The organism is Rhizobium sp. 2YAF20 (assembly GCF_052114685.1).
GTDB lineage: Bacteria > Pseudomonadota > Alphaproteobacteria > Rhizobiales > Rhizobiaceae > Rhizobium.
In genome coordinates this window covers 399239-456492 of sequence record NZ_JBFRFF010000001.1, presented here as the reverse complement: position 1 = coordinate 456492, position 57254 = coordinate 399239, and the positions used below count along the sequence as shown (strand labels likewise).

Below are 57254 nucleotides of genomic sequence, written 5' to 3'. Positions count from 1 at the left end.
TCCCTCCTCCATCACCAGGCGTAGCGTGTTGTCGGATGGCTTGCCCTGGTACATGCCAAAGGGCCGCTCGCCGGTCAGCTCGGTGTGGAGACGGACCGCTTCGAGGATGTGCTTGCGCTCGAGATCCTCAGGAAAATCCTTGTATTCCAGCCAGCGGTAACCGTGGCTGGCGATCTCCCAGCCCGCGTCTTTCATCGCGGCGACGGCTTCGGGATTGCGGGCCATTGCCAGAGTTACGCCATAGACGGTTGCCTGAACCTGCAGTCCGGTGAACAATCGATACAGCCGCCAGAAGCCGGCGCGAGAACCGTATTCATAGATCGATTCCATGTTGAGATTGCGCTGGTTCGGCCAGGGCTGCGCTCCGACGATTTCCGACAAAAGGTTTTCCGACGCCGGGTCGCCATCGAGGATGGAGCTTTCGCCGCCTTCCTCGTAATTGACGACGAACTGCACGGCAACGCGTGCATCGCCCGGCCATTTCGGGTCGGGACTGTTGCGGCCGTAGCCGACCAGATTGCGGGGATACGTATCGGACACCATGAAACCACCTTCTCGAATACGCAGAGACGGTAAGCATCGAGGGCTCTATTGTCGAGACGGAAAGTGCGCGAAGGCTCAGGCGATCTTGCGCGCGCTGACCTTGCCCATAGGATGAAGTGAATGGACGCGGAACGGGCCGCCATTGCCCTCTTCCATCATCAACGCGATGTTTGTCACCGCCACCGGCTCGCCAAGCACGGGTCCGAAGAAATCGTGCAACACCTGCTCCATCCGCGATATGTCAGCCGTTCCGACCGGCCCGGTCAGAAGCATCTGGAAACGAAACTCGTCCATCACATGGGCGCAACCCCAGCGATGCAGATTGGTAAATTGCGGAGCGGAAAGACCGTCCGGATCGCAGCGCTCAATCTCGGCTTCCGAAAGCGGCGCGCGAAAATGATCAAACTGCTGAACCAGCGCCGCAGCCAGGTAATTCAGCGACTGTGATGGGTGCGACGGCACCAGCCCAAAGACGTTGCCAAGCCTTGCGATCTCGAGCGGCGGCAGTTCGAATGGCGTAAAGGTGCCGGAATAGCGCATCAGGTCGCGAAGCAGGGCGGGCTCCGATGTCGGATCGGCAAGCCGGAACGGTGCCTTCAACACGGCGTGGAAACCATAGCGACGCGGCAGCGCCGTATGGAAGGCGACCTCGTGGATACCAAGCCCATGGATACGCGGCGGCTCGACCATCTCGCCGGAATAGACATTCCGCCCAAGCCAGTTCGCGGCAACGAGTGTCAACGGATCGCTCGGAGTAGGCGTAAAGCAGATGGCATATCGCATGTGACCTCCTCCGTGCGCGGCGCGGGTAATCCCTTCGGGTACCGTTCGGCAAGGGGATAGGTGATTTGCGTTACAGTTTCACGAAGCCCATTGAATATGCATTATATCGAATTCAACTTTTACGTGACGCCACGCCGATGTGATTGGCCAGGGTGAAGCCCTCGGGCATTTTTGCGGCAAATCTAGAACTGCCCGAAATGCCACCGATGGCAACCTCGGCCAGCCGATGCGCGAGGCCGAAGGTGATCTTGAAGCCGCCGGTCAGGGCAATCAGCGCCGGATGGTCCGGATGGGCACCAACCATCGGATCGCGGTCGATCGCCTTTGGCCTTAGCCCCGCCCAACGTTCGATCACTTCTGCCCCCGACAGCGCGGGCACCATATTCCCAACCGCTGACAGCAAGCCGTCGAGCAGCGAGTCGGTGGAAAACGCGTCGTCGAACCGGTTCTCGCTGGTGCTGCCAACCGCGACAAATCCGCCCTCATGTGCAACGACGTAGAGCCCGTCGCGAAACAGCACCGGCAAAGCAGGATCGACATCGGCGCGCAGCAAAGCAGCCTGCCCTTTGACCGGTTGGCCGAGCGGCTTTTGCAAATCCGCCGTCAGCCCCTCCAGTAACGGAAAGCAGCGGTGACCCGCGGAAAGGATGCAGTGGCCGAAGCGAATGTCGCCTTCGTCTGCAACCGCGACGCCGCGACCGGGATCGATGCCGGTGATTTCCCGACCTTCGATGATCCGAACATGCCGTGCGCCGCAAAGGAATGTCTGCAGGACATCAACCAATCCGCGCGGCGCCACGCGTGCCGCCAGCGAATCGTGCACGAAACCGCTCTCGCCGGCCGCCGGATCGATCCAGCCGGGGCCACCGACGGGCTCGTCGACGACATTCCAATGGAAGCGACTTTGGYCATGCCGCCAGTTGTTCTCGGCGTCGCGTTGATGACCAAGGGCGATTTTGCGCAGATGCGGCTTCGGCAATGGGATAAGCCGGCCTGTGCGCCGGTAGCCGGCAGACAGGTCAGTCGCGGCTTCCAGCTCGGCAATATCCGTCTCCAGCGAAACCAGAGCCTCCAGTTGGAATTGCTTCTTGTTGTCCCAGCGATCGGGCATATAGGGCATCAGCGCGCCGAGCACGCCGCCGCTGGCACCCTGCCCCAGACGCCCGGCCTCGACCAGCAACGTGTCTATCCCTCGCCGTTCGGCGTGGACCGCTGCCCACAGTCCCATGATGCCACCGCCGACGATCAGGAGATCGGCAGACAATGGACCGGAAACTGGCGATTGACCAAAAGGCCGTGCCGGACTATCGGCTTTTCCCATGAAAGATCCAGTTCACGAAGAGCAGCACCCATCGGCGAGCCAGCCGCTCGAATGGCGCGACGGCGATATGCCTTATTCCCAGGTCTTTGGCGATCACTTTTATTGCCAGACCGATGGTCGCCTCGAATGCGGCCATGTGTTCATGGACGGCAACGGCCTGCCAGCGCGATGGCAAGGATGCGACAATTTCCTGATCGGCGAGCTCGGTTTCGGCACCGGGCTTAATTTCTGCGAGACCTGGCGGCAGTGGAAGCTCCATCGCACCGCCGGCACCAAGCTACACTTCATGTCGTTCGAACTTTACCCGATGCGCGCCACGGACATCGATCGGGCGCTGTCCCATTGGCCGGAGATCGACATCGAACGGCAGGCGCTGGTCACAAGCTGGCCGACTGAGCCCAGCGGCGCCGTCACCCTTGATCTCGACGAGCAGACACGGCTAAGCGTCCTTTGCGGCCCGGCGATCGATGGAGTTCGAAATGCCGATCCGGACTTTGATGCGTGGTATCTCGACGGCTTTGCGCCATCGCGCAACGGCGACATGTGGTCGGAAGATCTGATGCGGCTGATCCACGACAAAAGCGCGCCCGATGGCACCTTCGCCACCTACGCCGCGGCCGGCTTCGTCCGTCGCAACCTTCAGGCTGCGGGCTATGTCGTCGAGCGTCGCAAGGGCTTTGCCGGCAAGAGGGAAATGCTCTGCGGCACTAAACAATCGTCAGGAACCTGAACGCCCTGCCTCGATAGCGATATCGCCGAGCCAGCGCTCCGTCTTTGCCTGCAGAAGCTCGGGGCTGATCGGCTTCGACATGTAGTCGTCCATCCCTGACGCCAGGCACATCTCCCGGTCGCTTTCGAGCGCGTGCGCCGTGACCCCGACGATCGGCACATGTGCACCGCTGCCTTTCTCGATTTCGCGCCGGCGAATGGCCCGAGTTGCCTGGAGGCCGTTCATGACGGGCATCGAAACGTCCATCAGGATTAGCGCGGGACGCAGATTGTCCCAGGCCTCCACGGCTTCCTCGCCGTTCTTGACGACTAGAAAACGGACATCCATCGACTGCAATATCTGGGTGAAGACGATCTGGTTTACCTCATTGTCCTCGGCAACCAGGATGTCGATCGCATTCTCGTCGCCCTGCACGGCGCGCTTTGCTGCTTCGATGGTCGCCTGCACCTCCGAGCCGAGGTCGGGCGCCTGTGGCGTTACCTTAGGCGCCACCTCTGGCTCGTCTGCCGTCGAGCCTTGCGGCTGGCGCGCCGTCCGCACCACCTCGATGATCGTGCTTCGCAGCACGTTGGCGCGCGCCGGCTTCATCAAATGCGCCTGTCCGTTGAGGGCGGCGAATTCCTTCTCGTTACCGGCGACATCCATGGAAGTGAGGAAAATCAGCGGCAAATCGACAAACCGGCTGTCGCTGCGAATGAGCCGAGCAACATCGGCACCGTTCATTTCCGGCATCTGGTAGTCGAGAATGACGGCATCGACAGGCAGCTGCATTTCGAATGCGGCCTCGAGCATCGCTATACCAGTTCGGCCGTCCTCGACTGCAACGCCGTCGAAACCCCACATCGCCAGTTGCTCGGTCAGAATGCGGCGGTTGATCTCGTTGTCGTCGATGACGAGGATATGCGCGCCCTTGACGTTGACCGGAACGAACTTCGGATCGCTGCGCACTGCGGCCGGCGGCAGCGGCAGATGCACGGTAAAGGCCGACCCCTTAGCCCACTCGCTTTCAACCTCGATATAACCTCCGAAGAGATCGACCAGTCCCGTCGTGATGGCAAGGCCGAGGCCGGTGCCTTCGTGACGCCGGGTCGAAGATGCATCCGCCTGGGAAAACTTCTCGAAGATCGTGTCGACCTTTTCCTCCGGAATGCCGATGCCGGTATCCTCGACACGCACGCTGATCATCGGCTCGCCGTCATTCGTCTTATAGGCGACATCAACGAGCACGTGCCCGCGTTCGGTGAACTTGACGGCATTGCCGACAAGGTTGGTGACCACCTGCCGGAAGCGGCCGGCATCGCCCAACACCATCGGGGGAATTGCCGGCGACACCCGCACCAGAAGTTCGATATCCTTCTCTGACGCATGCGAGGACAAAAGTGTCGCCACGTCCTCGATTGCCTCGACCGGATCGAAGGCCATCTTGCGAAGGCTCATCTGGCCCGCATCGATCTTCGAGAAGTCGAGGATATCGTTGATGATCGTCAAAAGCGCATTGCCTGACTTGACGATGATGTCGATGAAGGTCTTCTGGCGCGCATCGAGCCTGGTCTTGGCGAGAAGCTCGGCCATCCCCAGCACGCCGTTCATCGGCGTGCGGATCTCGTGGCTCATATTGGCGAGGAATTCCGACTTCGCCTTGTCGGCAGCTTCGCTGCGGGCAAGCAGCCTTTGAAGTTCCGCCTCGCGTTCCTTCATTTCTGTGACGTCGGTCAGCACCACCATCCACCGGTCACCGGCGCTGATCGTTGCTTCCAGCTGTATCCAGCGCTCATTGGCGACGCGGAACACCGTCGAGATCGGCCTTCGCGACTGGATGCTCTCGCCCCAGGCCATGCGGAGCGCTTCCGGATCGTCGCCGAAATCGCCGCGAGCAGCACAGTGCTCGAAGGCCCTGGCCCAACTTTCTCCCGCTTGCAGGTAGTCGGGTGGAACGCGCAGCATGTCGGGCAGGACGTCGTTGGTCAGCATGATGATGCCGTCCGCAACAATGAGAAGGCCCTGCGACATTGCGTGCGTCGCGTCCCTCATCAGCTCCCCAAGTTGCTCCAGCGCGTTCTGCGCCGCCGTGATCTCTTTTTCCTGCCGGCGCACGGAAGATATGTCGGAATAGACAAGCAGGAGACGGTCATTGGAGATGCGGCGGGAATCGAGGATGACGACCTTGCCGTCCCCAAATTTCAGCTCAGTCTGGCTATGTGTTCCGGCGGTCGAGAAAACCTCGAGTCGCGATTGGTAGATTGCCTCGGCGTCCCTGGCGTCGTCACCGTAGGTGCCGGCCTCCTTGTGCATTGCCACCAGCTCGCGCAGCGACCTGCCTTCCAGCCGGTGCTCCCTTGGAAGGCTCCAGATATCATAGAGAGCATGGTTGCAATATTCGACATGGTAGTCTGCGTCGAGGATCATCACGCCGGTCGGCATCGACCGCAGAATGCTGTCGAGATCCTGGTGCAGCGCCTCGGCGCGGGTCTGCGCCTCCATGAGCTGGACCTGCCTCAGCTTCAGGACCGACACATCGGTCATCGAGCCGACGATATAGCGTTTGCCATCAGATGTGACGACACGATTGGAGCGGGTCATGATGGAATGAACAGCGCGCGAAGGTTCGACAACCTCGTCCTCGAATTCCAGCTGCCTGCCTTCAACCAGAACTCGTTCGTTCTCAGCATAGAAATTGTCAGCACCTACGTCGAACATTTCGTGCTCGGTCTTGCCCAGCACGTCGTCGCGCACAAGGCCGGTCATATCGGCAAATGCTTCATTCGCATAGACCAGACGATGGTGTTCGTCGCGCACGAAGGCGGCAACCGGCAGATCCTCGAGGATGGTGCGGTAAAGTCCAGTTTCATCGACATGCTTGCGCAGGAGAAGTTCCTGCTCCTTCATCTCGGTGACATCGATACGAAGGCCGACCAAAAGGCCGTTCTGCATTCGTTTGTTGATGCTGCGCAACCAGCGACCGCTGAGCAGGCGCTCGACCGAGTCCTGATGCGGCTTGCCTGATGCCTCCAGCCGCCTGGCAACCCAGGTCTCGCGATCGATCCTTGCAGCAGTGATCTGCTCGGGATAGGTCAGCTGCCAGTGATCGAACACCCTCTCGCAGATCCACCGCAGCGTGACGCCGAGCGGCACTTCGCCGAGAACCGGGCGATAGAATTCCCGCCACGGCGCATTCTGGTAAATCAGTTCGTCGCGCTCATTGTAGATGCAGACCCCGACATCCATCAGGTCGAGCGCGCTTTCGGCGAGGATGGAATGTACGGTTGCATTGTCTTCGGCAGATGCCATGGTCGAACCGGCAACAGCCGGCGCTGCCTTCTGGGCGCGATAGGCAGCGTTGGCTACAAGTGCGCGACCGTCATCGGCAAAGATGCCGACGGGGTGGGGTGCATTCTCCAGGCGCTCGCGGATTCGCGCGATATCGCCGCCGGGGTCGGCTCCCTCGTAGGATGTCCGGGCAACTGTCGCCGGGGCGTCCAGGAACATTCCGAAGACGTAGGAACGATCTTCCGAGGGCACAAAGCTTTCTATCTGCAGCCGAAACGGGCTGCCGCGATGGGCATCGAAGCAGGTGGCGATTTCCTCAGTGCCGAAGACGATTGCCCGGCGTTCCCGGTCCTCACGGTCCCGGTCGTCGGCCGGATCGAACAGATCGCCGTCGCGCTGGCCGATGAAATCGGATATCTGGTGTCCGAAGTAGCGCGCATAGGCATCGTTGACTGCGACATAGCGCAGGTCGCTGTTCTTGATGTAGGCCGGACGATCCAGCTCCGCGATCCGGCGGCAGACGATCTCCAGCAGCTCTCCTCGCGCAGTCAACAATGTCTCACTTCTCGCGAACTCGCGTTGCAACGTTACAGTGGCTTATCACAGAGAGTTTTAATAAATCATTCACCATACCCACCCCCCTTGTTTCACCGTCCCAAATTGAGCGCTATCCCAGTAGGACCGAAGGTAAGTCGCAAATAACTACGGCATTCGGAGCTAAATTCTGCGAAGAATCATCGCCAGTGAACAGGGTGGAGCAGGACCATGAACGATACGACAAAACCGGGCTTGCACGAGACTGAAGCGACCGACATTCCGGTCGAACGCCGCCGCCGAACTGGCGGACGCGGCGGGGACAGGGTCCGCAAGTCGAACGGCTCCAAGTACCTCAATCTGGTCAACAACCTGTCGCACACCCAGATCCTGTCGCCGGAAGCGCTTGACGATATTCACAACGCATCGCTGACGATCCTTGAAGAGATCGGCATGGACATTATCCTGCCTGAGGCGCGTGAGCGCATGAAAGCGGCCGGCGCGGATGTCACCCCGGGCACCGAGCGGGTCCGCTTCGACCGCGGCCTGATCATGGAGATGATCGCGTCCGCACCCTCGACCTTTACGCTCCATGCCCGAAATCCGCTTCGAAACGCTCAGATCGGCGGCAGAAACCTTGTCTTCGCCCAGGTCGCTTCCGCGCCCTTCGTTGCCGACCGCGAAGGTGGACGCCGGGCAGGCAACCAGCAGGATTTTCGCAAGTTGATCAAGCTTGCCCAGTCCTTCGATATCATTCACATGACGGGCGGCTATCCGGTCGAACCGGTGGATATCCACGCCTCAGTCCGCCACCTCGATTGCCTCTCGGATATTGTCAAGCTGACCGACAAGGCCTTCCACTGCTACTCGCTCGGCCGGGAGCGAAATCTCGACGCCATCGAGATTTCGCGTATCGGTCGCGGCATTTCTATGGAGCAGATGGAGGCCGAGCCCTCCCTTTTCACCATTATCAATTCCTCCTCGCCGCTTCGCCTCGACGGCCCGATGCTTCAAGGCATCATCGAGATGTCGTCGCGCAACCAGGTCGTCGTGGTGACGCCCTTCACGCTCGCCGGCGCCATGGCCCCGGTGACGATTGCCGGCGCGGTCGTGCAACAGAACGCCGAGGCCCTTTGCGGCATCGCCTTCACCCAGATGGTGCGCAAGGGCGCACCGGTGATGTATGGCGGCTTCACTTCCAACGTCGATATGAAGACCGGAGCACCCGCCTTCGGCACGCCCGAATACATGAAGGCAGTGATGGCAGGCGGCCAGCTCGCCCGCCGCTACGGCCTGCCCTACCGCACATCGAACACCAACGCATCGAACACGCTTGACGCGCAGGCGGCCTATGAATCGGCACTCTCTCTCTGGGGCCTGACGCAGGGCGGCGGCAACTTCGTATTGCATGCGGCGGGATGGAGCGAAGGCGGCCTGACGGCATCGTTCGAGAAATTCATCCTCGATGTCGACATGCTGCAGATGGTCGCCGAGTTCCTGACGCCGCTTGATGTCAGCGAAGATGCGCTGGCGCTGGATGCCGTGCGCGACGTCGGCCCCGGCGGTCACTATTTCGGAACGGCACACACCCTTGCCCGCTACGAGACCGCCTTCTACTCCCCGATCTTGTCCGACTGGCGCAACTACGAGACCTGGACGGAGGCCGGCCGGCCAACGACCTACGACCACGCCAACCGGGTCTTCAAGGACGTGCTGAACCGCTACGAAAAGCCGCCGCTCGATCCCGCCATAGAAGAAGAACTCGACGCCTTCGTCGCCAAGCGAAAGGCGGAAGGCGGCGTGCCGACCGATTTCTGAGCTGCCTCGAACCCGGTCTGAAAGCGGAAAGGGTTATTATTTAAGCACCGGACCGCGGGCTATGCGTATTCGGAATGTCTTTTCGCAACGCCTATTGACTTTGGGCGCGAATAAGCCCAAATGCGGCTCAGCTTTCACCTTCCCGGCCGCCGCGTGAGCGTGCCCTGCGAAAAAAAGACGACCCGCAAGAGAAGGACAAAAGCGCTCTAAATACCGATTGCCCTGATGCGGCAATCCTATGCGCTGGAAAGCTTTTTTCCAACTTACAAGTTCCCACTTCACGCGGGGTTCTTGACGCCAGAAATCGACCGGACCGCAAAACGCAGTCCGGCGCTTATGTTTTTGGCGCCTCGAAAGGCAATTGAATTGACGAATTTTAGCGATCTTGGCTTGTCCACACAGATTGTTACCACTCTTACGCAGCAGGGCTACGAGGTTCCCACTCCGATCCAGGCTGAAGCTATCCCGCTCGTTCTGAAGGGCCACGACCTTATCGGTCTGGCGCAGACCGGCACCGGCAAGACGGCAGCCTTCGGCCTGCCGATCATCGAAATGCTCATGAAGGACGGCAAGGCGCCGCAGCACCGCAGCACCCGTACCCTCATTCTTGCTCCGACCCGCGAACTGGTGAACCAGATCGCCGCGAGCCTCAAGGACTACGTCCGCAAGACATCCCTCAAGATCGGCCTCGTCGTCGGCGGCGCATCGATCAACAAGCAGCAGATGCAGCTGGAACGCGGCGTCGACATTCTCGTCGCGACGCCCGGCCGCCTTCTCGACCTGATCGCCCGTCGCGCCGTGACGCTCGGCCATGTCTCCTACCTCGTCCTCGACGAAGCTGACCAGATGCTCGACCTCGGCTTCGTGCACGACCTTCGCAAGATCTCGAAGATGGTGCCGGCAAACCGCCAGACCCTGCTGTTCTCGGCCACCATGCCGAAGGCAATCGCCGATCTCGCAGCCGACTTCCTGCGCAATCCGGTCAAGGTCGCAGTCACGCCTCCAGGCAAGGCTGCCGACAAGGTCGAACAATATGTGCACTTCGTTTCCGGCCAGAACCACAAGACCGAGATCCTGAAGGAATCGATGACCGCCAACCCGGATGGTCGCGCCATGGTCTTCCTGCGCACCAAGCACGGTGCCGAGAAGCTGATGAAGCATCTGGAACATGTCGGTTTCGCCGTTGCCTCCATCCATGGCAACAAGAGCCAGGGTCAGCGCGAGCGTGCACTGAAGTCCTTCAAGGATGGTGAAGTCCGCGTCCTCGTCGCGACTGACGTTGCTGCCCGCGGCATCGACATCCCCGGCGTTTCGCACGTCTACAACTACGACCTGCCGGAAGTTCCCGACGCATATGTCCACCGCATCGGCCGCACGGCCCGTGCCGGTCGCGACGGTATCGCGATTGCCTTCTGCGCGCCTGACGAAGCTCGCCTCCTGCGCGATATCGAACGCCTGATGGGCATCGAGATCGCGGTTGCCAGCGGCGAAGCCCCTGCTGATCGTGGTCGTCCCGCGCGTGGCGGCGGTGGAAACCGCGGTGGTGCTGGCGCCGGCAATCGTGGCGGTGGCCAGGGTCGTGGCGCAGGTCCCGGCCAGGCACGCTCCGAAGGGCGCCCGGCCCGTCGTCCGCGGCCGGAAGGCGAAGCCCGCGAATTCCGTGCCGAACGTCATGACCGTCCGATTGACCGTCAGCCGCGCGAAAACAATCGCAACGCCGACTTCCGTGGTCAGCGCACCGCTGAGCGCGCCCCTCGCCCTGAGATCGACAACGATCTGAACTCGACCTCGGATTTCCGTCCCGCCAAGCAGCCGCAGCGTCACAGCCCGGCCGGCGGTGCAGCTCACGAGGCAGGCGCTCCGCGCAACGGTCGCAACGCCCACGGTCGCCCGCCGCACAAGTCAGGTGAAAACCGCGGTGGTCGCCATGAAGCAGGTGGCAACAACGGCCAGGCCCGCAAGCCGAACAACGGCCGCCCGGGTCCGCGCCGCGAACAGGCGTAAGCCGACGCTGATTGACGATCTGGAGAGCGGCGGCAGCAATCCCGCCGCTTTCGTTTTGTCGAAAATGCGACTACCCGCAAATATTCGCCCGGAGAGAAATACCGCTTTTCCAACACAACCTTTCAGCACGAAACCAACCATTTGCCTAGGATTTGGGCACGGCCGACATTCGATTTAAATCTCTGAAATTTCTTAGCCTCGTACATTGCCCAGAAAATCAGCGTTTTCCGGCATTTTTCGCCAACCAGCAAAATTCTCTCGTCGACTGCGCATGCTTCTTGCATTGCGGTAGGCGTTGTATTCAAATGAAGAAAAATCGGGGAACTTAGCTTTGGCATTCGATGAAATGATAACGACGGGTGAAAATCCGCGCGAGCCTTATCAAAAATACGCCGACTGGTATGCCAACCAAGACAGAGCACATCTGATAGCCAAGTCCCGCGATGCGGAAAACATTTTCCGGAAAACCGGCATCACTTTCGCGGTCTATGGCCACGCGGATAGTTCCGAAAAACTCATTCCCTTCGACATCATCCCCCGCATCATCTCCGGCCGCGAATGGCGCAAGCTTGCGCAGGGCATCGAACAGCGGGTGATCGCCCTCAATGCTTTCCTCGACGACATCTATCACAAGCAAGAAATCATCCGCGCCGGCCGCGTGCCGCGCGAGTTGATCGAAAAGAACATCGCCTTCCTGCCGGAAATGATCGGCTTCAGGCCTCCCGGCGGGGTCTACACCCATATCGTCGGCACCGATATCGTCCGCACCGGCGAGGACCAGTTCTACGTGCTGGAAGACAATGCCCGCACGCCGTCCGGCGTCAGCTACATGCTCGAAAACCGCGAAACCATGATGCAGATGTTTCCCGAGCTGTTTCACCTCAACAAGGTGCAGCGCGTCGAGGACTATCCGCTTCTGCTGCGCCAAAGCCTTGCCTCGCTCGCCCCTCCCGGCTGCAAGGGCAAGCCCCGCGTCGCGGTGCTCACCCCCGGCATCTACAATTCGGCCTTCTACGAGCATTCGTTCCTCGCCGACATGATGGGTGTCGAATTGGTCGAAGGCTCCGACCTGCGCGTCATCGACGGCAAGGTGAAGATGCGCACGACCCGCGGCTATGAGGCCATCGACGTGCTCTACCGCCGCGTCGACGATGATTTCCTCGATCCGCTGACCTTCAGGGCCGACTCGGCTCTCGGTATCCCCGGCATCATGGATGTCTATCGCGCCGGCCACATCACTATTGCCAACGCACCCGGCACCGGCATTTCAGACGACAAGGCGATCTATTCCTACATGCCCGAGATCGTCGAGTTCTACACCGGCCGCAAGCCGCTGCTGGAAAACGTGCCGACCTGGCGCTGCTCGGAGGCCGACAGCCTGAAATACGTGCTCGAACATCTGGCCGAACTGGTGGTCAAGGAGGTTCACGGCTCGGGCGGCTATGGCATGCTGGTCGGGCCGACGGCCTCGAAGAAGGAGCGCGCCGACTTCGCCGAAAAGCTCAAAGCCAGGCCGAACAACTACATCGCCCAGCCGACGCTATCGCTTTCGACGGTGCCGATCCTCGTCAACAAGGGCATCGCGCCCCGCCATGTTGATCTTCGCCCCTATGTACTCGTCTCCGACAAGGTCCAGATCATTCCCGGCGGGTTGACGCGCGTCGCGCTAAAGGAGGGTTCGCTGGTCGTCAATTCCAGCCAGGGCGGCGGCACCAAAGACACTTGGGTATTGGAGGACTAACCGATGCTCGGAAGAACTGCCAACGGCCTCTACTGGATGTTTCGTTACATCGAACGCGCCGAAAATATCGCCCGCCTCGTCGATGCCGGCTTGCGCATGGCGCTGACCCGCAGCGGGGCGGTCGAGGACGACTGGGACGGCGTGCTCCAGAGCGCCGGTGTCCGCGAGGAATATGATCTGGTTCACGACAAGCTCACAGGCGCCGACGCGATCGACTATCTGATGCGCGACCGCTCCAACCCGTCGAGCGTCATGTCCTGCATCGATTTCGGCCGCAACAATGCCCGTATGGTGCGCACGGCCCTGACACGCGAGACCTGGGAAGCGACGAACGAGTGCTGGATCGAACTGAAGGCGCTGCTCGGCAAGCGACTGAAGGCGGCCGAGATGCCTGATGTTATCGACGTCATCAAGCGCCGGGCGGGCCTGATCCGCGGTGCCTTCCATGGCTCGATGCTGCGAAACGAACTCTATAATTTTGCCCGCATCGGCACCTTCATCGAGCGGGCCGACAACACGGCGCGGATCCTCGACGTCAAATATTACGTGCTGCTCCCTTCGGTCTCCGCTGTCGGCTCCTCGCTCGACAATGTGCAGTGGGAATCCATCCTGCGCTCGGTTTCTGCCCATCGCTCCTACAGCTGGGTCTACGACGCGGAATACCGGCCCAGCAACATCGCCGACTTCCTCATCCTAAACGGCCAGATGCCGCGTTCTCTAGCCTATTGCTATGAAAAGATTGTCAGCAATCTCGGCTATCTCGGCAAGGAGCATGGTGAACGCAACGCCGCGCACGACACCGCCGATGCAGTCCGTACGACGCTGCAGACGCGCGCAGTCAAGGACATCATGGATCAGGGGCTGCACGAGTTTCTGGAGGACTTCGTCTCGCGCAACAACAAACTGGGCCAGGAAATTTCCGACGGCTACCGGTTCTATCAGTAGGCGGGTTTAAGCATGAGACTGAAGATTAATCACGTCACAGAATATCGCTACGACGAACCGTCGCAATTCTCTCTACAGCGGCTGAGGCTGACGCCGCTTTCGGCTGCCGGCCAGACCGTGATCGACTGGTCGCTGAAAGTGGAAGGCGCCAAGACCGAGGTCGAATATGACGATCAGTTCGGCAATCGCGTAAGCCTTGTCTCGCACGACGGCGATCAGGACAAGACCCGCATCGTCGCAATGGGTGAAGTCGAGACGCATGACCTCAACGGCGTAACGGGTGCGCATACCGGGTTTTGCCCGCTCTGGCTCTTCCTGCGCGACACGGCGCTTACCAAGGCCGGCAAGCTCACCAAGGACCTGATCCGCGGCCTTTCCGGAGAAAGCGACGTCGGCAAGATGCACTCGCTGATGGGCGCCATCCATCAAACCGTCGAATACAGGCCCGGTACCAGCGATACCGAAACCACGGCGGAACAGGCGCTGGAACGCAAATCCGGCGTCTGCCAGGACCACGCCCATATCCTCATTTCCGGCGCGCGCGCGATGCGCCTGCCGGCCCGGTACGTTTCCGGTTATCTGCTGATGGAAGGCGCCGTCGATCAGGCAGCGACACATGCCTGGGCGGAAGTCCACCTTGAAGGCCTCGGCTGGGTCGGCTTTGATCCCGCCAACGACGTCTGCCCCGACGATCGCTATGTCCGCATCGCCACCGGCCTATGCTACCGCGACGCCGCCCCCGTCTCCGGCATGCGTATCGGCAAGCCAGGTGAGAACCTGTCAGTCACAGTGAGCGTCGAGAACCAGGAGCAGAGCCAGACCCAGAGCTAGCGCTGGCGTCTCAAAGAAAAGCCGGATGGGCTGGTCAATGACCGTCCGGGCAGGTTAGCGCCCGTCTTCCACTTCACAAATATAAAAGCTCTGCGGCCGAATGCAAGCACAACCATTGGCCGCAGACCGTAACCGCTCGCGTCAGCTTGCCCCGATCGCGTTGACATGCCCAAGGGCCGCGTAGCTCAAAATGGCCTGATCGGCGGTTATGAGCGGTATCCGATGAAACCGCGCAGTTGCGACGATTAGCCGGTCTACCGGATCGGCATGAAATTCACCGGGAAGTCTGACGCTATCCACCGCGATCGAAGCTAAAAGCGGAGCAATCTCAAGGCCCGGCAACGCAAGCGCCGTGCGGAGCCAGCGATCCACGTCATCACCGAGAGAAATCCTCGCCTTCTCTGCAAGCATCGCAATTTCCCAAGGCGTAATGGCCGATACCAGGATACGGCTCCGCTGCGTGGTGTCATCGATGATTTGCCGTTCTTTTCGGCCTAGCCGTGCGTCTTCTTGAACCGCCCAGATCAAGACATGCATATCGATGACGATCAACGGGCTGCATCCCAATCTTGGAGATCGGAAACCGGCGAAAAGGAATCGTCATAGGCAGATACGCTGTCCTTCATCGCGCCAATGATGCTCTGGAGCTTGGCTGTCGAGGGCAAAGGAGAAAGCAACGGCAACCGGCTTACCGCGCTTGGTGATGAGCACCGGCTCACCGTCGTCGCTCACCTGCTCGATGATATTGAGGCATTTCGCCTTGAATTCAGCCGCTCCAACCGACTTTGTCATAGTGACTATACCTTCTGTACAGATGTACATCAAATAGTCACATTGCAGATGATTTCAATCTCTCAAAGACAGGAGGCGGAGCCTTCGCTCCGCCTCCTTCAATCTCAATGACTGTCGCGTTCGACGACGGAACCGCGTGATCCGACGAGAAAGTCGAGATCGGCGCCCGTGTCGGCCTGCATGACAGTCTTGACGTAGAGCCCGCCATATCCGCCCGACAGCGGCTTGACAGGGGAGACCCACTCCGCACGGCGCTTTGCCATTTCCTGGTCGGAGATGTCGAGATGAATGGTGCGCGCCGGCACGTCCACCGCGATCATGTCGCCGTTCTGAACCAGCGCCAGCGGTCCGCCGTCAGCGGCTTCCGGCGCGGTGTGCAGGATGACGGTGCCATAGGCGGTCCCCGACATGCGCGCATCCGAAATGCGGATCATATCGGTGATCCCCTTCTTCAGAACCTTCGGCGGCAGACCCATGTTGCCGACCTCGGCCATGCCGGGATAGCCCTTCGGGCCGCAATATTTCAGCACCATGATGCAGGTCTCGTCGATGTCGAGATCATCCTTGTTGATGCGGGCGTGATAGTCTTCGATGCTTTCGAAGACGACCGCCCTGCCCTTGTGCTGCATCAGATGCGGCGAGGCCGCCGATGGCTTCAGGACCGCGCCCTTCGGCGCGAGATTGCCACGCAAAACCGCGATGCCGCCGGACTGCGTTAGCGCCTTTTCGCGCGGGACGATAACATCGTCGTTGTAATTGACGACATCCTTGACGCCGTTCCAGATCGTGTCGCCGGTGACGGTGATGGCGTCCTTGTGCAGCAGGCCCATTTCGCCCACGGCCTTGATGACGACGGGCAGTCCGCCGGCATAGTAGAACTCTTCCATCAGGTGCTTGCCCGATGGCTGCAGGTTGACGATCGTCGGCACTTCGCGACCGAGCCGGTCCCAGTCGTCGAGCGAGAGTTCGACGCCGATACGGCCTGCAAGCGCCAAGAGGTGGAGAACGGCATTCGTTGACCCGCCGACGGCGCCATTGACGCGGATCGCGTTCTCGAAAGCTTCCTTGGTCAGGATGTCGGAGGGCTTCAGATCCTCCTTGACCATGTCGACGATGCGACGGCCAGAGAGCTGCGAAATCACGCGACGACGTGCATCGACGGCGGGGATTGCCGCATTGCCCGGGAGTGTCATGCCAAGCGCTTCCGCCATCGACGCCATCGTCGATGCCGTGCCCATGGTCATACAGCTGCCGGCGGAGCGCGCCATGCCCTGTTCTGCATCCATGAATTCGTCGAGCGACATTTCGCCGGACTTGACCATCTCCGAAAACTGCCAGATCGCCGTGCCGGAGCCGACATCCTTGCCGCGCCATTTGCCGTTGAGCATCGGGCCGCCGGAAACGAGTATGACAGGGATATCGACCGAGGCAGCGCCCATCAGCAGGCTCGGTGTGGTCTTGTCGCAGCCGCCGAGCAGAACGACGCCATCGACGGGATTTCCGCGGATCGCCTCTTCGACATCCATGGCGGCAAGATTACGGAACATCATGGCCGTCGGACGAAGCGTACTTTCACCGACCGAGAAGACGGGGAATTCGACAGGAAAGCCGCCGGCCTCGTAGACGCCGCGCTTGACGCGCTCGGCAAGGTCGCGCAGATGCGCATTGCAGGGCGTCAGCTCCGACCAGGTATTGCAGATGCCAATGATCGGCCGGCCGTCGAACGTGTCGGCGGGCAATCCCTGGTTCTTCATCCAGGAGCGGTGCATGATCGCATTCTTGCCGGTGCCGCCGAACCAATCATAGGAGCGCAGCTTCCGCGGCCATTCAGCTTTCTTCTTCATAGTTATTGCCCTTTGCGTCCCCGGAGCGCGCCCTTTGTTGGCAAGCCGGGACTGATAATCTTTCGTTATGCCAGCGTGTAGGCGGTCTTCACGGTCGTGAAAAATTCTGCCGCATATTTGCCCTGCTCGCGCGAACCGAAGGAGGAGCCCTTGCGTCCGCCGAAGGGCACATGGAAGTCGACGCCTGCCGTCGGCAGGTTGACCATGACCATGCCGGCCTCGGCATTGCGCTTGAAATGTGTGGCATGTTTCAGGCTGGTCGTCGCGATGCCGGAGGACAGGCCAAACGGCGTGTCGTTGGCAACCGCAAGCGCTTCGTCGTAGTCCTTGACGCGGATGACCGAGGCGACCGGGCCAAAGATTTCCTCGCGCGAAATCCGCATCTGGTTGGTGGCTTCGGTAAAAAGCGTCGGCTGCAAATAGAAGCCTGGCGTATCGCGGCTGACGATCTCGCCGCCAAAGGCAAGCTTGGCGCCTTCGCTTTTGCCGATCTCGATATAATCCGTGTCCGTCTTTAACTGCTTGGCGTCGACCACCGGGCCGATATGCGTGCCGGACTTCATGGCGTTGTCGACGTTGAGGCCCTTCAGCTTCTCCGTCAGCGCTGCGACGAACCGGTCGTGGATGCCTTCCGTGACGATCAAGCGGGATGACGCCGTGCAGCGCTGGCCGGTCGAGAAGAACGCCGAGTTGGCTGCAGCTTCCACCGCGACGTTCAGATCGGCGTCATCGAGGACGACCATCGGGTTCTTGCCGCCCATTTCGAGCTGGAACTTGCGGTTATGTTCGACCGAGGCGAGCGCGACGCGCTTGCCGGTGCCGGTGGAGCCGGTAAAGGTGATGCCGGAAATAGCCGGGCTGTCGAGCATGGCCTGGCCGACCACCGATCCCTTGCCCATGACGAGGTTGAGCACGCCCTTCGGCAGGCCGGCGCGGTTGAGAATATCGACAATCGCCCAGGAACAGCCCGGCACGAGATCGGCAGGCTTGAAGACGACCGTGTTGCCGTAGCAGAGCGCCGGCGCGATCTTCCAGGCCGGGATGGCGATCGGGAAGTTCCATGGCGTGATGATGCCGATGACGCCGAGCGGCTCGCGGGTGATCTCGACCCCGATATTCGGACGCACCGAGGGGAGCACTTCGCCTGCTAGGCGCAGCGCTTCGCCGGCAAAAAATTCAAAGATCTGTGCCGCGCGGATCGTCTCGCCGGTCGCCTCGGGAAGCGTCTTTCCCTCTTCGCGGGCAAGGAGTGCGCCAAGCTCGTCCTTGCGCGCAAGGATCTCCTCGCTTGCCTTCTTGAGGATCGTGTGGCGCTCGAGAATGCCCGAGCGCGACCAGGCCGGAAACGCAGCCTTGGCGGCAGCGATTGCGTCGGCCACGTCGGAAAGCGTCGCGCTGGCATAGAGCCCGACAACCTCGTTGGTGTCGGAAGGATTGATGTTTTCGGCTGCGGCAGAACCGGTCCATTCGCCGGCGATCAGATTCTGGTGGATGGTCATGGGCTTCAAAGCCTCCTTGAATCAACGGAGTGACCGACCGCAGCAGCGACCGGTCTTTATGCGACTACAGCTGGCGAACCGTCACGTCTTCCTCAACTGCCACGGCAAGCGGATTTCGCAGCGGCAGGCCAAAATCGGCGACCTCGATCTCGAAGACGTCGCCGGCCTCGGACTTGATGCCATCCGCGAAGGAGAGCGTCGCCGTGCCGAACATATGAACATGGACATCGCCGGGAATGCGGAACAAGCCGTATTTGAAGTGATGGTATTCGAGGTTGGCGAAGGTGTGCGACATGTTCGCCTCGCCCGACAGGAACGGCTTTTCGAAGATGACCTTGCCGCCGCGGGATATTTTCGACGTACCTCTGATATCGTCGGGTGCTGCGCCGATGCGGATTTCCGGGCCGAAGCTTGCGGGACGGAGCTTCGAATGCGCGAGATAGAGATAGTTGGTCCGCTCGGTCACATGGTCGGAAAACTCGTTCGACAAGGCAAAGCCGACGCGAAAGGGGGAACCGTCGGCTGATATCACGTAGATGCCGGCCATTTCTGGCTCTTCGCCGCCATCTAGCGCGAAGGATGGAGATACCAGTGCAGCACCTGGAGCAGCCGCACCGTAACCATTGCCCTTGTAGAACCATTCGGGCTGCACGCCCTTTTGGCCTGACTTTGGCTTACCGCCCTCAAGGCCCATCTTGAACATCTTCATCGAGTCGGTGAGCGTCTCCTCTGCCGCCTCGGTGGTCTTCTTATGCATCGAATCGCGCGTCGCCGCCGAGCCGAGATGGGTAAGGCCGGTGCCGGTCAGGTGGAGGTGTGCGGCATCTGGATGGGTGATCGGCGGCAGGAACAGACCGTCTGCATAGGCCTTGTCGAGATCGACGATTGCGCCGAGCCCGTGCGCCTCGATCACCGAGACCAGCGATTTGCCGCCGTTCGCCGCTTCCATCGCCAGCGCATAGACGCTGCCGGCGTTTTTGACGGCCTTGGCTTCAGTGCCAGGATCGTTTCTGACGACAACGACGATTGCGCCGTTTGAACCCTTGATCTGCGAGATAAGCACGGTCTTGATCCTCTTTTTCCTGTATGCGCGGAAAAAAGCTCCGCCCTTCCGGCTCGATCACGAGCCGGAATCAATACGTTCTTCGTCTGCGAATGCCGACTGACGCTACGCGCTCAGCCCTTGTTCTTGTTGTAGACGTCGATAAAGACGGCGGCGAGCAACACGGCGCCCTTGACCATCTGCTGGTAGTCGGTGCCGAGACCGTGGAGCGACATGCCGTTGTTCATCACGCCCATGATGAAGGCGCCGATGACAGCACCGGTGATCTTGCCGACGCCGCCGGAAGCCGATGCGCCGCCGATGAAGCAGGCCGCGATCACGTCGAGCTCGAGCCCGAGACCACCCTTGGCGGTTGCCGAGTTCAGGCGAAGTGCCACAATGATGCCGGCAAGGCCCGCAAGCGCGCCCATGTTGGCGAAGGTGTAGAAGCTCAGGCGCTGCGTGTTGATGCCAGAGAGCTTCGTCGCCTTTTCATTGCCGCCCATAGCATAGATGCGGCGACCGATCGTGGTGCGACGCGTGATGAAGGCATAGCCCGCAATCAGCACCAGCATCAATATAAGAACGTTCGGCAGGCCCTTGTAGGTCGACAGCATGTAGCCGAGGAACAGGGTCGCTGCAGCGATTACGAGGTTCTGGACGAGGAAGAAGCTCATTGGCTCGACGTCGATACCATGGCTTTCATTCACTTTCCGATGCCGCCAGGCGATGACCACGAGCACGATCGGGATGATGATCGACAGGATAAGCGAGGTCGAATGCAGCCCTTCGATGCCGAGGAAATCGGGGATGAAACCGGTGCTGATGACCTGGAACGCCGGAGGAAACGGACCGATGCTCGTGCCGCTGCCCGCTGCCGTCATGATCGACAGCGTCAGACCGCGGAAAATCAGCATGCCGGCCAAGGTAACGATGAACGACGGAATGCGGTGATAGGCAATGAAATAGCCCTGCGCGGCACCGACGAGAGCCCCGGTGATCAGGCAGATGACCGTCGCCAGCACGTAGTTCATGTGCCATTGAACCGTCAGGATCGCAGCAACCGCGCCGATGAAGCCGACGACGGAGCCGACCGACAGATCGATGTGGCCCGCAACGATCACCAAAAGCATGCCGAGCGCCATGATGACGATGAACGAGTTCTGCAGGATCAGGTTGGTAAGGTTCAGAGGCCTGAAGAGCACGCCGCCGGTCGAGATCTGAAAGAAGATCATAATGGCAACGAGGGCGATCAGCATGCCGTATTCGCGGATGTTGTTGCGAATGTATTCGCCGACGGAAACGACGTTACTCTCTTCGCCGGCTGCGTTGGTGGCCGTGGTCATTTTATTGTTTCTCCCCTGAACGCATGATGGCGCGCATGATCGTTTCCTGGCTCGCCTCGCCTTTCGGCAATTCGGCGACAATGCGCCCCTCGTTCATAACGTAAATGCGATCGCAAATGCCGAGCAGTTCAGGCATCTCCGAAGAGATCATCAGGACGCCTTTGCCATCAGCGGCAAGCTGGTTGATAATTGTGTAGATTTCGTACTTGGCACCGACGTCGATACCGCGTGTTGGCTCGTCGAGGATCAGGACCTCCGGATCGGAGAAGAGCCACTTCGACAGTACTACTTTCTGCTGATTTCCGCCGGAAAGATTGACCGTTTCCTGGAAAATGCTGGAGCTGCGAATGCGCAGTTTCGAGCGATAGTCGACGGCAACCTGCGTTTCCTTGATGTCGTCGATGACAGTGGAGTTCGATATGCCGTCGAGGTTGGCGAGCGTCGTGTTGTGCATAATGTTGTCACTGAGCACGAGGCCAAGCTGCTTGCGGTCTTCGGTCACATAGGCAAGGCCCGCATCGATCGCCTTGCGCACCGTGCTGACGTCGACCGGCTTGCCGTCGACGAAAACGTCGCCGCTAATCCTGTGGCCATAGGACTTGCCGAACACGCTCATGGCGAATTCCGTCCGGCCCGCGCCCATCAGGCCCGCGATACCGACCACTTCGCCCTTGCGCACGTTGACGTTGATGTCGTGCAGCATCTGCCGGTCGCGGTGATGCTGGTGGTAGGCATTCCAGTTCTTGACCTCGAAGATCGTCTCGCCGACCGGCACCGAGCGCGGCGGGTATCGGTCAGCAAGTTCACGACCCACCATGTTCTTGATGATGATGTCTTCGCTGATCTCGTCGACGTGACAATCCAGCGTCTTGACGGTCATGCCGTCGCGCAGCACCGTGATGTGGTCGGCGACTTTGCGCACTTCGTTGAGCTTGTGCGAAATGATGATCGACGTGATGCCCTGATTGCGGAATTCTATCAGCAGATTAAGCAGCGCATCGGAATCGCTTTCGTTGAGCGATGCCGTCGGCTCGTCGAGAATGAGCAGCTTGACGCTCTTTGACAGTGCCTTGGCAATTTCGACTAGCTGCTGCTTGCCAACGCCGATGTCGGTGATCAGCGTTTCGGGCGATTCCTTCAGGCCAACCTTGCGCAAAAGCTGCCTGGTGCGACTGAAGGTTTCCTGCCAGCTGATGACGCCGTTGGTGGCGACTTCATTTCCAAGGAAGATATTTTCGGCGATCGACAGGAGCGGCACGAGCGCCAGTTCCTGATGGATGATAATGATGCCGATCTCTTCGCTGTCGTTGATGAGCTTGAAGTTGCGGGCTTGCCCGTCGTAGTGAATCTCGCCTTCGTAGGATCCGGCCGGATAGACCCCGGAAAGAACCTTCATCAGGGTCGATTTGCCGGCGCCGTTTTCGCCGACCAATGCGTGTATCTCACCTTGGCGAACCTTGAGGTTCACGTTCTCGAGCGCTTTTACGCCCGGGAACGTCTTGGTGATGTTCCGCATTTCGAGAATTGTATTGTCCATACTAAAATATCCAGCGCCAGCAGCCGAAAGACAGCGCGGCGATCATAAAAGTGAAGACCGGAACCCGCAAGTACGGGCTCCGGCCAACCTATATTACTTCAGTTTGTCGGCCGTGTAATAGCCGCTGTCTACAAGAACCTTCTGGTAGTTGGTCTTGTCGACGGCCACAGGCGTCAGGAGGTAGGACGGAACGACCTTGACGCCGTTGTCGTAGGTCTTGGTGTCGTTGACTTCAGGCGTCTTGCCTTCCATCAGCGCGTTGACCATACCAACGGTAACCTTGGCGAGATCGCGGGTGTCCTTGAAGATCGTCGAATGCTGTTCGCCAGCAATGATCGACTTTACAGAAGGAACTTCCGAGTCCTGACCGGTGACGACTGGCAGCGGCTGGGCAGCCGTACCGTAGCCGACGCCCTTCAGCGACGAAAGAATGCCGATGGACAGACCGTCATAGGGAGACAGGACTGCATCGACCTTGGCGTCGGTGTAGTTGGCCGAGAGCAGGTTGTCCATGCGAGCCTGGGCCGTTGCAGGGTCCCAACGCAGCGTGCCGACCTTGTCCATGCCCATCTGGCCGGACTTCACGACGAGCTTCTTGCCGTCGATGTAAGGCTTCAGGACAGACATTGCGCCGTCATAGAAGAAGAAGGCGTTGTTGTCGTCAGGCGAACCGCCGAAGAGTTCGATGTTGAACGGACCCTTGCCATCCTTGAGGCCGAGTGCGTCGACGATCGAGCCGGCCTGCAGAACGCCGACCTTGAAGTTGTCGAACGTCGCATAGTAATCGACATTGGCCGAATCGCGGATCAGGCGGTCATAAGCAATGACTTTGATGCCAGCGTCGTGAGCCTTCTGGAGCACGTCGGAAAGCGTCGTGCCGTCGATAGCTGCGATAACGAGAACCTTGGAGCCCTTCGTGACCATGTTTTCGATCTGCGAAAGCTGGTTCGGAATATCGTCGTCAGCATATTGCAGGTCTGTGCCGTAGCCGGCAGCCTGGAGCTGCTTGACGATGTTGTTACCGTCGTCGATCCAGCGAGCGGAAGCCTTTGTCGGCATTGCAATGCCAACAGTACCCTTGTCCGCAGCCATCGCTGGCATCACGAATGAAGCGACGCCGAAGGCAGCCGCAGCCATCAATGAGATAATGGATTTCATTTCTCTCTCCCTTGTTAATAAATCGGCGGACAACAATGCGCCCACCCCGAAACTGTGGCAGGTTCCGTAGATTGGATAGTTACTTCAGATTGTGAGAAACGAAGTACGTCTCCTCCACGATCTCACACGTGCATGTTGAGCTAGATTCAGCGCAACGGCGGCAAACTGGAATCAATTCGTATAACTGTCAAATAGAATAAACGATGGATAATATATCATTTTTGGTATATCATTAAAAAATAGTACTTTTTGGTCCGCAAGTGGGAATAAATGCAATCATGGAGAAAATATATAACGATTATTCCCGCGATGGTATCGAAATACACACAGATAATTTTCGCGACGACAGTCTTTTGCGCGCGGGTCTCAAGCTAAATCATCTCCGAATGATCGTCACGATCGAGGATCATGGGCAGATTTCGGCCGCCGCGGAGGCGCTGAACATATCGCAGCCAGCGGCATCGCGCATGCTGTCCGAGATGGAATCGATTGCGAAAACGGCCCTTTACGAGCGAATCGCTAGAGGCGTCGTATTGACGCCCTTCGGCTCGGCGCTGGCCAAGCGGGCAAGAAAGATCCTTCTCGAGCTGCGCGAGGCCAGCCGCGAAATCGCGGAACTTCGCACCGGCAAGGGCGGCTCGGTCTATCTCGGCGCTGTTACCGCGCCGGCCATCAGCCTGGTGGTCCCCGCAATTCGCCGGATCACGCAGGCCTATCCCGGCATAGAGATCAACATCCAGGTCGAGACGAGCAATGTGCTCGCCCGTGAGCTGCTTGCCGCGCGCCACGACTTCATCATTTGCCGCATTCCCGACGAGCTCAACCCCCGCCTTTTCACCGCCCATGAGATCGGCGTCGAGAAAGCCTGCCTGATCGTCCGCCAGGGTCACCCCCTGCTTGAGAAAGGCGTGGTTGGCCTGCATGACCTGATCGGCCTCGACTGGGTGTTCCAGCCGCCCGGCACCCTGCTTCGAAGAAAGGTCGAGGACATCTTCATCAAGGCAGGCGTGCCACTGCCGGAAAACATCGTCAACACCTCGTCGCTTCTCCTGACGGTGGCGGTGGTCTGCAAGACCGACGCAATCGCCCCGATCGCGCTCGACATGGCCGACTTTGTCTGCGGCCAGAGTTCAAGGGCCGGCGAAGCCTGCATCCTGCCGATCGATTTCGAGATCGCCGTGAAGCCCTATAGCTTGATCACAGCCCGCGAACGCGCCATGCCTCCAAGCGCAAGCCTGCTGTACGACATGATCCTCGAGGGCAGCCGGGCCTTGCCGGCACCCTGATCAGCCCTGCTCCAACTTCAGAGCCTAGCGTGCGACGCTCGTGGAGGAACGCATGGTGTTTGGGCAATCGGTATTTCAATCAGTTCTGGAACGCCTGGACGCACAGGAGGCAGAGGCCAGCGAAAGCGACGGCTCCCGGTCGCACCGCATCCAGGGTCTGAACGCAAGCTTTGCCGCCGCAGTGCGCGAGGGCATCTCTGCAGCGTCAATGCGGCCGGACCAGGCCTATATCGACAATCTCGAATTCAACGACGTGCCTATTGTCGAGGTTACCCCTGCTGTCGAGTTGGCAGAGCCGGAACCGCCGCCGGTCATGCCGGCACATCTGGCGCGAACGGCGCCCGAGGAAGTGGCGGCGGAGCTGGCGATCTCTTCGGCAGACACGCCCCATAGTCTAAGCGACAAGCGCCGCTCGTTCGCCAAAGCCAATCATCCCGACGGCGTCGCGCCGGCCTTCAGGGACAACGCCACCGCGCGCATGATGATCGCCAATCTGTTGATCGACGAAGCCCTTTACCGCTTCAGCCGACAAAGTCGATGAACGTGGGCTATTCCTGATCCTTCTCCGGACCGGCACTTTCGTCATTGGCCGCAGTGGCCTCAGGTTCCTGCTTCAAAGGCTGAGGACTGAAGGTCAGGAGCAGCTTGTAGGCCGCATATATGCCGAGCGCGCCGACAATGATCGCCCAGAAAGGCTCCCTCGTCGACGCCTCGACGATCGCCCAGCCGAGGCAGAGCGCGACAATCACTAGCCGGATCCAAAGCGGCCGGTAGAACGGATGGTCCGGGTCGATCAGTTGCATGCTGGGTTGCTCGCTCTCATATGTCTGCTTGTCTTTAGGCTGAAATTCGGAATTGTGAAACCCCGGCGGCTTGACGCCGCGTCGAGAAAATGGAATGAAAATTCCACAAAAATCGTAATTCAGTTTATTTGTTCTGAATTTGGGAGGAATGAAAATGACAGTGAGATTCGCGCTTCTCGGAGCCGGCCGCATCGGCAAGGTGCATGCCAAGGCCGTCAGCGGCAATGCCAGCGCCAAGCTCATCGCCGTGGCGGACGCCTTTCCGGCAGCAGCCCAAGCGATCGCATCGGCCTATGGCTGCGAAGTCCGCACCATCGAGGCGATCGAGGCGGCAAAGGATATCGACGCAGTGGTGATCTGCACGCCGACCGACACCCATGCCGACCTGATCGAGCGCTTTGCCCGCGCCGGCAAGGCGATCTTCTGCGAAAAGCCCATCGACCTTGACGTCGATCGCGTCAAGGCATGCATCAAGGTCGTGTCGGAGACCAAGGGCAAGTTGATGGTTGGCTTCAACCGCCGCTTCGACCCGCATTTCATGGCCGTTCGTCAGGTCATCGATGACGGCAAGATCGGCTCGGTCGAAATGGTGACGATCACCTCGCGCGATCCAGGCGCCCCGCCGGTCGATTATATCAAGCGCTCCGGCGGCATCTTCCGGGACATGACCATCCACGATTTCGACATGGCCCGCTTCCTACTCGGCGAAGAGCCGGTCACCGTCAGCGCGACAGCCGCCGTCCTGGTCGACAAGGCGATCGGCGATGCCGGCGACTACGACAGCGTCTCGGTCCTGCTCCAGACCGCATCCGGCAAACAGGCGATGATTTCCAACTCCCGCCGCGCCACGTACGGCTACGATCAGCGTATTGAAATTCACGGCTCGATGGGCATGGTTGCTGCCGAGAACCAGCGTCCGTTCTCGATCGAGGTGGCAAACGGCGACGGCTATACCCGCCCGCCGCTGCATGATTTCTTCATGACCCGTTACACCGAGGCCTATGCCAACGAAATCGCCGCCTTTATCACCGCGATCGAACAGGGCACGGCCATCTCGCCGTCGGGCGCGGACGGCCTTGCCGCATTGAAGCTCGCCGACGCAGCCGTCCAATCGGTCAAGGAACGCAAGCAGATCAAGGTGGGCTGAGATCTCTCCCCTCTGCCGACCATGGAATTGCCGGGCATTGCCCGGCAATTTCGTTTTTGGAACCGAGAAACTCCAGCAAGACCGAACCACCGCTCGTCAGCTGGCGCGATTACTAAGTTCCATGCTCGCCGCAGCCCGCGACATGACGATATCGTTGTCCATGATGGAGAGCGCGCGGTTGAGATGGCCTTCGAAAACGAGAGCCTGCTCGTCGGGCACGACGCGCATCTCGGGCATTCCCTCCATGCGCACGATCTGCGACTGCGCCAGCCCGTCCTCGATGCCTTCGCGCAAGAGATCGTAATAGCGCGTACCGGGGCCGGTCAGCGCAATCGGCATCAGCTCATTGAGACTGAGTACGCGCGACAGTCCGTTTCCAAGCGCCAATCCTGCCTGGCGGAAGGCGAAGCGGTTGCGGCGGTGGCCCTGGCGGGCACTGGCTGCGATCTTGTCGAGTTCCGAGACAGGAACGAATTTCGCCGGGATCGTATCGAGCGGAACGGCGAAGGCATTGCGCAAGATGGCGTAAAAGCCGGCATAGGCCTCGATACAGCCGAACGATCCGCAGCGACACAGCGCACTATCAGGCACATGCAGCATATGGCCGAAATTCGGCGCTGAAACCTCGTGCTCCCCGCCGCTCCTGCGGCGCACGATCCCAAGGCCGATGCTGTGGCCGAGCGAAAGCGCCGCCAGCGCGCGAAAATCACGGCCCTTTTCGTTTTCCTCGCGCTGGCCGACGGCGGCGGCAACCAGCAGGGTTTCGTTGCCGAGAATGATCTTTGCCGACCACTCGGCGCCGAGCACGGCTGCAAAGTCGATTTGCTCGCGCCCGAAGATCGGCGACCAGCGCAACACAGGCTCGACGCCGTCGACCAACCCCTTACTGCTGATCGAGATGATCAGCACGTCGTCCCGATCGATTCGCGATCGTGAGACCAGCCGTAGCAGCCCTTCCCGCATCGCCGTGACGAAGGACTGGACACCACCGGCAGCCTGCGAACGCCCCTCGGCAAAACGGTCGAGCAACGTTCCCGCATAATCGACCAGCGAATACTGGACAGCATCGGAAGAGATGATGACGGTGATCAGATAGCCGCAATCGCGCCGCTGGGAAAACGCCACGCGCGGGCGTCCACGCCCCGAGGCCGCCTGCTGTTCGGTCTTTGCGATGATCTGCGCGCGCTCGAGATCCGCTGTTATCGCCGATATAGTCGCGGACGAAAGGCTGGTGAAATCGGAGAGTTCGGTGTGCGCGAGCGGGCCGTGGCGCCTGAGCGCCGTGAGCACGAGAGCGCTGTTCCTTTGGCGGACCAATTCGGTGCTCGATTTGATCTGCATCCAGCCGCCTCCCCAACGGATTCCCTCTCCTGCGCGTATCTTCACATCGGCTCTTTAGCAATGGCCGATTAAACCTGCGGATGCGCTGTTGACAGCTTTCAAAATCTCTGACACTAAATTTCTCGACTGTCGAGAAAAAACTCAAAACCTTTCTCGTCAGCATAATCGCGGCGACCGGCGGGAGCTTAGGGTACGTGCGGTCACATCACTCGGGAGGAAAATATGAGAGCTTTTATCAAGCTGGCTGCAGGCGCGGCTTTGGTCTTGACCATGCAGACCGCGGCCTTCGCCAAGGATCTGGTGGTTGGTGTTTCCTGGTCTAACTTCCAGGAAGAACGTTGGAAGACCGACGAAGCCGCCATCAAGAAGGCACTTGCTGCCGCCGGGGCCAAATACATTTCCGCTGACGCCCAGTCCTCCGCTTCCAAGCAGCTGACGGACGTCGAATCGTTGATTTCCCAGGGCGCCAACGCACTGATCATCCTCGCCCAGGACAGCGACGCCATCGGCCCGGCCATCGAAAAGGCTGCCGATGAAGGCATCCCAGTCGTCGGCTACGACCGCCTGATCGAAAATCCGTCTGCCTTCTACATCACCTTCGACAACAAGGAAGTCGGCCGCATGCAGGCACGTGGCGTTCTTGCCGCAAAACCGGCAGGCAACTACGTCTTCATTAAGGGCTCGTCGTCCGACCCGAATGCAGACTTCCTGTTCGCAGGCCAGTTGGAAGTGCTGAAGTCCGCCATGGACGCCGGCAAGATCAAGAAGGTCGGCGAAGCATACACCGACGGCTGGCTGCCCCAGAACGCACAGCGCAACATGGAGCAGATCCTGACCGCCAACAACAACAAGGTTGACGCGGTCGTCGCCTCCAACGACGGCACCGCCGGCGGCGCTATCGCTGCCCTCGACGCCCAGGGCCTCGCAGGCTCCGTTCCGGTTTCGGGCCAGGATGCCGACAAGGCCGCTCTCAACCGCATCGCGCTCGGCACCCAGACTGTTTCCGTCTGGAAGGACTCCCGTGAACTCGGCAAGCGCGCCGCAGAAATCGCTCTCAGCCTTGCCGGCGGCAAGAAGCTGAACGAGATCGAAGGCGTTAAGGTCTTCAAGGACGGCCCGAAGAAAGTCGAGATGCAGTCGGTCTTCCTGACGCCGCTTCCGATCACCAAGGACAATCTCAACGTCGTCATCGACGCCGGTTGGATTTCCAAGGCTGAAGCATGCCAGGGTGTGAAGGCCGGTAGCGTTGCTGCCTGCAAGTAAACATCACCTGACCAGCTAAATCTTCACGACGCCGCAACGGCTTTCCGGTGCGGCGTCGAATGCGGCTCAGGCACGATCCCGTCAAAGCGGAGATCCTGACCACCGTATTGGCACTGCGCCACCATCGCGACGTTTGATGCCCGTCCGGAAAACATAGGCCCAGGCGAAAAGCGGGTCCCGGAAGCATCCGCAGTGGCGTATCTTGATATCAGCGCGAAGACTGCCAGCGATAGCCGACAAGCCTCGCCAGCGCGCGCTCAACAGTGGAGAACGGCAAAGCGATGGCCGACATGACGCAGTCCACAACATCCAACAGCGCGCGCAATGCCGACGCCGGGGCGATCACGCGCTTTCTGCGCGCGACAGAGATCGACACCCGGCTCCTTGGCATGCTCGGGGCGCTGCTGATCATCTGGATCGGCTTCCATATCTATACCGGCGGCCTGTTCCTGACACCGAGAAACCTTTGGAACCTTTCGGTCCAGACCACTGAGATCGCGGTCCTTGCCTCCGGCATGGTCCTCATCATCGTCACGCGCAACATCGACCTGTCGATCGGCTCGATGCTCGGCTTCGTCGCCATGATCATGGGCGTGGTGCAGGCGAAGTACCTGCCGCAGTATCTCGGCTTCGACAGTTCGCTTACCTGGGTCATCACATTGCTCTGCGGCCTGGCGGTCGGCACGGCCATCGGCACCTTCCAGGGCGTCATCATCGCCTTTCTGAACGTCCCTTCCTTCATCGTCACGCTCGGCGGATTTCTCGCCTGGCGCGGCTTGGCCTGGTACGTTACCAGCGGCCAGACCGTGGCGCCGCTTGATGTCACGTTCCGCGTCATGGGCGGCGGCGCTGAAGGCTCTATCGGCGCGACCTGGAGCTGGGTTCTCGGCATCGTCGCCTGCCTGCTGGTCATGCTCAGCATCGTCCACTCGCGTGGCCAGAGAAAGCGCTTCGGCTTCCCGAGACGGCCGCTCTGGGCCGAATATCTCCTGTCTGCCTTGAGCTGCGTCCTTATTCTCGGGACCATCTGGGTCTTCAACAGCTACTATTGGCCGGTGGGCATCGCCAAGAAATATGCGGAGACACACAATATTCCCTGGCCCGAGACCGGGCTCGACATCTCCTACGGCATCTCGGTTCCGGTCCTGATCGCCCTCTTCGTCGGTATCATCGTGACCTTCGTTTCCACCCGCCTGCGCTTCGGCCGCTACGTCTTCGCAATCGGCGGCAATCCGGAGGCGGCCGAACTCGCCGGCATCAAGACGCGCTGGGTCACGGTGAAGATCTTCGCGCTGATGGGGCTTCTCGCCGCCGTCGCTGCCGCAATATCGACCGCACGCCTCAACGCCGCCGCCAATTCGCAGGGCACTACCTATGAGCTCTACACCATTGCCGCGGCAGTCATTGGCGGAACGTCGCTTGCCGGCGGCACGGGAACGGTCGCCGGCGCCATGATCGGCGCCTTGGTCATGCAGTCTCTGCAATCGGGCATGGGGCTGGCAAACGTCGACACGCCAATTCAAAACGTGGTCGTCGGCGCGGTACTGGTGATCGCCGTCTGGCTTGATACCGTCTACCGCTCGCGCGCCAAGTAAGAGGGAACTGAACAATGACGGATCAAACCACTCCGCTCGTGGAACTAAAGAACATTTCCATCTCCTTCGGCGGTATCCACGCGGTAGACAACGCGTCGGTGGACCTCTTCCCCGGCGAAGTCGTCGCCCTTCTCGGCCACAACGGCGCCGGCAAGTCGACACTGATCAAGATCCTCTCCGGCGCCTACAAGCGCGACAGCGGCGACATTCTGATCAACGGCGAACCGGTCGACATACGCACCCCGCGCGACGCCAAGAAATACGGCATCGAGACGATCTACCAGACGCTTGCCGTCGCCGACAATGTCGACGCGGCCGCCAACCTCTATCTCGGCCGCGAACTACAGACCCGCTGGGGCACGCTTGACGACGTGGCGATGGAAGCCTCGGCCCGCGAAGTCATGGGCCGGCTGAACCCGAACTTCAAGCGCTTCAAGGAGCCGGTGAAGGCACTTTCGGGCGGCCAGCGCCAATCGGTGGCGATTGCCCGCGCCATCCTCTTCAATGCCCGCATCCTGATCATGGACGAACCGACTGCGGCCCTCGGCCCCCAGGAGACCGCGCAGGTCGGCGAGCTCATCAAGCAACTGAAGAGAGAAGGCATCGGCATCTTCCTGATCAGCCACGACATCCACGATGTCTTCGATCTTGCCGACCGCGTCTCGGTCATGAAGAACGGCCAGGTCGTCGGCCACGCACGCACCGAGGACGTTACCAAGGACGAAGTGCTCGGCATGATCATCCTCGGCAAGGTGCCGCCAAAAGCCATCCCCGGCCCCGGCGCCATGAAGATGGCCTGAGCGTCAACAGCTCATGATATCCAATAGGCCGCGAACGCCAACGCTCGCGGCCTATTTGCGTCTCCCCGAAGAGATATGCACTTCTCCCCCGTTTCACGCATTTTCCGCATTGAAGCCAAACCCTTCCTAGGCTAAGAACCTCCCATCGGACAGGCGCTAACCCGCCTCAGGCATGCACCCGTAGCTCAGCTGGATAGAGTGTTGGATTCCGATTCCAAAGGTCACAGGTTCGAATCCTGTCGGGTGCGCCATTTTCTCCGCTCTGCATCGCCACATAAGCGTGGACTAGATAGCGCTATACGCTTTCCGCAAATCGTGGTCATAAAGTCTTAGGAATGGCCGAACGTATGGAATATCACGCGTCTGGGCGGCAATTCCACACGGATTCCCACGCTGACTATTGTCCGGAATCAATTTTCACTCCATTCTTGATCACTGGCAAGGAACGGCCCCATGAGCAAAAACGAATCCCTTCTCGCGCGTCTCGCTGCGTATGCAGAGGTGATGATGCGCGGCGAGGCGTTTGAACAATTCGGTGCCATTTGTTACCGCACAGGCTCGGATGCTCGCGCCGAAATCTTGCTTGTCACCACCCGCGAAACACGTCGCTGGACCATACCGAAAGGGTGGCCGATCAAGGGATTGGAGCCGCATGAGGTCGCCGAACGCGAGGCATGGGAGGAGGCCGGCGTCAAAGGCAGGGCAAAGAAAAAGCCTCTTGGCCATTACACCTATCTCAAGACACTCGATGATGGGAACAAAGCTCCCGCGGTTGTGGCGGTGCATTTACTTGCGGTCGAGAAAGTCTACGACAAGTTCCCTGAATGCAGCGAGCGCTCCCTAGAATGGATGTCGCCCGTCGAAGCAGCGACCCGAGTGGATGAACCCGAGCTCAAGGGACTGCTGGCGGCTCTCAACACCCGCTCGGCAGCCTAAAGATCAAGGTCGCGCTGGTGTTGGGTATTGATTGCTCAACGGATGGCGCATCTGCCAAACAGCGGCGCTCTTGGCCTGGGCAGCGATAGGATTCACTGCAGGCGCACAGATGGCCCGAGGGTGTGAAGAATCAAAGCCGCTATGATGAAAAGAAACGCATTAAGGAACGCGACCGCTAGGATCGACTCGGCGTGCGTGGGTCGCACTCTTGACGGCTAAGTCTGCTGTTATACGAGCGCTGCACCGTTCGGTTTCATGACGGATCAGTGTCCCAGCGACCTTCCCCAGAGGCAATGCTCGGCCGTCAAAACACCGCATTTCTGCGAACAGACGCGATCATCGATGAGTGTGAGCTATCTCCCTTTCCATCACGGCCTCGTGGTGGAGCGACTACGCAAGGGATGAGAGGTTATTGTTCCAAGGCAAGTAGTTGCGTGACAATCCGTCGGACGTGTGGAAAAAGCCAATGAAAATTCGCCATGTGAGGTAGCAACTGCGACACAGCTTCGCCTTTAGGACCGACGAAGTCCTTCACTATCGCTCGGAAAGTATATTTTCGCCGTATGAGTGCATCACCTGTGAATGCGGCGTATACTTGAACTGCAAGTGCATTCGTGCAGTCGCAAAGTCAAAATTCACCGAGGAGGAAAGTTATGCTCAAGGCTATCGCATTGACAACTGCTGCTCTTATTTTGGCGGCAGCTCCCGCGCTGGCGGCGTCCAGTTACTATGTTGTGCACGCCCCTCACAGCAAAAGCTGCAGCGTTGTTGAGAAAGCACCTGACGGGAAAAATCTGCTCATGGTCGGTAAGCACCACAGCAGCATGAGCGCTGCGACGCGCGCGATGCAAACATCCGTCTCCTGCATGCACAGGAAGAAGTAAGGCATCGAAGTATTGGTGCATCTCAATCGAATAGAGCACGCCGACGCCCATACCTTGCCTCTTGAAAAGCACGACATGGATGCCGGCGCAGTGTTCACGTAAGTTCACCTCTTAGTCGAACGTGAAGTCGACCCGCGAGAAGGCGCGGTCGATCCAGTTGGTCTTGTTCAATTCCGGGATGTGCAGTGTGATCTTCTTGTTCAAAACCAGCCACGCATGGCCTGGCGTTTCTCAGAGGCGGTCGGTCGAACAGAGCGCTGCTGCGTCACACGGACGTCAATCGCACAGAGGATGTCTTTGAAACCGGAAGTTCCATTGCTCCGGAGGCCGCCTCTAAAGGCTCGCCCTTCACCTACGCAGCCTTCTCGTCACTTCGGGAACAGGAATGTGACCGGCACCCTGAAGCCAAGACCGCACGGGCCGCTGTCGGGCGCGGTCGCCCAGTAACGCAACCCGGCCGTCGGGTTGATCGGAACGGCCCAGTTATGGGTTCCCCAGTTGTAGGTCGACTCGGTGTTCAACCCGAAGGTCCAGGCGTCCTTGGTCGAGTAGGAGGTGAACGGCTGCAGGAATGTCGAGCTGACGTCGGGACGATCGTCCTGTCCTGCGAACGACCAGACGTGATTGCCAGTTGCTCCGTAGGTGAAGGGCCGTCCTGCTTCAGCACGACGGATGTCGGACCCGCGCCCCATTTGCCGTTCCCGAGAAGCGTGTCCGTTGCCGTCGGCAACACGAACACCTCGGTGTCGCTCCGAAGCGCCGAGGGTTCGATCGTCACGGTGCCCTATGGCCAGATTGCCACCATCGAAAACTTCAGCCGTCACGCTCAGCAAGTCCAGATGCCGGGCATGAAGCCCTGCGACAAAACTTGGCTGGCGCCGTCGACGGTTTCCGTCACCGCATCGAGACTGAAGTCGGAGGGTAGCACCGCCCCGCGTCGCCTGGACCGCTCTCGCATTTGCCGTAGTGCTGGCATCCGCCTGGGCGTCGCTTGCCATCTGGTATCGCCTGCCCGACCCCGCCTTCGCCAGAGCATTAGTCGCAGGCCTGTTTGCCCTGCTCCGCCTTTGCACGATCGTCGCGCTATTTTCCCGCTGGCGTCTTCAGGCGGGCCTTGCATTCGCGTTCTTCTTTATCGTCACGATCGGATGGTGGAGCACGATCCACCCGTCTGCCTACGCGGAATGGGCACCCGATGTGGCAAGGCAGGTCACCGGAACAGTAACCGGGGATATGTTGACCCTCACGGACGTGCGCAATTTCGACTGGCGGAGCAACACGGATTTTACCGAACACTGGACGACGAGAACATACGACCTGCCATAAGAGCGGACTGCGGCGTATTTCTCAGGAAATCAACTGAGGCTAGAACGCAACGTTCGTGTCCGCGATGAGTCGAAGTGTCTTCACGCGATCCATGATTATCCGAGCGTGTTCGCCGGACAATGGGAGATCTTCCGTCATCTTGCCCCAGGTGTCGGCCGCCTTTTCGACTGTACGGGTGACTTCTTTCTTGACGACGTTCACGGGAGCGCCTGCCAAATCGGCTGCCTTCTGGAAACGTGCCAGTCCGACGATCAGCGAATCGAGGCTATCTCGAAATTTCAAGGCAAGCTCGTTGCTGCCGTCATAGACAATCGTGGCGACGATATCGTAGGCCGGGCTGAGAGCGCCGTTGATCCCATCCTCATAGATCAGCGAGTGGTTCTTGAGATGCGCATCGCCATTTCCGAGCAATATGTTGACCGTGGTGCGACGGACGATCTCCAGATAATCCTTCGTGCCTCGGCCGAAGCGTTTGGCAAGGTTCATGACCGTCTCTTCGTTGGCCGCGGTATATTTTCGCTCCTTTGGAGCCTGCATCACCTGACAAAAATCCTCCATATGAACGCGCGCGCCGTCGGCGGCACGGTCAAACCGTTTGACCGCCAGAACGTAATCCCCCTTTAATATCTCGGGTTTGATGCCCACAACCGAGCCGCGTTCAGGAGGAGCCGCGGCAAGCTCATCCTGAACGCGAACCACCACAGCTCCCGGCAGATCGTGGCCAAGATGGGCGAGCACGTCAAAATCTGTTGTGGCCCCAGTCGGAAGTCCCCGCAAAACGAGGTCGCGAAGCGCGCCTTCTGGCAGCAGGTTGGAGAACCAGGGATGCAGATCCCGTCCTGGCTGCATGATTGGACCGGAAGTCAGCATTCGAACCGTCCGCTCTTCGTCTCCGATGAAGCGGATTGACGAGCTGAGGATAGGTCTGTTCTCACCAAGCGCGATGTAGGCCCCTTCGACAATGAAGCGCATTAGCCCGCTTCGTTCCCTGATCAAGGTTCCAACATGAGTCTCTGCCTTGCCGGATCTCAGAGAGACGGACAGCGTATTGCTCATTGCTTTGCCGCTGTCGCGCCCCGTGTAGGTGTTTCATCGTCTTCCCCATCATAGCCATCAGGGATGAACACATCTTCCAGCACTGAACCCTCGTAGGGCTTGTGAGGGCCGGATGGCGGCGCCAAGTACTCGGAGATGATTGAATTGACGCGGCTGATTGCCCGGTTGGGTACGAATACGATCTGCATCTGCAGTGCTTCGGCCACAGCCTGTAGGGTGGCTGCTTCCGGGTTGATGGCTCCTCGCTCAAGGCGAGAGACATAACCCTGATCTAGGCCAATCAGCTCTCCCAGATCGCGCTGAGACAGCGACGCAGCCTTCCTCAAAGGCTTCACCTGTTTTAGAAACGACGCAAACATGCCTGGCTCATGGCTCATGATTCATATATGCGTCAGAATATGACTTATGATACATTTTGTCAAGTCAGGCAAAATTAGTTGGATGAATAGAGATACATGTATTGAGGTAAATATGAATTATATTTCATGTTTTAAGGCGCAGCGCTCGCCTGACGCGATCCCGCAAACTTCACCGCTTCATCTTCGCAAGGTGGCGCTCGTAACGCGCCTCAATCTCAGGAAACTGGGCAGCACCTCACTTCTGCGGTTAAATCGGCAATTTCGGCCGCCGATGGGATTTCATATTGACATGTGACCATATGGTCACCTATATATTGAGCGATGGATGACGAAGTTTTTAGGGCGCTTGCCGATCCGACACGCCGTAGCCTTCTGGACGCGCTGTTCGAGCGAGACGGCCAGACGCTCAGCGCGCTGGAACAGCACGTTCCAATGACGCGCTTTGGCGTCATGAAGCACCTGCGATTGCTTGAAAAAGCCGGACTGGTTGTGACCAAGCGAATGGGGCGCGAGAAGCTCCATTTCCTCAATCCGATTCCGATCCGCCGGATCTACGAGCGTTGGGTAAATAAATACACCGATCGCTGGGCCGTGACACTCACGAGCCTCAAGCGACAACTCGAGGAGGAACCAATGGAGCAGATTTACGTCCCTCACCAGGTGCCACTTGTGCCGTCTCCGGGCGGCGGGGCGATGGCAGTCTTCGAAATCTACATCAAGACGACGCCTGAACGTCTCTGGCAGGCGATCATCGATCCCAAGATGAGGGCGAAGTATAGCTTCGGGGTCGAGGTTCACTCGGAATGGACCCCCGGCTCACGCTACCTCGCGTCCGTTCCTGGCGGCATCGACTCCGCGAAACTCGACATCACTGAAGGAGAGAACCTGGAGGTCGATCCTCCTCGACGGCTCGTGCAGAGCTTTCGGGCGCTTTGGAGCGACGAAGTGAAGGCGGCCGGCTTCTCGCGTGTGACCTGGGAGATCATTCCTGTCGGCGATTCCTGTCGACTGACCGTCATCCACGACCGCCTGCCCGAAGACGCCAATCCCGAACTCTACGGCGGCTGGCCGATGGTCCTTTCCGGTCTAAAGACGCTGTTGGAAACCGGCGAGCGGCTCACGACACCCGGATCGCTGCTCTATTCTGAGCACAACGTGCAGATCGACAATCAGTCCTGAGATCAGGAGGATGAAACGGAGCAAGCGACCGGCAACAACATCACAGGCGTGAGGGCGATCGGAACCTCCCAGAACGCGCCACGTGTGGGCGTTGGGCTGGCAGTCACGCCGGCTCCTCGGGGTCAGCGCCGAATTCCGCAATGGCAAACGAAATGATGCTGCGCAAGCGTGGCGTCATGCGTCGATCACGGTAGTATATGAGTGACATGGGCCGTTCGCGCAAATGCCATTCAGGAAAAAGCTGGACGAGCTGGCCTGCTTGCACATCGGAAGCCAGCAGGATGGCCGGTTGCATGATAACGCCCAGCCCAGCACGAGCGGCAGTGCGTACGGCCTGGCCGTTGTTGACTGTGATCGACATGTGGGGAGCCACTTCCACCTCCTCATTGCCTTTCGACAACCTCCAAGGCGAGCGAGATGCCGGCGTAAAGCCGACGACTTCGTGACTTGAAAGCTCGCTAGGATGTTTAGGTGTACCCCTCCAAACAAGATAGTCGGGCGCGGCACAAATCATCATGCGGTAGGCAGTGAGACTACGCGCAATGAGGCGGCTGTCTGGGAGTTCGCCAATGCGAAAAGCAATGTCGAAGCCTTCTTCTACGATATCGACGTTGCGGTCCGTCAACGTGATGTCGAGCGTCACCTCAGGGGCAAGCGCACGATAGCGCTGCAAGGCTGGCATTAACACCTCGGCCCCGAAGGTCGTCGGTGCTGTCATCCTCAACTGCCCACGCGCCTTGGTTTGTGATGTTTCCGCGTCCCGATCCGCGACGGCCACGCGATCGAGAATGTCCCGGCATTGCTCGACATAACTCGTCCCGAAGTCTGTCAAGCTTTGGCGGCGTGTTGTCCTATTCAGAAGGCGCGTGCCAAGCCGCTCTTCTAGCGCCGCCACATGTTGCCCGACCATAGCCGGCGACATGCCCAGTCTTACGGCGGCGGCGCTCATCGAGCCTTCCTGCACCGCCATCACGAACACCTGCATGGAGCGAAACAAACCCATTCGATATTTCTACTTTCAGATAACGAAAGAATTTCCCCGATTATCGCTAGATGTCATTGCAATTACAACTGCCATGCCGGAATTCGTTCAAGGAGCACAACGTGGCACAAACACGATTTATAGACAAAACTGTCCTCATCACGGGCGCAGGAACAGGCATGGGACGCGCCGCTGCCCTTCGCTTAGTCGAGGAGGGTGCACAAGTTATTCTGGTGGGACGTCGCCCCCAACCGATCAATCAACTGCTGTCGGAAATCGAAGCGGGCGGCGGCGCGGCAATGGCTGTTGCATGCGATATTTCTGATTGCGATGCGGTTGCTGCAACTGTTGAGAAGGCAATTGCGCGCTTCGGGCGGTTGGACGCGGTCTTCGCCAATGCCGGAGTGCTTGGCGAATTCAAGCCTTTGGCTGCAACTGAATCAGGCGACTTTGACGTATTGATCAGCACGAACCTGCGTGGGACCTTCTTTACGATCAAGCATTGCCTGCCGTTTTTGGACGGCGGCAGCATTCTCATCAACGCCTCGTGGACGGCCGGCGGGGTGATGCCGGGTGCCGGGGCATATGCGAGTACGAAAGGCGCGCTGCTTGCCATGATGCGCACGCTCGCCGTGGAACAGGGTCCGCGGAACATCCGGATCAATGCCATCAATCCGGGCATCATTCTGACGCCGATGGCGGATGACGTGATCGACCCCGCTTTTGCCGCTCGCCTCGCCGAGCACACGCCCCTGCGCCGCAACGGCACACCAGAAGAGGTCGCCGGCACTGTCGCTTGGTTGCTTTCGGACGATGCCAACTTTGTCACGGGCCAAGAGATCACGGTAGATGGTGGCTACACAATCGGAGGCCTCCGGCCGTAATAGTCGAGGATAGACCACCAAGTGTGGTCGGATCGGAAATCGGATTCCGGTCCGTCTTCGTGTCAGGACAACAGCAGTTCTGGTTCTCGACAAATCCCATGAAGCCAATTGCGGGCGATCAGACAAAGGAAACAGACCGCAAAAGAGACATCACGTGTTTCTATCTGTCATCGCCCACGATAGCGTCGGTGCGACCTCGTTTCGTACATCGGCTTCCAACTCCGAACAGATGAGGTCGTACTCAGCGAGAAGACTGGGGTCGCCACCGCGTCGCAACAGATCACGATAGCCAATCGCCTCACTGTAACTTCCGCAAATGTCACGCAGATTTTCGCTGTCAATGAAGGCGCTGTCGAGATGCTCCCGCAGACGTGGAAACTTTATTTTCAACAAAGAAAGCCCAAGACGATCAGATTTCATGTGGCTCGCATCGGCCTTTCATGGAATACCTCGCGGGAGCCATTAGGGCACCCATTGGCATGCTGTTTAGCATACTTTTCATGGGCGGAAATGTTTGGAATAGATATCTGAGAGGATCAGATTTCATGAAAGCGCGAAGGCCCGTGCTTAGGGTGATCCTCTAGAGAAGCTTAAGGAGGCCTCTACGCCTCGCGTCTTGGAAGTTCAGAAAGTCAACCATATCGTCGGCCCTGTGACGGAAGCGCCGATCCATGGCCAACAGGCGGATCGCTTCAAAGGCGTCGGGCGAGAAACAACACCGCAACTCCGACCATCGCCGTCGTCGCGCCGCGATAAACCCATTTCGTCTCGTAAATCATGAAGCTGCTCGCCGGGTAGGGAAAGTAACCGTACCCTGCGCCGCCCAAATCAAACCCGGCATAATCAACAATGCTCCGAATATCGACAAAGCAAACTTGAGCGGTTTCATCGTACGTCCTTGGTTGGTTGTTTGCACAGGAATGCTGGGCCGCAGCACTTTCGTTGGACCGCATCATGACATCGACCTGCTCACACCGATACACGCGGCAGTTTGGCGAACCTCCCTTAGAGACCCTCGCGGCGCTGGGGACAGGTCAGGCGGTCGGCGCTAAGCTACATTGATTCCGCGCTCGCGGGCGGCCGGCAAGCAGGAATGGTGACCCCCATCCGCGCAGCCGTCGAGCGCGGTGTCACCTTCTTCGACACCGCGGAGGTCTACGCATGCAAGCGGTTGAAGTTGCTGATAGTTACGACCCGGTGCGCATCGCGAAATGGGCAGCGAAGCGAGCGACCGCAAATCAATTTGTCGGGGCCGACTCCTCGATTGCCTTTCCGAGCCGGTCCAGCTCGAGCGAATAGCAAAACAATCCGAACAGGATGGCGAAGAACACCGCGCCGGCGATCCACGGCGTTGTGAGCAATAGGACCGCAAGCGCGACCGGCAGCAACGATGCTGCATAGCCACCAGCCAGATCTGCGGGAGCCGTCCGCCGAATAGCATATTGATGAGGCGGCTGGCCACCTGAGTTCCCAGGCCGCACCCTCGCCAGACTAATTCACGCAGCGCCGTTACCTGAACTTACCATCTTCGGTCCCGATCGAAGAGGGTTCACATTCCGATCCGCCAGCCTCATCGATAGAAGACGTATTTGATAAGCGCGATAATCACCGCAACGATCAACAACATTGCGACGACGAGCAACAGGGCGGCTACGCCCATGCCCCACGTCGTTCCGCTTCCCATCATGCCATTCATCATCGCGGCCTCCAGTCACTCCGCGGCGACGTTGAGTATAGCAGCTTTGTCGATCGATGATGCGGCGACAAAGCAGGTGGAACGTCTACGTGTAACCGTGACTGCTTTTTCGCCAAGAGCACCGATGTAGTCGCCGGATGTTCAATGTCTTCGCCAAGAGCAGCCCTGCTCGCCCGTTCGTCGAACAAAGCATGGATTGCACCTGATCCAGCAAGAAACAGACCGGCGATAGAGGCTAGAGCGCTCCGCCAGCGATGCTCATTGCAGCTGCCAGCCCCGCAGCGGCTCCAGCGAGATCGGCGCGCACGGACAGCGCGCCCGTGTTGGCTGCGGGCATGGTCAGTCCGTTGCCTATACCGATGAACATGCAAGGTCCGAAGAAAGCCAGAGCGTGGGTCGCGCCCGACATCGACAGGACCAGGCCAACCAAAAGCCCGATGCACGTCAGGAGACGGAATGGCCGCTTGCGTCGCTCGAAAAAGAAGGAAGACGCCGATATTGCCAGCGAGAGCGCAGCCGACAGACGCCACGATGAAAATGGAAATGGCCGTCAATGCGACCGGCCTGCAACCGAGAGGTTGACGAGGGCGAAATCGGCTTGGAAGGTAGCGGCAATATTCGGCAGCGATGGCAAGATCATGTTCACCGGCAACGCCGAGAGCGCCGAAAGTAACATGAGGGGTGCCAGGCGCGGCTACGTATTCCATACGAGGCTGAAGGCTCGGTTGCGAGGTTTACGAATTATTCACGATAACCGAACAATGTCTGTCGATGCGATATGTTCTGCATTCGCGCCGTTCCCTCCATCAGCGAGCGATGGCTTTCGATGTCGATGAGCTTCTTGATCCTTGGTCCGAATGACGCACGCGTCACCATTTTGTTGGCCCACGGGGCTGGCGGCGCAATGGACTCGTCCGCGATGAACGATTCCGCTGAAGCTCTCGCCCATTTAGGCTTTCGGGTTGTGCGCTTCGAATTCGAATACATGGCAGCGCGCCGCGTTTCGGATGCCCGTCCACCGCCGCCGAGAGCGGAGACGCTTATTCCAGAATACCAGTCTGCGATCGCTGATCTCGCCGCGACCGGAGCGCTAATCATAGGCGGCAGATCCATGGGCGGCCGAATAGCAAGCATGATTGCCGACGGTTTATATTCGGCCGGAAAAATCAGTGGGCTTCTGTGCCTTGGCTATCCCTTCCACCCCATCGGTCAGCCAGACAAGCTTCGCACGCAGCACCTTGCAGAGTTGCGCACTCCGACCTTGATCTGCCAAGGAACCCGCGACCAGTTTGGAACGCAAGACGAGGTATCCTGCTACACGCTCTCTAAGCGCATCGAAATTCTTTGGCTCGAGGATGGCGATCATAGCCTGAAGCCGAGAAAGAAGGTCTCTGGTTTCACCGCAGCCGACCACCTGACAACTATGGCTACAGCAGTCAGAACGTGGGCTGACAAGACGGTGGCATAGAACGAGGGCTTGGTTGCTGGCGCTGGCTTTGTGCCGTTATCCGATTTGCACTGATGAGTTGGACGCCCCCTCCATCAGTGCAAATCGGCAACTAGGCGCTATATATGGATTGGTGATATCGACACCGTGCGCTTGGGAAGCACGGGAGGCAGTCCGCTCGAATATGAGGTCGAACGCGCGAAATATGATCGTCTATGCCGCGCTTCTGGCTGTTCAAACGCTGGTAGTTGGTCTCCTGTTGTGAATTGTATTCCCGATCTTCTATTCGCTCGTCACACACCTCGGCGAGCAGCAGGACATCCGCCCGTCCCGCCAGCTTGGCGTGTTGGCAGGCACCCTTCTACTTCAAACATGCTATTGGGCGAGGGTTCGCTGGGTGACCGTCCAGCCACCGTGCCACAACATGTTCATCGCCCATCTGGTATTCTTCGCAGCCCGGATGAGCTTCCTGTTCGGCGGCGCGCTCTTCTCGGCCGTATTCTTCAGACACCTGCCGGAATTGGGGTCGCTGCCTCCGTTCGGCGAGGCGCTTATCAGGGTGGTTTCGATCGTCGCAATATTGTTCGGATTGTTCTGTTATTCGCTCGAGCTGGACCGGCTGGGAAAAGCGATCGAGGAGCCAGCTCCGACGACCTGATTTTCGGTCACGTTGGCGTCGATCAGTGGCCAGCTCGGTTGGTATTGCCTCATTTCGCTGCCAATTTCTCACAGCACACCGATTCGTAACTATCAGCAATTTCAACCGTTTGCGTGCTCTTACTGAATCCCTTTCGGAACCGGTTGAATCGGCGTCTGAGGTATGACACTCGGTTCGGCATGAAGCTTTGCGTTCCTTCCTCGCTTGAACGCCTCGTATGTCTCGGAATAGACGATGCACAGGGGCAGCCACCGACCTTCGTATGTCGACGACCGATCGTTCGCCGAGCAACAGGTATGGGATATTCGGCGACGTATGGATCAGGTCATCCCGGATCTCCGCAATGCCCTCATTGTCATCGATTTCATCCTCAGAAAGGTCGAGAGCTAGCCGATCAAGCGCTGCTACCGCGGCGATGCCCGCGCGAAAAGCAGCGGCCCGCAGTTCGTCGAGAACGCGCGCGGCGGCCCCACGATTGAACCGCTGCTTTACCTTTGCCGTATCGAGAAGGACTTGCAGTCGTTGGAAGAGATTGGCTTCCGGCGTAACTATTCCGTCGCCGATCCAATGACGTGACCGCTCGATCTTTTCCGGCTTTCACGCATTTGCACGAATATGGTCATCGACAAGCTCCTATTTTGAACAACGCCGCATTGCAGTGGCGGGCGACAGCTCGCGCCGCCGGCCAATCGCTTATCCATTGGAAGGGGCGGGTCGGCAAAAACGGTTCGAAGTCAGTCCAGAATTGTCCCGTTGTGGGGTTTCCAGTCCAAAATTGTCGAAAGCGAGTCCAGATTTTTGCTGGCGGCATCGGCAGAAAAGATAATGAATTCAGTCAGGTGGCGTCCAGAATTATGAACGAACCGAGATCACTCCAGAACAAAGATGGCACCAGGGTCCGAATCCGTCACCCAGGGACCTTCTTCTTCCGCGCGACGAATGGTGACGTTTGGTTTGAGGCCGAACGTCAGCGCTTGCGGATCGGAGGAAGAGCGCGATGAGCCGGAGCCAGCCAAGAGCTACGCGTCGGCTTCCAGCTGAATAGCCCGGCAAAGCGATGGGAGCGTAGCGATGGAATCTGGCCGTTTCAAACTCGAGGCGGAACGTTCGATGGCTCCCCCCTGTGATTGCCGGCAATAGATCTATATGCTGGACAATGTAGGGTCGCGGCATGCAGAGTGTTGATCTCAATAACCTTGATTTCGATGCTAAAGGGTATCGCCATTCCCGCCGATCGGTTGCAAGCTAAGGATGTACTGGACTGTTCAGGAGGCTTCTGAGAGATGACCACCGAAGAAAACAAACAGTTGGTTCGAAACTTCGTAGAGATTGTCATCAATAATCGGAATCTTGATGCCGCCGGCGATTATATGGCGGAGGACATGGTCGAGTTGGTTCCGTTTCCTGGGCAAGGTCCTGGCCTTGCCGGGTTGAAGGACGTGCTTCGCGAAATGTTCGCTGCATTTCCGGATATGCACTGGACTATCGAGGAGCAGGTCGCCGAAGGCGCCAGTGTGCTGACCTGTTTTACATGGACAGGCACGCACAACGGCGAATTCTTTGGCGTCTCCGCTTCGGGCCGTAAAGTGTCGGTTTGGGGGATGGTGATTGATAGTTTGGAGCACGGCAAAATCAAGCGCTCGCGTATCCTGATGGACGCGCTTGGTCTCATGCAGCAGATCGGTAGCTAGCTGAAAGCGCGGGTTCCTTCCGAGCGAGCCCATCGGGGAACGCATTGGGCCGAACAGACGGAGCTCTTGGCTCCTTGCTCCGGCTCGAACAACTCGACCTCTCCGGCCCGCCATTTCTTGTCATATGATGGATACCCCCATATCCGCGAACTGAGACTGTAAACATTCCACCCGCTTGATTTTGAAGGAGGCGCAGCATGGACCGATTTACGGGCGGTTGCCTGTGCGGCAACGTCCAAATTGTAGCGTCAGGTGCCCCATACCGGGTCGGCCTTTGTCACTGTCTCGACTGCCGCAAGCATCACGGAGCGCTTTTTCACGCTTCCGCGATATTCCCTCAGGATGCGGTGACGATCAGTGGCGAAACGGGCGACTATGCCGGGCGGTTTTTCTGTCCCCGCTGCGGCTCGTCCGTTTTCGCACGCACCGCAGACGAAATCGAAGTGAACCTGGGATCCCTGGACGCCCCCGACCAACTGATGCCAACCTACGAAAGCTGGATCATCCGTCGCGAAACCTGGTTGCCGCCGTTTCCGCTCATGAGACGATACGACCGCGATCGGGGCGCCACGGACCGCTTTGAGGAGTAGGTTGCCGGAACGGCGCGAAGGCGCCGTTACGAGGTTCGATTGCGGCCCCTACTCTGCTACTTCAGCAGCCCGAGATTGAACAGCTGGACCCGGCGATTGACGGCATCGGTCGGGGTTCGTGCCGTCGATCGGATATTCCTGGAACGCTCCGACCGCGAAGAGACGCTCGGCGGGGACGGCGAAGGTGGTCGACAGGGGTTCCTTGATGGCGTTGGCGCGGGCTTCGCTCAGCTGGAGGTTATGCTTGGCGTCGCCCGTCGAACTCGTATGGCCGACGACGAGGAAGCTGTAGCGCGTCAGGTTCGGATAATGAAGCGCGTCGGCAATGAGGCCGAGCGTGCGGTAGGATTCCGGCTCCATGGCGACCGAGTCGTTGGCGAAGTTGATCTCGACGACCATCTGCGAAAGCTTGCCGAGATTGGCCCAGTTCGGCAGGGCAGCGTCGCTGCCGGCGGGGTTTTGTGCGGCCTGTTGCCTCAGAAGCTCGACATCGATCTTCGGCGCGACCTTGGAGGCATTGGCAAGACCGGTGACGATGCGCTCCTGCGTCACCTCCTGAGAGAAGGCTGCAGCGGGCGCAAGCAGAATGCCGGCCACGAGAGCGGCGCAAATTCGACGAACGGACACGTTATTTTCCCTGTTCCGACCATGGTTCACCGCCATCCCGCATCTGTGATGGCCTGGTTGCATGGACCGCTGACGATGCGATTGGACTTGACGAGGCATGACAGCATGTTGCCGTCACCCTTCACGCCCTTGCAGGTGGTGGCCATGTTGCGCTTGCTGATCTCGTAATAGGCGACCTGCTTCGCCTGACGCTGCTTGATGGATGCGGTGACTGTTCCAAGCGTAGAAGTGCAAGTCGGAGACACCTTGGCGGAGTTCTTCTGAAGGCAGTCGGCGATCTGGCCGTTGCCAAGATTGAGCCCGCTGCAGAGCTTCTTGATGTCGGCTCCGCAATCCTTGGCAAGCGACGTGACCGCATCGGCATAGCTGATCGTCTCGGCATGAGCGACGACCCCGAGCGCCAGGAAGGCCGTCATCGTCGAAGCCCATAATAGTCTGCGTCTGATTGGCATAGCTGCTCCCCATCTCTGAGTTAGGACCGATCGGCATTCGCACAGCAGTTCCCCTGCATGCGTCGCGCAACCGGAACAGGAATGGAAGTAGGTTACAGTTACATGCCTGCGGACAGGCTCGCGGAAATACTGGATTTTCAGGCGGAATCGAGCAGGTCTGGTCTGGCCTTGCGGGCGGAAGTATCTGAAAATCAAGGGAAGACAACCGCATGATACTGTAACATACTTCATGATGACGGAGATTTCGGCAAAGGTGCCGGACAACGGGTCGATTGCAGCGATCGGCGTAACGAGAGCGACACCAGCAATGCCAAAAATGCGGCCACACTCGTCGACGCTTCTTGCCCTGGCGGTCGCCTTGTCATCCTGCGCCGGTCATCCGAAGGGGGTCATGACGCCCATTGCGGTGTCTGCCCAGTCGCCGACTGCCTCCAAGGTCGACATGCTTGTGGCAACTAGCCGGCTTGCCTCCGACAATCCGGCAACGCTGTTTGGTGGCGAGCGCAGCCCGAAGCCGTCGCTGACCGATATCACCATTTCGATCCCGGCGGATTCGACGCGCAAGGCTGGCGATGTCCAGTGGCCGAAGCACCTGCCCCCCAATCCGAAGACAGATTTCGCCGTGACCTCCGTCAAGCCGATGACAACCGTCCAGGAAGGGTTTGCCTGGTTCAAGCAGCACGGCAATGGCGGACACGCGCTGGTCTTCATCCATGGGTTCAACAACACCTATGAGGATGCGGTGTTCAGATATGCCCAGATCGTCCATGATTCCGGGGCGCAGGTGACGCCGATCATGTTCACCTGGCCGTCGAGGGCAAGGCTTCGCGACTACGTTTACGACAAGGAGAGCACCAATTATTCCCGCACGGCGCTCGAGAACACGCTGCGCTATCTCGCAAAGGATCGCGACGTAAAGGATGTCACCGTCCTTGCCCATTCGATGGGAACCTGGCTGGCGATGGAATCCTTGCGACAAATGGCAATCCGGGATGGTCAGGTCGACCCGAAGATCACCAACGTCATTCTTGCCTCGCCCGACATCGACGTCGACGTCTTCGCGCGCCAGTTCACCGAGCTTGGCGATCACCGCCCGAAATTCACGATCTTCGTCTCGCAGGACGATCGCGCGCTTGCGGCATCGAGGATGATCTCGGGCGGCGTCATGCGCGTCGGCGCGATCAATCCGGCGGAGGAACCATACAAATCAAAGCTCGAGCGGGCAGGCATCACCGTGCTTGATCTCACCAAGGTCAAGACGGGTGACAGCATGAACCATGGCAAATTTGCGGAAAGCCCTGAAATCGTGCAGTTGATCGGCCAGCGGCTGGTCAAGGGCCAGACCTTGACGGGAACCGAAGTCGGGGCGCTCCAGGGCGTCACGGCGGTGGTCGCCGGTACCGCGATGACGATCAACAACGCGGCTGCGAACGCGATCACGGCTCCCTCGGACGCTATCAACGCCCCAAGGGAAAAACATCCGACCGACGACCAGAAACTCGATGGCATCCTCAAGAGCGGCGCGGCACCGTCGGGGATGACGAATTAGCGGAACTCCCGCCCGGCCTTTTTGCTAGAAGTGAATGATCAGGCTTGAGATGATACCGTGTTGGGTGACTTCATAACTGAAGCCGTTCTTGGAATAGTCGGTGTAGAGAACCCGGTAGCCGAGCGTCGACGATATCTTGTCGTTCCAATTGTAGCCGACTGCAATCGTATCCTGCGTCGTGAAGTGCGAGCTGACGCCGAAACCCCCGATATCGACCATGGTGTCGAGAAACCACTTCGGCGTGAAGTCGTAGTGCATCGACAGGCCGATGACCGGATCGACCCAGCCCTTCGAGGCGTCCCGGCTTCTCGACAGGAAGTGTTCAGGGTCGATTGACAGGTGGACCTTGTAGTCCTCGTATCGTGCCCCAACCGTTGCAGACAGCTGCAGGTTTTCGACATTGAGCGGGATGCGTCCTTCTTACGACCTGGTGGGCACCCCAACCCGATCGTCGCGCCTGTGAACGCCCACATTACGCGCGCGGATCGCATTCTTCCCGTAAGATGCAGCATGCTCTGTCGCCGAAAGCGGCGTCTCCCGCAGAGCATACTGTATGTTACTGGCGCTCCGGCCCCCCGCGACCTACTGCAGGAGCCTTCACGACGCCACGATTTGGATGCCGCTTTCCCGGAACTCCACCTGTACGGCCTTCAGGGCCGCGCGGCGGATGGCCGACTGCCGACCGGGCCTGGCGGTGAACTCCGCCTTGATGACCAGGCTGCCATTCTCGACGTCGGAAATACCGGTGCCCCTGAAAGGTTTCAGGAAGCCGAAAGCCAATTCCGGATCCGCTGCCATCTCGTCTCCGATCTTATTGAAGAGCTTCAGCACGAGTTCGACGTCGGTATCGAAGGCGACGCGGAAGGCCAGCGCCTGGACGACCCAGTCCCGGCTGAAGTTCTCGATCGTGCCGATCTGACCATAAGGGACGGTCACGATGGACCCTTCCGCGCTTCGCAGAGACACCGACCTCACGGAAATCTTCTCGACCGTCCCTTTTGCTCCGGCGGTCTCGATGTATTCGCCGAAACGGAAGGAATCGTCGATCAGGAAGAACGGGCCGCTGACGATGTCCTTGACGATAGCTTGGCAGCCGAAGCCGACAGCAAGGCCAAAGACGCTGAGCCCGGTGACCAAGGGCCAGACATTGAAACCGAGCGACACCAGGATCGACACGAAGGCCATTGCGACGATGCCCGACTTTCCGCCGGCGCTCAAGAGCGGCACGATGGTGCCGAGACGCGTGCGCGGCGAGCCGCTGGCGCCGGAGACGCCTGGGAGCCTCTGGCGCTCGTAGGATATCGCGCGGCTGACGAGCGTCCCCACAATATTCCACAGGAACGCCGCCACAAGCGCAATGAGCGCTATGCCGATGGCATCACGGGCGACGCTTCTGAGCTGGAGCCCGGAGCCAATGGCGAGGGGAGCTGCCCAGATTATTCCAAGCATCGAGAAGGTGACGATCAGCAACGCGAAGCGGGCTGTTTGCCGGGCAGCCGTTCTAAGGATCGGTATGGTTGCCATCGCAAGGCCCCGCTCCGCCCATGTCTCGATGATCGCATCGAGATGGGGGGTGGCAATGAACAGGAGAACCGTCATCACCACCGCAGTGCCGGGAAGCGGAGCTCCCATGGTCAAGGCGATCTGCGTGCTGACAAAGGTAACGGCAAGTAGGCTGATCACGACAGTCGGCCAGGATTTCGCAAAACGGCTTCGGAAATCACTTCTTGGGCGTGGGCCGGCGACGACGCAGGCCATGATGCGCCGATGCCTCAGGACCGCCGCTACGAACAGGGCATAGGCGGGCAACCCGACCACGAATGTTCGGCTCATTTCGTCGAGGCCGGGACCAGCACCCCAGAGCTGAAGGGTTCCGACGAGCGCGACGCCGGCCAGAGCCCATCCAATCGCGATCGAGACGTCTCTGCGAAGTGTCAGCAGACGCCAGGAGCGGCGAACGAGGCCGGGCCGATCTGGAGCAAGAAGGAATTTGGCGCCGGAAAGCACGAGGCAACCAACCGCTGCGGCGGCCGACCAAAGTCGCAATGTCCGGAAGGCAAGGCCCGACGCCATCAGCCACGAAAGCAGGATGCCGAGCACAAGGCCGACTATGGCCGCGACAAGCGCTATGAAGAGCCCGCGCCAGGCTCTTCCGTTGCTCGTTCCGAGGATGAATGTCGTGAGCAGAAAGAATACTGAAACCAGCACGACCGTCAGTATGGCTTGAAATACAAGAAGCCCCGACGACGTCCCCGCGGCAACAAACGACGATTGCAACGCGGCAAGTTCCGACCCCACGTTCAGGGAAGCGAGGTATCGGGAATGGACCCCGGCCGCAAGATTGTCGCCGGCGCGCTCAAGGGCCGCGGACAGCGCACCGAAATCAGCAATTGTCGAGGTCTCAGCCGACGAACTCACACTCATGCGAACCATCCTCTCCCCAGGCGCAAGGACCTGTTCCCGTCGGACACTCTACGACAAAGCAGGACGTGATGCCCGTAACATCCGGTATCTTCCACGCACGCGGCATGGGCGACTATTCCGCATTTCGGATAGTCACAGCAGTTGCACTCCGTATGTTACTGTAAGTTACGTTCCCTGCATCTTCGAAGATGCCATTCTCCGGCGTGGCATGCCGGCATGAGGACCTCGCACCGAGCCATAACCATTTACGCTTCGCTTTCAAACGAGGTCGCTACAAGGGAGAAAGAATTGCGTCGTATCGCTCGATCTGTCCTTTGCACATCGCTTGCGATCGTGGTCGTCCCCCTGTCCGCCTGGGCCTCGCTTGCCATCTGGTATCGCCTGCCGGACCCCGCCTTCGCCAGAGCATTAGTCGCAGGCCTGTTTGCCCTGCTCGGCCTTTGCACGATCGTCGCGCTATTTTCCCGCTGGCGTCTTCAGGCGGGCCTTGCATTCGCGTTCTTCTTTATCGTCACGATCGGATGGTGGAGCACGATCCACCCGTCTGCTTACGCGGAATGGGCACCCGATGTGGCAAGGCAGGTCACCGGAACAGTAACCGGGGATATGTTGACCCTGACGGACGTGCGCAATTTCGACTGGCGGAGCAATACGGACTTTACCGAACAGTGGACGACGAGAACATACGACCTTACCAAGCTGCGGACGGTCGATGTCTTCATGTCCTACTGGTCCGGGCCGCAGATAGCCCACATGATCTTGAGCTTCGGGTTCGAGGGCGGCGGGCAGCTTGCCTGGTCGGTCGAGGTCCGCCGGCGCGTGGGCGGCGAGTTCTCGCCGATCGCCGACCTCTTCAAGAGCAATCCGCTGGTGATCATCGCCGCCGACGAGCGGGACGTCGTCGGCGTACGCTCGAATGTCCGCGGCGAAGACGTGCAACTCTACCGCCTGAAGGCATCGCCCGAGCAGGCGCGTGCCCTGCTGCTTGAATACGTCGCCGATGCCAATGAGCTTGCAAGCTCGCCGCGGTTCTACAATTCCCTGACGACGAACTGCACGACGACGGTCGCCAAAATGATGCGCGCCGTCGGCGATATCGTGCCGTTCGACTGGCGGCTGATCGTCAACGGCTATCTCCCCGACTACGCCTATGACCGCGGCGCGCTCGACACCAGGCTGCCGCTTTCGCAACTGCGGTCGCTCTCCCACATCGATGAAAGAGCAAAGGCAATCGGCCTGTCCGCCGGCTTCTCCGAAGCCATCCGCGCCGGCGTTCCATCCCCTGGGTGACGTCGGCACCTAAGGACTGGCGATTGCACGCTCCAGCCCTCACGGGGAGGACGCCCGAAGGGTCGTCTCGAACCACGAGGGTTGCCCCCGAGGCTGCTTGCCTGCGCAAAACCGCACACATCGGCGCAGGCGCCCTCGTCCGTCGAGGTAATTCTTCGAATTCACCTCTGGATGAGGGCTCAACCTCTCAGCCCTGGTTCCAGTCGCCCAGCATATGCAATTCCCCTGCGCTAATGGGGAGGGTGGTTGCGCCGACGCATGAGGATCGCAGCTTAATAAGTCGTACATCCCCCACGCTCTCGCCGGTTCTCACAGCCGAAAATATTCGCTAGAAGATACCGCGTGACATTCGCCCTCCGCATTGATCCGCTGGGATGAGGATTTACGATGAGCTGTGTTCGAGCTTCTTCACGCCGTTCGGCAATCTGGATGGCTCTGTCGGCGGTGTTGCTAATCTCAACGGTTGCAAGTGCCGCAGCCCAGCCCGCGCCCTGCTGGTCCTTGCTTCAGAGCAAATTCGGCCCTGAGATCAAGCGCTCGGTCGACGAGGCCAATCCATGTGAGAAGATGCCCGGCGGCTTCAATCACAAGGACCGCTTCGACGTGACGGCCTTCGATCTCTGCACCGCGCCAAATGGCGTCGTGATCAACGCTCAGGCAAGCCTTGCCTGTAAATCCGGCCACGGGATCATTCAGGCAAGCGTCACCGGCAAGCTGGACGCTTCCATCACACTCGATATCGGTGCATGCAAGATTACCGACAGCCACATCGCCATCAGTGGCGATGTCGGCAAATATCTCGGCGAATTGGGACAGATGCAGGATCTGGCGCGCGCTTTCGCACAAAAGAAGATTTCGGAAATCTGCGCCCCGAAATAGGCGGCGACCCCAATGTCAAATGCGGCCTCAACCCGCCTTCGGCCGGTTCCTCAATGCCTCGGCTTCCGCATAGAATTTCTTTTCCCACTCCTTGTGGTTATCAAGACCCTCGCGGATGAAAGGAGTGAAGATCGCAAGGTTCATAAGCATCCAGTTGACGAAGCGCGCCGGGAATTTCAGCGGTTTGACGAAATCCACGAACAGCACGACCCGGGTCTTGTCGGTGTGGTTCCAGGCCTCGTGCTCGTAGGCGTCGTCAAACACCAGCGCCTTGCCCTCCTGCCAATGGCAGATCTGGTCCTTGACCCGAATGGCCAGCTTGTCGGCCGGCTCCGGCACGATCAGCCCCAGATGCAGCCGCAGCACGCCATTATAAGGCCCGCGATGCGCCGGCAGGTGCTTGCCTGGCTCGAAGATCGAGAACATCGCCGTCTTCAGGCCGGGAATTTTCTGGACCGCGCGCCACGTTTCCGGGCAGGCGCGAATATTCTGTTCGGACTTCACCCCGAAGCCGACAAGGAAGAATGTCTTCCAACGGGAATCGGTCGAGATCGTCTTCACATCGGTGGAAATTTCCTGGAACGTCGGCAACTCGCTCTGGCGGACAAGAACGCGATCAAGCTCAGCGCGGATGGCCGGCCACTCCTTCTCGACCTCTAAGACCCAGGGAAAGGTCACGTTGTCATAGACCGGCGGGTTGCCAAGCTTGGCATATTTGAGATTGAGGCCTTCGGCCCAGGCAACGATGCCCATGAAGAAGCGCGTCAGAGCGCTCGGGCGATCCATCGGCGCGATGCCGGTGGTACCGAAGTTCTGATCGGGAGAGGAAGACTTTGGGCTTGTGGGGGCAGAGGCATCCATGGGGCGTTCCGTCATGTTCTTTCGGTCGAAATGCAAATTGTCGTTTTCAGACAGAGGAGCCGAGCGAGGCATTCCTTGCTCGGCTCAGCAATCAATATGTATTGTCCAGGCTCGCTTCCGCAAGAAGCACCTCCTGAAATATCCATCGCCTGGCGAATCGACGATCAGACAAAGCGATCGAAACGCGGCGGCTTTCGCGAAAGGCGAACGCGAAACGGGCGGTATTATGGCAGGCGGGCTTTTGAGCCTCCAGCACGGCCGCAGAACGGCTCTTCGCTAGGACGGAGGGGGTGGAGAGATAGGCGTCAACTCATCCTGATCTTTGCAAGCAGCAAAGACAGTTCCGACTGCCGGTTGGTTTCGGTCTTTCGATAGACCGATTTAAGGTGGGCGCGGGCCGTCTCGTAGCTGATGCCGCGATGTGAGGCGATCTCCTGCACACTCATTCCCTGCGCCAGGAGCTGGGCGATTTCCGCCTCCGCACGGGTAAGGCCGAACAGCTTGTTGAGGGTGCCGGGTCGCTGCTGAACACGTTCTTCAGGGTCCTCGATGACGGCGAGCGCGCAAGAATGGGAGAAGATGTCCTGTACGTCGCCGCCGATCCGCTGGATGCGCGCAATCAGCGGCCGCTTGCCGGCTCTTCTCAACAACAACACGCCATCTTCATCAGCCTCGAACGAGACGGCCGTGCCGAGAACGGACTTGAGGCGGCGATTGAAGGCAGCAGCATCCTCCCCGCAGGCCGGACGCAACTCGCCATTTGTGATCTGCAGATCGGTCCCGAGCAAGGCCTTCGCCCTATCATTGATCGTCGTCACCCTTGCCAGCCTGTCAAAGAAAATACAGGCGACATTGGCAATCTCGAATGCAGCCGACATGCCGCCGACCGCGCTTGCCGATATGTCACGCATCATTGTCGCGGAGATCATGAGCTTCTGCCTTATGTGCTGCAGGATGGCCGCCTCCTCGCGGTCGAACGGACCATCGTGGATTTGGCGGTGGAGAGCGAAAACGAGCAGATCATCGCCGCTGGAAAAACCGATCATGGCCGTCCAACGCAGGCCGAATTCCACCTGCGCCTGGTAATAGTCGAGGGTATCGAACTGCTCCGCCGAGGCGAAATCCTGCTCCAGGACTACGCCATCCCGCACAAGCCGCGGCACCTGAAGGGCCCGGAAATCCCGTTGGTTCCATTCATCCTCGAAGTAGCGCGCCATTGCCGGCTTCAGGCTTTCCGTTTCGATGATGCTGTCCAGGACACGGCCGGCGATCGGCACGACGTTGATGCCGTAGGAGCCGCTGGCGACTGAGACCTTTTTAAGAACGGATGGCCATTGCAAAGGGTTCAGCGCCGCCGTCAAAAACTCATCGGACACACGATCGAGCGCCTCCACGTCAAAACGCATCAGCCTTGATCCCTCCGTGCCTGCCACGAGTGTCGCTTCATGCATGCCTTCCCAGTTGTTTCCGCCGATGTCGCTGTGCTCGCGCAACTCAGGCAAGAATGGTCCTGCTTTATCTCAGGACCATAACGGGAAATACTGGCCTTATGCATACGTATAATGACGTAAGTGCTCTGAGATTTGGAATATTCGCAGAAAGGCGAAGTTTCGACGTGGTCGGTTGCATCAATTGTGAAGCAAAACGGCCGCCAAATGGCGGCCGTTCGATGTTTTGACTTACGCAGGGGCAGGCACTGCGCTTAGACCTTGAGCTCGCGTCGCTCTCTTTCCGTGACCATCGCCAGGTCCAGGACCTTCTGCAGGTTTGCCGCGTGGCGAAAATTCGGATCCTGCGGAACGCCGGTCGCGACCGCATCGGCAAAACGCTGGTAGTTTGTTGGCACCGGCGGCACGTCGATCGTCGTCCAGATCCCGCTTTCCGCGTCCTCGCCAAGGCAGCCGCGGAGCTCGGACTCACCGGGCCGGTGGGTGATTTCGAGCCCGCCGCGTTCGCCGTAGATGCGCAACTTCAGTTCGTTCAGATGGCCGGTGGCCCAACGGCTGGCATGCACCACGCCAAGAGCGCCGTTGGCAAAATCGACCGACATGACAAAACTGTCATTGGCATCGAGCATATATTCGCCGATCTGGCCGCCCGGCGCCTTGTTGAAGGTCTTCAGCCGCGCAAAGACATGGTCGATATCGGTCGCCGCGCCATAGGCGGCAAAATCGAGGATGTGGATGCCGACATCACCGAGCACGCCGTTCGAGCCGTGGCCGGTCGACAGGCGCCACAACCAGGTGGATTCGCTACGCCAGTCGCCCCAGGCCTTCGAAACCAGCCAGCTCTGCAGGTAGGACGCCTCGACATGCTTGACGGTGCCGATCTCGCCAGCGATCACCATCTCACGCGCCCGCTGCAAGGGAGCGACATTGCGGTAGGTAAGGTTCACCATGTTGATGACACCAGTCCGCTCCGCAGCCTCAGTCATCTCGAGCGCCTTCTCGTAATTCTCCGCAAGCGGCTTTTCACAAAGCACATGCTTGCCGGCAGCAAGCAGCGGCAACGTCGTCGGATGGTGGGCGCGATCGGGAGTGACGTTGGATGCCGCGTCGAAATCGCCCCAGGCGATCGCCTCGTCAAGCGATAGAAACCGCTTCTCGATCTTGAACTTGTCGGCAAAGGCCGCAAGCCGGCTGGCATCCGTATCGACGGCGCCGACGATCTCGACCCCCTCGATATGGCTAAAGTGTTCGACCTGGTTCTTCGCCATGCCGCCGGTGCCGATGATAATGAGACGCATTCATGAACCTCAGCGATAACCGACTTCGCCGGCCTGGTGCAGTTTCGGGCCGCGCTCGACGATCGGCTCCAGCGCCTTTTCGACCGGGACATTCGGGGCATCGTGGATGGTCGCCTGTGTTCCCAGCGGATTGTGCGCCCATTTCACCGCGTTGATCAGCACCTTGCGGACATTGGCGTCGTGATAGGTCGGATAGGTCTCGTGACCGGGGCGGAAATAGAAGATGTTACCGGCGCCGCGGCGCCAGGTGAGACCCGAGCGGAACACCTCGCCGCCCTGGAACCAGGAAATGAACACCGTTTCCATCGGTTCGGGCACGGAGAATTGCTCGCCGTACATTTCCTCGTTCTCGATCACGAAACTCTCGTCCAGCCCGGCCGCGATCGGATGGCGGGGGTTGATAACCCAAAGGCGCTCGCGCTCCCCGGCCTCCCGCCATTTGAGCGCGCAGGGCGTGCCCATCAGCCGCTTGAATATCTTCGAGAAATGGCCGGAGTGCAGAACGATCAGCCCCATCCCTTCCCACACGCGCCTGGCGACGCGCTCGACGATCTCGTCATCGACGGCACCGTGATCCTTGTGACCCCACCAAAGAAGCACGTCGGTGTCCTTCAGCCTTGCCTCGGTCAACCCATGCTCCGGCTCCTGGAGCGTCGCGGTCGTCGCATGGATGCCCTGATCCCAATTCAGGGCCGTCGCAATGGTCGTGTGCATGCCTTCGGGATAGATTCCGGCGACGACCTCGTTGGTCTTCTCATGAATGTTCTC

Annotated in this window: 51 protein-coding genes, 1 tRNA gene and 3 pseudogenes (2 of these 55 running past the window's edge); 25 read left to right on the top strand and 30 right to left on the bottom strand. The window is 59.4% G+C overall.

What is annotated here, in order from left to right:
* The 3 genes from puuE to AB4Z52_RS02165 form a co-directional block, all read right to left on the bottom strand.
* Positions 1 to 543: the 5' portion of an allantoinase PuuE gene (puuE, locus tag AB4Z52_RS02175; RefSeq protein WP_442216247.1), read on the bottom strand. It extends 381 nt beyond the left edge of the window; only the first 543 of its 924 coding nucleotides appear in the window; its start codon is at positions 541 to 543; its stop codon lies off the left edge, out of view.
* A 75-nt stretch (positions 544 to 618) separates the two neighbouring features.
* Positions 619 to 1326 carry a DUF1045 domain-containing protein gene (locus tag AB4Z52_RS02170; RefSeq protein WP_442216246.1) on the bottom strand — a complete coding sequence of 236 codons (708 nt, stop codon included), beginning with the start codon at positions 1324 to 1326 and terminating at the stop codon, positions 619 to 621.
* A 112-nt stretch (positions 1327 to 1438) separates the two neighbouring features.
* Positions 1439 to 2647, bottom strand: coding sequence for an NAD(P)/FAD-dependent oxidoreductase (locus AB4Z52_RS02165; protein WP_442216245.1), 1209 nt, complete (start codon positions 2645 to 2647; stop codon positions 1439 to 1441).
* On the opposite strand from AB4Z52_RS02165, the gene mnmD reads away from it, so the two are divergent.
* A complete protein-coding gene (gene mnmD / locus AB4Z52_RS02160; RefSeq protein WP_442216244.1) occupies positions 2646 to 3377 on the top strand; it encodes a tRNA (5-methylaminomethyl-2-thiouridine)(34)-methyltransferase MnmD in 732 nt (243 codons plus the stop codon). The two genes, AB4Z52_RS02165 and mnmD, sit on opposite strands and share 2 nt — an antisense overlap.
* Here the strand turns inward: mnmD and AB4Z52_RS02155 are convergent.
* Positions 3366 to 7196, bottom strand: a complete 3831-nt coding sequence (locus tag AB4Z52_RS02155) for a response regulator (RefSeq protein WP_442216243.1) — start codon at positions 7194 to 7196, stop codon at positions 3366 to 3368. The genes mnmD and AB4Z52_RS02155 overlap by 12 nt on opposite strands.
* A 213-nt stretch (positions 7197 to 7409) precedes the next feature.
* Here AB4Z52_RS02155 and AB4Z52_RS02150 point away from each other — a divergent pair, with 213 nt between their 5' ends.
* The 5 genes from AB4Z52_RS02150 (at position 7410) to AB4Z52_RS02130 (ending at position 14517) form a co-directional block, all read left to right on the top strand.
* Positions 7410 to 8996, top strand: a complete 1587-nt coding sequence (locus AB4Z52_RS02150) for a trimethylamine methyltransferase family protein (RefSeq protein WP_442216242.1) — start codon at positions 7410 to 7412, stop codon at positions 8994 to 8996.
* Between the two features lie 336 nt (positions 8997 to 9332).
* Complete coding sequence (locus AB4Z52_RS02145) at positions 9333 to 11000, top strand: DEAD/DEAH box helicase (protein WP_442216638.1); 1668 nt, start codon at positions 9333 to 9335, stop codon at positions 10998 to 11000.
* A 331-nt stretch (positions 11001 to 11331) separates the two neighbouring features.
* Entirely contained in the window at positions 11332 to 12741 is a 1410-nt protein-coding gene (locus tag AB4Z52_RS02140) for a circularly permuted type 2 ATP-grasp protein (protein ID WP_442216241.1), read from the top strand.
* Positions 12742 to 12744: 3 nt separating this feature from the next.
* The gene (locus AB4Z52_RS02135) at positions 12745 to 13686 is read left to right on the top strand and encodes an alpha-E domain-containing protein (protein WP_442216240.1); all 942 of its coding nucleotides are present in this window, start codon (positions 12745 to 12747) and stop codon (positions 13684 to 13686) included.
* A gap of 12 nt (positions 13687 to 13698) precedes the next feature.
* Positions 13699 to 14517, top strand: coding sequence for a transglutaminase family protein (locus AB4Z52_RS02130; RefSeq protein WP_442216239.1), 819 nt, complete (start codon positions 13699 to 13701; stop codon positions 14515 to 14517).
* 141 nt (positions 14518 to 14658) lie between these two features.
* On the opposite strand, the gene AB4Z52_RS02125 is transcribed toward AB4Z52_RS02130, so the two are convergent.
* The 8 genes from AB4Z52_RS02125 to chvE form a co-directional block, all read right to left on the bottom strand.
* Positions 14659 to 15069 (bottom strand): type II toxin-antitoxin system VapC family toxin, encoded by a 411-nt coding sequence (locus AB4Z52_RS02125; protein ID WP_442216238.1) that lies wholly within the window; start codon positions 15067 to 15069, stop codon positions 14659 to 14661.
* Positions 15070 to 15117: 48 nt separating this feature from the next.
* On the bottom strand, positions 15118 to 15309 hold the full coding sequence (locus tag AB4Z52_RS02120) for a type II toxin-antitoxin system Phd/YefM family antitoxin (RefSeq protein ID WP_442216237.1): 192 nt from the start codon (positions 15307 to 15309) through the stop codon (positions 15118 to 15120).
* 104 nt (positions 15310 to 15413) lie between these two features.
* Complete coding sequence (gene araD, locus AB4Z52_RS02115) at positions 15414 to 17153, bottom strand: L-arabinonate dehydratase (RefSeq protein WP_442216236.1); 1740 nt, start codon at positions 17151 to 17153, stop codon at positions 15414 to 15416.
* 65 nt (positions 17154 to 17218) lie between these two features.
* Positions 17219 to 18652, bottom strand: a complete 1434-nt coding sequence (locus AB4Z52_RS02110; protein ID WP_442216235.1) for an aldehyde dehydrogenase family protein — start codon at positions 18650 to 18652, stop codon at positions 17219 to 17221.
* 64 nt (positions 18653 to 18716) lie between these two features.
* A complete protein-coding gene (gene araD1 / locus AB4Z52_RS02105; RefSeq protein ID WP_442216234.1) occupies positions 18717 to 19715 on the bottom strand; it encodes an AraD1 family protein in 999 nt (332 codons plus the stop codon).
* Between the two features lie 113 nt (positions 19716 to 19828).
* The gene (gene mmsB, locus AB4Z52_RS02100) at positions 19829 to 21040 is read right to left on the bottom strand and encodes a multiple monosaccharide ABC transporter permease (protein ID WP_442216233.1); all 1212 of its coding nucleotides are present in this window, start codon (positions 21038 to 21040) and stop codon (positions 19829 to 19831) included.
* Between the two features lies 1 nt (position 21041).
* Positions 21042 to 22577, bottom strand: coding sequence for a multiple monosaccharide ABC transporter ATP-binding protein (mmsA, locus tag AB4Z52_RS02095; protein ID WP_442216232.1), 1536 nt, complete (start codon positions 22575 to 22577; stop codon positions 21042 to 21044).
* Positions 22578 to 22670: 93 nt separating this feature from the next.
* Positions 22671 to 23735 carry a multiple monosaccharide ABC transporter substrate-binding protein gene (chvE, locus tag AB4Z52_RS02090; protein ID WP_442216231.1) on the bottom strand — a complete coding sequence of 355 codons (1065 nt, stop codon included), beginning with the start codon at positions 23733 to 23735 and terminating at the stop codon, positions 22671 to 22673.
* A gap of 278 nt (positions 23736 to 24013) precedes the next feature.
* Here chvE and AB4Z52_RS02085 point away from each other — a divergent pair, with 278 nt between their 5' ends.
* A complete protein-coding gene (locus AB4Z52_RS02085; RefSeq protein WP_442216230.1) occupies positions 24014 to 25021 on the top strand; it encodes a LysR family transcriptional regulator in 1008 nt (335 codons plus the stop codon).
* A gap of 52 nt (positions 25022 to 25073) precedes the next feature.
* Positions 25074 to 25562, top strand: a complete 489-nt coding sequence (locus AB4Z52_RS02080; protein WP_442216229.1) for a hypothetical protein — start codon at positions 25074 to 25076, stop codon at positions 25560 to 25562.
* Between the two features lie 7 nt (positions 25563 to 25569).
* On the opposite strand, the gene AB4Z52_RS02075 is transcribed toward AB4Z52_RS02080, so the two are convergent.
* On the bottom strand, positions 25570 to 25824 hold the full coding sequence (locus AB4Z52_RS02075) for a hypothetical protein (RefSeq protein WP_442216228.1): 255 nt from the start codon (positions 25822 to 25824) through the stop codon (positions 25570 to 25572).
* A gap of 154 nt (positions 25825 to 25978) precedes the next feature.
* Between AB4Z52_RS02075 and iolG the strand changes: the two genes are divergently transcribed.
* Positions 25979 to 26971, top strand: a complete 993-nt coding sequence (gene iolG, locus AB4Z52_RS02070) for an inositol 2-dehydrogenase (protein WP_442216227.1) — start codon at positions 25979 to 25981, stop codon at positions 26969 to 26971.
* 96 nt (positions 26972 to 27067) lie between these two features.
* Here iolG and AB4Z52_RS02065 read toward each other — a convergent pair whose 3' ends face one another.
* Entirely contained in the window at positions 27068 to 28312 is a 1245-nt protein-coding gene (locus AB4Z52_RS02065) for an ROK family transcriptional regulator (protein ID WP_442216226.1), read from the bottom strand.
* 222 nt (positions 28313 to 28534) lie between these two features.
* On the opposite strand from AB4Z52_RS02065, the gene xylF reads away from it, so the two are divergent.
* From xylF to AB4Z52_RS02035, 6 genes are all read left to right on the top strand, one after another.
* Complete coding sequence (xylF, locus tag AB4Z52_RS02060; protein WP_442216225.1) at positions 28535 to 29575, top strand: D-xylose ABC transporter substrate-binding protein; 1041 nt, start codon at positions 28535 to 28537, stop codon at positions 29573 to 29575.
* 281 nt (positions 29576 to 29856) lie between these two features.
* Positions 29857 to 31170, top strand: a complete 1314-nt coding sequence (locus AB4Z52_RS02055; protein ID WP_442216224.1) for a sugar ABC transporter permease — start codon at positions 29857 to 29859, stop codon at positions 31168 to 31170.
* Between the two features lie 14 nt (positions 31171 to 31184).
* Positions 31185 to 31970, top strand: coding sequence for an ATP-binding cassette domain-containing protein (locus AB4Z52_RS02050; protein ID WP_442216223.1), 786 nt, complete (start codon positions 31185 to 31187; stop codon positions 31968 to 31970).
* Positions 31971 to 32144: 174 nt separating this feature from the next.
* Positions 32145 to 32221: transfer RNA gene (locus tag AB4Z52_RS02045), tRNA-Arg, on the top strand.
* Between the two features lie 202 nt (positions 32222 to 32423).
* Entirely contained in the window at positions 32424 to 32906 is a 483-nt protein-coding gene (locus tag AB4Z52_RS02040) for an NUDIX hydrolase (protein ID WP_442216222.1), read from the top strand.
* A gap of 653 nt (positions 32907 to 33559) precedes the next feature.
* Positions 33560 to 33790 carry a hypothetical protein gene (locus AB4Z52_RS02035; protein WP_442216221.1) on the top strand — a complete coding sequence of 77 codons (231 nt, stop codon included), beginning with the start codon at positions 33560 to 33562 and terminating at the stop codon, positions 33788 to 33790.
* 368 nt (positions 33791 to 34158) lie between these two features.
* Here the strand turns inward: AB4Z52_RS02035 and AB4Z52_RS02030 are convergent.
* Positions 34159 to 34529, bottom strand: a pseudogene (locus AB4Z52_RS02030) (transporter); the annotation flags it as partial.
* A gap of 227 nt (positions 34530 to 34756) precedes the next feature.
* Between AB4Z52_RS02030 and AB4Z52_RS02025 the strand changes: the two are divergent.
* The gene (locus tag AB4Z52_RS02025) at positions 34757 to 35116 is read left to right on the top strand and encodes a hypothetical protein (RefSeq protein WP_442216220.1); all 360 of its coding nucleotides are present in this window, start codon (positions 34757 to 34759) and stop codon (positions 35114 to 35116) included.
* A 39-nt stretch (positions 35117 to 35155) separates the two neighbouring features.
* Here AB4Z52_RS02025 and AB4Z52_RS02020 read toward each other — a convergent pair whose 3' ends face one another.
* Positions 35156 to 36172 (bottom strand): type II toxin-antitoxin system HipA family toxin, encoded by a 1017-nt coding sequence (locus tag AB4Z52_RS02020; RefSeq protein ID WP_442216219.1) that lies wholly within the window; start codon positions 36170 to 36172, stop codon positions 35156 to 35158.
* Complete coding sequence (locus AB4Z52_RS02015) at positions 36169 to 36531, bottom strand: helix-turn-helix domain-containing protein (protein ID WP_442216218.1); 363 nt, start codon at positions 36529 to 36531, stop codon at positions 36169 to 36171. Before AB4Z52_RS02015 ends, AB4Z52_RS02020 begins: the two co-directional genes overlap by 4 nt.
* A gap of 321 nt (positions 36532 to 36852) precedes the next feature.
* Here AB4Z52_RS02015 and AB4Z52_RS02010 point away from each other — a divergent pair, with 321 nt between their 5' ends.
* Complete coding sequence (locus tag AB4Z52_RS02010; RefSeq protein WP_442216217.1) at positions 36853 to 37710, top strand: ArsR/SmtB family transcription factor; 858 nt, start codon at positions 36853 to 36855, stop codon at positions 37708 to 37710.
* A 103-nt stretch (positions 37711 to 37813) separates the two neighbouring features.
* Here the strand turns inward: AB4Z52_RS02010 and AB4Z52_RS02005 are convergent, their stop codons facing one another.
* Complete coding sequence (locus tag AB4Z52_RS02005; RefSeq protein ID WP_442216216.1) at positions 37814 to 38713, bottom strand: LysR family transcriptional regulator; 900 nt, start codon at positions 38711 to 38713, stop codon at positions 37814 to 37816.
* A gap of 101 nt (positions 38714 to 38814) precedes the next feature.
* On the opposite strand from AB4Z52_RS02005, the gene AB4Z52_RS02000 reads away from it, so the two are divergent.
* Positions 38815 to 39576, top strand: coding sequence for an SDR family NAD(P)-dependent oxidoreductase (locus AB4Z52_RS02000; protein ID WP_442216215.1), 762 nt, complete (start codon positions 38815 to 38817; stop codon positions 39574 to 39576).
* A gap of 150 nt (positions 39577 to 39726) precedes the next feature.
* On the opposite strand, the gene AB4Z52_RS01995 is transcribed toward AB4Z52_RS02000, so the two are convergent.
* The 4 genes and pseudogenes from AB4Z52_RS01995 to AB4Z52_RS01980 all read right to left on the bottom strand — a co-directional run.
* A complete protein-coding gene (locus AB4Z52_RS01995; protein ID WP_442216214.1) occupies positions 39727 to 39996 on the bottom strand; it encodes a nodulation protein in 270 nt (89 codons plus the stop codon).
* A 272-nt stretch (positions 39997 to 40268) separates the two neighbouring features.
* On the bottom strand, positions 40269 to 40532 hold the full coding sequence (locus AB4Z52_RS01990) for a hypothetical protein (protein WP_442216213.1): 264 nt from the start codon (positions 40530 to 40532) through the stop codon (positions 40269 to 40271).
* 614 nt (positions 40533 to 41146) lie between these two features.
* Positions 41147 to 41275, bottom strand: coding sequence for a hypothetical protein (locus tag AB4Z52_RS01985; protein ID WP_442216212.1), 129 nt, complete (start codon positions 41273 to 41275; stop codon positions 41147 to 41149).
* A 152-nt stretch (positions 41276 to 41427) separates the two neighbouring features.
* Positions 41428 to 41966: pseudogene (locus tag AB4Z52_RS01980) on the bottom strand (hypothetical protein); the annotation flags it as partial.
* 132 nt (positions 41967 to 42098) lie between these two features.
* Between AB4Z52_RS01980 and AB4Z52_RS01975 the strand changes: the two are divergent.
* The 4 genes from AB4Z52_RS01975 to AB4Z52_RS01960 all read left to right on the top strand — a co-directional run bounded on the left by AB4Z52_RS01975 (position 42099) and on the right by AB4Z52_RS01960 (position 45658).
* A complete protein-coding gene (locus tag AB4Z52_RS01975) occupies positions 42099 to 42740 on the top strand; it encodes an alpha/beta hydrolase family protein (RefSeq protein WP_442216637.1) in 642 nt (213 codons plus the stop codon).
* A 376-nt stretch (positions 42741 to 43116) separates the two neighbouring features.
* On the top strand, positions 43117 to 43377 hold the full coding sequence (locus AB4Z52_RS01970; protein WP_442216211.1) for a hypothetical protein: 261 nt from the start codon (positions 43117 to 43119) through the stop codon (positions 43375 to 43377).
* A 1283-nt stretch (positions 43378 to 44660) separates the two neighbouring features.
* Entirely contained in the window at positions 44661 to 45068 is a 408-nt protein-coding gene (locus tag AB4Z52_RS01965) for an ester cyclase (RefSeq protein ID WP_442216210.1), read from the top strand.
* A gap of 197 nt (positions 45069 to 45265) precedes the next feature.
* A complete protein-coding gene (locus AB4Z52_RS01960) occupies positions 45266 to 45658 on the top strand; it encodes a GFA family protein (RefSeq protein ID WP_442216209.1) in 393 nt (130 codons plus the stop codon).
* A gap of 56 nt (positions 45659 to 45714) precedes the next feature.
* On the opposite strand, the pseudogene AB4Z52_RS01955 reads toward AB4Z52_RS01960, so the two are convergent.
* Together AB4Z52_RS01955 and AB4Z52_RS01950 are read right to left on the bottom strand one after the other, a co-directional pair.
* Positions 45715 to 46321, bottom strand: a pseudogene (locus tag AB4Z52_RS01955) (OmpA family protein).
* A complete protein-coding gene (locus AB4Z52_RS01950) occupies positions 46312 to 46737 on the bottom strand; it encodes a cysteine rich repeat-containing protein (RefSeq protein ID WP_442216208.1) in 426 nt (141 codons plus the stop codon). The pseudogene AB4Z52_RS01955 and the gene AB4Z52_RS01950 overlap by 10 nt, the downstream one beginning before the upstream one ends.
* A gap of 307 nt (positions 46738 to 47044) precedes the next feature.
* Here AB4Z52_RS01950 and AB4Z52_RS01945 point away from each other — a divergent pair, with 307 nt between their 5' ends.
* Positions 47045 to 48286, top strand: a complete 1242-nt coding sequence (locus AB4Z52_RS01945; protein WP_442216636.1) for an alpha/beta hydrolase — start codon at positions 47045 to 47047, stop codon at positions 48284 to 48286.
* A 24-nt stretch (positions 48287 to 48310) separates the two neighbouring features.
* On the opposite strand, the gene AB4Z52_RS01940 is transcribed toward AB4Z52_RS01945, so the two are convergent.
* Together AB4Z52_RS01940 and AB4Z52_RS01935 are read right to left on the bottom strand one after the other, a co-directional pair.
* On the bottom strand, positions 48311 to 48544 hold the full coding sequence (locus AB4Z52_RS01940; protein ID WP_442216207.1) for a hypothetical protein: 234 nt from the start codon (positions 48542 to 48544) through the stop codon (positions 48311 to 48313).
* Positions 48545 to 48883: 339 nt separating this feature from the next.
* Entirely contained in the window at positions 48884 to 50710 is a 1827-nt protein-coding gene (locus AB4Z52_RS01935) for a mechanosensitive ion channel family protein (RefSeq protein ID WP_442216206.1), read from the bottom strand.
* A 288-nt stretch (positions 50711 to 50998) separates the two neighbouring features.
* Here AB4Z52_RS01935 and AB4Z52_RS01930 point away from each other — a divergent pair, with 288 nt between their 5' ends.
* On the top strand, positions 50999 to 52000 hold the full coding sequence (locus tag AB4Z52_RS01930) for an Lnb N-terminal periplasmic domain-containing protein (protein WP_442216205.1): 1002 nt from the start codon (positions 50999 to 51001) through the stop codon (positions 51998 to 52000).
* A 429-nt stretch (positions 52001 to 52429) separates the two neighbouring features.
* The gene (locus tag AB4Z52_RS01925; protein WP_442216204.1) at positions 52430 to 52879 is read left to right on the top strand and encodes a hypothetical protein; all 450 of its coding nucleotides are present in this window, start codon (positions 52430 to 52432) and stop codon (positions 52877 to 52879) included.
* A gap of 27 nt (positions 52880 to 52906) precedes the next feature.
* Here the strand turns inward: AB4Z52_RS01925 and AB4Z52_RS01920 are convergent, their stop codons facing one another.
* From AB4Z52_RS01920 to AB4Z52_RS01905, 4 genes are all read right to left on the bottom strand, one after another.
* Positions 52907 to 53740, bottom strand: coding sequence for an aspartyl/asparaginyl beta-hydroxylase domain-containing protein (locus AB4Z52_RS01920; RefSeq protein WP_442216203.1), 834 nt, complete (start codon positions 53738 to 53740; stop codon positions 52907 to 52909).
* 305 nt (positions 53741 to 54045) lie between these two features.
* Positions 54046 to 55242, bottom strand: a complete 1197-nt coding sequence (locus AB4Z52_RS01915; RefSeq protein ID WP_442216202.1) for a helix-turn-helix transcriptional regulator — start codon at positions 55240 to 55242, stop codon at positions 54046 to 54048.
* A 200-nt stretch (positions 55243 to 55442) separates the two neighbouring features.
* Positions 55443 to 56486, bottom strand: coding sequence for a Gfo/Idh/MocA family protein (locus AB4Z52_RS01910; protein WP_442216201.1), 1044 nt, complete (start codon positions 56484 to 56486; stop codon positions 55443 to 55445).
* A 9-nt stretch (positions 56487 to 56495) separates the two neighbouring features.
* Positions 56496 to 57254, bottom strand: the 3' portion of a protein-coding gene (locus tag AB4Z52_RS01905; RefSeq protein ID WP_442216200.1) for a ThuA domain-containing protein. Its footprint extends 27 nt past the window's final position; 759 of the gene's 786 nt are visible here — the last part of the coding sequence; the start codon falls outside the window, past its right edge; its stop codon occupies positions 56496 to 56498.

Excerpts from the sequence above, each read along its gene's own strand:
- AB4Z52_RS02170 (WP_442216246.1), bottom strand. The coding sequence starts at position 1,326 with ATGCGATATGCCATCTGCTTTACGCCTACTCCGAGCGATCCGTTGACA.
- mnmD (WP_442216244.1), top strand. The coding sequence starts at position 2,646 with ATGAAAGATCCAGTTCACGAAGAGCAGCACCCATCGGCGAGCCAGCCG.
- AB4Z52_RS02150 (WP_442216242.1), top strand. The coding sequence starts at position 7,410 with ATGAACGATACGACAAAACCGGGCTTGCACGAGACTGAAGCGACCGAC.
- AB4Z52_RS02145 (WP_442216638.1), top strand. The coding sequence starts at position 9,333 with ATGTTTTTGGCGCCTCGAAAGGCAATTGAATTGACGAATTTTAGCGAT.
- AB4Z52_RS02135 (WP_442216240.1), top strand. The coding sequence starts at position 12,745 with ATGCTCGGAAGAACTGCCAACGGCCTCTACTGGATGTTTCGTTACATC.
- AB4Z52_RS02130 (WP_442216239.1), top strand. The coding sequence starts at position 13,699 with ATGAGACTGAAGATTAATCACGTCACAGAATATCGCTACGACGAACCG.
- AB4Z52_RS02120 (WP_442216237.1), bottom strand. The coding sequence starts at position 15,309 with ATGACAAAGTCGGTTGGAGCGGCTGAATTCAAGGCGAAATGCCTCAAT.
- araD (WP_442216236.1), bottom strand. The coding sequence starts at position 17,153 with ATGAAGAAGAAAGCTGAATGGCCGCGGAAGCTGCGCTCCTATGATTGG.
- AB4Z52_RS02110 (WP_442216235.1), bottom strand. The coding sequence starts at position 18,652 with ATGACCATCCACCAGAATCTGATCGCCGGCGAATGGACCGGTTCTGCC.
- mmsB (WP_442216233.1), bottom strand. The coding sequence starts at position 21,040 with ATGACCACGGCCACCAACGCAGCCGGCGAAGAGAGTAACGTCGTTTCC.
- mmsA (WP_442216232.1), bottom strand. The coding sequence starts at position 22,577 with ATGGACAATACAATTCTCGAAATGCGGAACATCACCAAGACGTTCCCG.
- chvE (WP_442216231.1), bottom strand. The coding sequence starts at position 23,735 with ATGAAATCCATTATCTCATTGATGGCTGCGGCTGCCTTCGGCGTCGCT.
- AB4Z52_RS02085 (WP_442216230.1), top strand. The coding sequence starts at position 24,014 with ATGGAGAAAATATATAACGATTATTCCCGCGATGGTATCGAAATACAC.
- AB4Z52_RS02080 (WP_442216229.1), top strand. The coding sequence starts at position 25,074 with ATGGTGTTTGGGCAATCGGTATTTCAATCAGTTCTGGAACGCCTGGAC.
- AB4Z52_RS02075 (WP_442216228.1), bottom strand. The coding sequence starts at position 25,824 with ATGCAACTGATCGACCCGGACCATCCGTTCTACCGGCCGCTTTGGATC.
- iolG (WP_442216227.1), top strand. The coding sequence starts at position 25,979 with ATGACAGTGAGATTCGCGCTTCTCGGAGCCGGCCGCATCGGCAAGGTG.
- AB4Z52_RS02065 (WP_442216226.1), bottom strand. The coding sequence starts at position 28,312 with ATGCAGATCAAATCGAGCACCGAATTGGTCCGCCAAAGGAACAGCGCT.
- xylF (WP_442216225.1), top strand. The coding sequence starts at position 28,535 with ATGAGAGCTTTTATCAAGCTGGCTGCAGGCGCGGCTTTGGTCTTGACC.
- AB4Z52_RS02055 (WP_442216224.1), top strand. The coding sequence starts at position 29,857 with ATGGCCGACATGACGCAGTCCACAACATCCAACAGCGCGCGCAATGCC.
- AB4Z52_RS02050 (WP_442216223.1), top strand. The coding sequence starts at position 31,185 with ATGACGGATCAAACCACTCCGCTCGTGGAACTAAAGAACATTTCCATC.
- AB4Z52_RS02040 (WP_442216222.1), top strand. The coding sequence starts at position 32,424 with ATGAGCAAAAACGAATCCCTTCTCGCGCGTCTCGCTGCGTATGCAGAG.
- AB4Z52_RS02035 (WP_442216221.1), top strand. The coding sequence starts at position 33,560 with ATGCTCAAGGCTATCGCATTGACAACTGCTGCTCTTATTTTGGCGGCA.
- AB4Z52_RS02020 (WP_442216219.1), bottom strand. The coding sequence starts at position 36,172 with ATGAGCAATACGCTGTCCGTCTCTCTGAGATCCGGCAAGGCAGAGACT.
- AB4Z52_RS02015 (WP_442216218.1), bottom strand. The coding sequence starts at position 36,531 with ATGTTTGCGTCGTTTCTAAAACAGGTGAAGCCTTTGAGGAAGGCTGCG.
- AB4Z52_RS02010 (WP_442216217.1), top strand. The coding sequence starts at position 36,853 with ATGGATGACGAAGTTTTTAGGGCGCTTGCCGATCCGACACGCCGTAGC.
- AB4Z52_RS02005 (WP_442216216.1), bottom strand. The coding sequence starts at position 38,713 with ATGGGTTTGTTTCGCTCCATGCAGGTGTTCGTGATGGCGGTGCAGGAA.
- AB4Z52_RS01995 (WP_442216214.1), bottom strand. The coding sequence starts at position 39,996 with ATGAAATCTGATCGTCTTGGGCTTTCTTTGTTGAAAATAAAGTTTCCA.
- AB4Z52_RS01990 (WP_442216213.1), bottom strand. The coding sequence starts at position 40,532 with ATGATGCGGTCCAACGAAAGTGCTGCGGCCCAGCATTCCTGTGCAAAC.
- AB4Z52_RS01985 (WP_442216212.1), bottom strand. The coding sequence starts at position 41,275 with ATGATGAATGGCATGATGGGAAGCGGAACGACGTGGGGCATGGGCGTA.
- AB4Z52_RS01975 (WP_442216637.1), top strand. The coding sequence starts at position 42,099 with ATGTCGATGAGCTTCTTGATCCTTGGTCCGAATGACGCACGCGTCACC.
- AB4Z52_RS01965 (WP_442216210.1), top strand. The coding sequence starts at position 44,661 with ATGACCACCGAAGAAAACAAACAGTTGGTTCGAAACTTCGTAGAGATT.
- AB4Z52_RS01960 (WP_442216209.1), top strand. The coding sequence starts at position 45,266 with ATGGACCGATTTACGGGCGGTTGCCTGTGCGGCAACGTCCAAATTGTA.
- AB4Z52_RS01950 (WP_442216208.1), bottom strand. The coding sequence starts at position 46,737 with ATGCCAATCAGACGCAGACTATTATGGGCTTCGACGATGACGGCCTTC.
- AB4Z52_RS01945 (WP_442216636.1), top strand. The coding sequence starts at position 47,045 with ATGCCAAAAATGCGGCCACACTCGTCGACGCTTCTTGCCCTGGCGGTC.
- AB4Z52_RS01940 (WP_442216207.1), bottom strand. The coding sequence starts at position 48,544 with ATGCACTACGACTTCACGCCGAAGTGGTTTCTCGACACCATGGTCGAT.
- AB4Z52_RS01935 (WP_442216206.1), bottom strand. The coding sequence starts at position 50,710 with ATGAGTGTGAGTTCGTCGGCTGAGACCTCGACAATTGCTGATTTCGGT.
- AB4Z52_RS01925 (WP_442216204.1), top strand. The coding sequence starts at position 52,430 with ATGGCTCTGTCGGCGGTGTTGCTAATCTCAACGGTTGCAAGTGCCGCA.
- AB4Z52_RS01920 (WP_442216203.1), bottom strand. The coding sequence starts at position 53,740 with ATGGATGCCTCTGCCCCCACAAGCCCAAAGTCTTCCTCTCCCGATCAG.
- AB4Z52_RS01910 (WP_442216201.1), bottom strand. The coding sequence starts at position 56,486 with ATGCGTCTCATTATCATCGGCACCGGCGGCATGGCGAAGAACCAGGTC.